The sequence below is a fragment of the Neisseria sp. HMSC061H08 genome (genome assembly GCF_001836795.1).
GTDB classification, from domain to species: domain Bacteria; phylum Pseudomonadota; class Gammaproteobacteria; order Burkholderiales; family Neisseriaceae; genus Neisseria; species Neisseria subflava_A.
On sequence record NZ_KV830559.1, the window covers coordinates 24,416 to 80,013 of the forward strand.

The window sequence follows — 55,598 nt, forward strand, 5'->3', positions numbered from 1 at the left end:
GTCCGCTGCTCTACCGACTGAGCTAACGACCCAATAAGCTGTGCATTATAGGGAACTTGTTTCTTTTCGTCAACTGTTTTTTTGAAATTTTTTTCAAAAAACGTAAATCGGTTGTTATTTGGCGTTAATTCTCCCTTTTTTGAGCATTTATTATGTTATGATTTTTGGGTCTGTCAGTTTTGACAGATATTTTTTAGACCAAAGGATATACAATATGAAAAAATTATTGATTGCTGCAATGATGGTAGCCGGCTTGGCGGCGTGTACACAAGAAGCGAAAAAAGAAACCCAAGAGGCGGCTTCTGCTGTTGCTTCCGATGTAAACGCTGCTGCTGAAAATGCAGCTTCTGCTGTTGATGCTGCTGCTTCTGAAGCCAAAGGTGCGGCTGAGCAAGCTGTTTCTGATGTTAAAGACGCTGCTGCAGATGCTAAAGCAACTGCAGATAAAGCAGTTTCTGACGCTAAAGATGCTGCCGGTAAAGCGGTTGAAGAAGCTAAAGATGCAGTTTCTGATGCTAAAGATGCTGCCAAAGACGCAGCTAAAGATGCTATGGGTAAAGCAGCCGATGCGACTCAAGAAGCTGCCGACAAATTGAAAGACGCTGCTAAATAAGCTGGTGTTTAATATTTGAAAAGGCCGTCTGAAAAAATGTTTTTCAGACGGCCTTTTTGTATCGGCGGATTATTTTTTTTCTTGCTGACGCGTGTACACCAAAGAAGTCAGGATGGATGCGCCCAGTGCGCCGAAGACGACGGACAGGGAAATGGAAATCGGGATATGTACCCAGTGCATAATCAACATCTTGATACCGATAAAGCTCAATACGAAGGCCAAGCCGTATTTGAGGAAAATAAAGCGTTCGGCAAAGTCTGCCAGTAAAAAGTACATGGCACGCAGGCCCAAGATAGCAAAAATGTTGGAGGTAAGGACGATGAACGGGTCGGTGGTGACGGCAAAAATAGCGGGGATGCTGTCCACGGCGAAGATGACGTCGCTCAATTCGATCATAATCAATACCAGTAAAAGTGGCGTAGCGATGCGTTTGCCGTTTTCAATGGTAAAGAATTTTTCACCGTCAAACTGTGGGCTGGTCGGGATGACTTTTTTGAGCAGGGTCAGGATTTTGTTTTGGGAAAGGTCTTCTTCAGCTTCGGCTTCCGGCTTCATCATGTGAATGCCGGTGTATAAGAGGAACGCGCCGAAGAGGTACAAAATCCATTCAAATTGTTGTACCAAGGCCGCGCCGATGAAGATCATGATGGCGCGCAGGACGATGGCACCGAATACGCCATAGAGCAAGACACGGTGTTGGAATTTGGGTTCGACTTTGAAGTAGCCGAAAATCATCAGGAAAACGAAGATGTTATCGACGGCAAGGGATTTTTCGAGCACATAGCCGGTGAAGAATTCGAGGACTTTTTCTTTGGCGACAACGGCCCCGTAAGTCGGGTTGCCCGCCAGTTCAAAATAGAGCCAGCCTGCAAATGCGCAGGATACGGCCACCCAAATGCCGCTCCAAGTGAGAGCTTCTTTGATGCTGACTTTGTGGGCGCCGTTTTTTTTCAGCGATACCATATCGATGGCGATCATGATTAAGACGGCAATAAAGAAGATGCCGTAAAACATCGGCGAGCCGACGGACGGGTATTGGGTCATAAACAATCCTTGTGTGTGGGGGAGGGGTAAGGTTTACCAAGACAGGTAGAACATTGCTTTGGCAAAAAAGACGATAAACAGCATATGGCTGAATACGACGGCGTGTATGTATTTCGACCAGCCGACGGTGAGGGTGTGCCGTGCCATTTTGACGACGGCGATGGCAAAATGTACCAAAACGCTTATTGCCAACAGGATTTTGATGCTCAACATGATGCCGAAGGAGCTGTCGAATGGGTGGTGCAGTATCGGCAGGTAGCGGTTGTACACCATCACGATGCCGCTGATGAACAGGGTAATGACGACAGGCGGCATCACGCGGACGGCACGATGGGACATGGCACGTTCGACTTCGCGGCGCGATTCGCGCGAAACGCGGCCGGTGTGTAAAACGGAGAGGACCAGCATTTCGAAAAATACGCCGCCGACAAAGGCAATCGCGCAATAAACGTGGATGATGTGTGCCAGTGCGTAGATACTCATGACGGGTGTTTCCGGTAATTCAGACAAGTCGTCATTGTATCACTACCGAATGTGGTTGATGTATGCGCAATTTTATGCCAAATATATTAAAATTTATAAATATTCTTTTGGAATTGCCGTTTGTTTTTGCATTTAACCGTTCATCAAGAGCGTTATCTTAGTTTAATCTGTCTTTACTTATCAGAAAATATATTAATGAAAGGTTGTGCCATACTGTTCCATATACAGCTTAACCCCTGATGGAGAATCAAACCATGAAGAAAACTTTTGCAAAAACTGTGACCTTGATCATGCTGGCCGCTTCTTTGGGCGCGTGTGCCAATATGACTCAAACCCAACGCAACACTGCTGCTGGTGCGGTATTGGGCGGCGTGGCAGGTAATTTGATTGGTGGCGATACCGGCTCTACCTTGGGTGGCGCGGCTTTGGGTGGCGTTATCGGCAGTCAAGTTCATACCCGCTACTAATCCTTTATTCGGTTAAAAATAAAAAGGCCGTCTGAATGTTCAGACGGCCTTTTGTTTTGCGGTTTATTCGTTGACGAACGTTACACCGGTCAGTTGCGATTGCAAAATGGCAGTGCGCAAGGCAGTCAGTGCTTTCGGACGGACAAAGTTGCGGCGATAAGCCAAAACGACACGGCGGTGCGGTGCAGTGCCTTCAAACGGGATAATGCTGAAAAGCATGTGGTCGTTTTCGGTCAATGCGGTAGCCGGCATGACGCTGATGGCCAGGCCGCTGGCAACCATGTGGCGGATGGTGTTAATGGAGCTGCCTTGCAGGGTATTGGTCAAGCCCTGGATTTTTTGCTTGGAAGCCAATTCGGAACAGCTTGCCAACACTTGGTCGCGCATACAGTTGCCTTCGGACAGCAGCAACACTTGTTCTTCGCTCAAAAGCTGAGGCGTAACGGCATCGAGTTCTTCAAAGTGATGTCCTTTGGGAACGATGACGAAGAAAGGTTCGTCATACAGAGGCTCGGTTACGATGCCCGGCTCTTGGAACGGTTCGGCAACGACGATTGCATCGACATCGCCGCGTTTGAGCGACTCGGTCAGGATGTGGGTATAGTTCTCTTCCAGCATCAGCGGCATTTTCGGCGCGGTTTCACGCAGCGCGGTAATGAGCTTGGGCAGAAGGTAGGGGGCAACAGTAAAAATCAGGCCGAGTTTGAACGCGCCTTCCAATTCGTTTTGCTCTTCATTGGCAAGGTGCTTGATGAGTTCGGCTTCTTCCAGAACCCGGCGGGCTTGGGCAACAATGCGCTCGCCCGCTTCGGTCGTGATGATGTCGTTGCTGCTACGGTCGAACAGGGATACCGACAGCTCTTCCTCCAGCTTTTTGATGGCGATGGAGAGGGTGGGCTGGCTGACAAAGCAGCGTCGTGCGGCACGTCCGAAGTGACGTTCTTGTGCGACGGCTACGATGTAACGCAATTCGGTCAAGGTCATGTGTTAAGCCTTTTTTTGTTCCGGCAGGGTGATGTTCAGCTCAAGAACGTCCAAGCCGTCTTGTTTCTCTTGGGAGATGCGGATGTCGTCCAATGATACGTTGACGTATTTGGACAGGACTTCCAACAACTCTTTACGCAGGGTCGGCAGATAGTCCGGAGCTTGGCCTTCTTGTGCGCGTTCTTGCGCGATGATGATTTGCAGGCGGTCGCGTGCGACTGTGGCGGTTTTCGGCTTTCTGCCGAACAGCATATCGAGCAGTGACATGTATTAACCTCCGAACAGTCGTTTTAAGAAGCTTTTCTTCTCAGCTTCGAGGAAACGCATTTCGCGGTTTTCACCCAAGAGGCGGGCGATAACGTCTTTATAGGCTTCCGCGGCGGCGGCATTGTCTTGGTGGATGACAGGTTCGCCGGCGTTGGAAGCTTGCAGGACGTTTTGTGATTCAGGAATCACACCGATCAACGGAATACGCAAGATGTCGCAGATGTCTTGTACAGACAGCATTTCGCCTTTGGCCACGCGCTCAGGGGAGTAGCGGGTAATCAGCAGGTGCTCTTTAACCGTGCCGCCTTGTTCGGCTTTGCGGGATTTGCTTTGCAAAATGCCCAAGATGCGGTCGGAGTCACGGACGCTGGATACTTCCGGATTGGTGGTAATGATGGCTTCGTCGGCAAAGTAGAGCGCCATCAGTGCGCCATGTTCGATACCGGCAGGAGAGTCGCAGATGATGAATTCGAAGCCCATTTTTTCGCTGGCCAGCTCTTTCATCACTTTATCCACGCCTTCGCGGGTCAGCGCGTCTTTATCGCGGGTTTGCGATGCAGGCAGGATGTAGAGGTTTTCGCAGTTTTTGTCTTTAATCAGGGCTTGGTTGAGAGTTGCTTCGCCGTGGATGACGTTGATGAGGTCGTATACGACGCGGCGTTCGCAACCCATAATCAGGTCAAGGTTGCGCAAACCGACGTCGAAGTCGATCACGGCAGTTTTGTGGCCGCGCAGGGCCAGGCCGGTTGCGATGCTGGCGCTGGTAGTGGTCTTGCCTACGCCGCCTTTACCTGAAGTTACTACGATAATTTTGGACACGATATTTCCTTTTTAAGTACTGATGTTTATTCGGCGTCGATTGCGCTGATAACCAGTCGGTTGTCTTGCAATGATACTTGTACGGGTTTTTTGTGCAGATGCTCGGGCAGGTCTTGCTCGAAGTTGCGGTAGATACCGGCAACGGAGACTAATTCGGCCTGCATGGAATGAATAAAGATGCGCGCGTTGGTATTGCCTTTGGCACCGGCCAACGCTCTGCCACGCATGGGGGCGTAAATATGGATGTTGCCGTCGGCGATAAGTTCCGCACCTTGGCTGACGATGCCGGTAACGATGAGGTCGCCGTTTTCAGCGTAAACCTGCTGGCCGGTACGCACGGGCGTGCTGACCAATACAGTCGGATTGTTGATAACGGTGGCCTGTACGTCTTGTGGCTGCGGTGCTTGGCGGGGGGCAGGTGCTGCCTGTGTGTCGGCTGCCTGGGTGGAGTTGCCTTGTTTGAATACCAAGTGGTAACGCGCCGCCGCTGCCGCCCATGTGTCGCTGGTGTGGTGCAGCCCTAAGATTTGCATGCCGTAACGGGCAAACAGGGAAATCATGCCGCCCAAATCGATGGATTCGGGATGGTCGAAATCTTGTACGTCTAAAATGAAGGGAACGAATTCGTCTTGGGATTGGCCTGCCAGTTGGCGCAGGAATTCTTCCAATTCGGTTAGATCTGCGGTGTGCAGATGGATGGATAAGACGTCCAAACGTGACGTTTTTATGTCGAATGCGGGTTTCATTGTAATGAAATAATAAAATTTTTTAATGACGTAAGTTTACCGTGTAAATCTTGGCTATTCAATCTGTTTGGCCGTCTGAAACCAAAATATTTTGTTTGAACGTTTTTCAGCTGTATTTAGTGTGGTTTTTTGGTGTGAACGCAGGTTTCAGACGGCCTTGGGAAAGGGGTAGCCGTGTGTGTCGATGTCATCGGCGGCGGCCCACGGCGTGTGGATAAGGGTGGACGGCAGATGCGCCAATTCGGAGATGTAACTGCGGATGTAGCTGCCGTCGGGGTCGATTTGGTGCGAACGGTGGGCATAGCGGACGGTGGCTGTGTCTTGGGCGGCAAGGTGCCAGTTGGCTTGGTTGAGCGCGGGGTCGGTGCCGGTTTGGACGGAGGCTGTCCACGCGATACCTTGGTTGGGGTCGAGGTTGAGGGCGTGGCAGAAATAGTGGGCGCACAGCTGCTGGAGAACGGGGTGTAAGTGGCCGGTGGCTTCGAGGCTGCGGATGGAGGCGTCGATGACGGGCACGCCGGTTTGGCCGTTGCGCCAGTATTCGCGCACCGGGGCGGCATCGGTTGTTTCGGGTAGGCGGCGGTGGTAGGCGAGCTGGTAGCAGTAGTCGCGGAAAATAAGCTTGTCCAGCCACTCGAAATGTCGGTTTGCCAAGCTTTCGGCGACCAGCAGGCGCGGTGAAATGCAGCCTGCAGACAGATAGGCATTGAGGAGGCTGGTGTTTTTTCGTGCCGGAAAGTTTTGGGTAATCGGGTAGTGAACCAAATTTTGTTTGAATGCGTGCCATTGCGTTAAGGCTGCGGTTTCGCCGCCCTGCTGATAGGCAGGCAATACTGCACCGGTATGGGCTGGAAACGGCGGAACGTTTTGCCCGGTTTGAACAGGCAATTCGGTTTCAGACGGCCTTTGTCCTGAATAAGCCTGCAACCATGCTTGTTTATAGGCGGCAAAATCGGTGTGGGGTAGGCCGTTGGCATCCATGAGGGGGGCTTTGGCCAAGATACCGCGGTCGTTGGCGTGTTGCAGGGCAATGCCTGCTCGGTCGAGATTGTGCCAGAGGTGGTTGTCTTGGCAGATTTCGGCTTCGGTGTAGGCTTCGTCTGTGATGACGGTATGTGCATTAAGCGCAGCAGCCAAGGGGAGGAGGTCTTCGTCGGAAGTGACGGCATATAAAGGAATATGGTGTGCTGCCAGACGGGTATGCAGCTCTTGCGCGGCTTGATAATGGAACAGGCTTTGACGCGGATTGTGGTTTTCAGACGGCCTTTGGCTGACCCAGACGCAGGCGATGGGCAAACCGCTTGCAACGGCGGCATTAAGCGCGGCATTGTCGTGCAGGCGGAGGTTGCGGCGGAACCAGACAAGGACGTGGGCAGATTTCATGAGCATGTTCCGACGGAAAAGGGGAAACCATTTTATCAGAATCGGCCTTATGTATCAGGCCGTCTGAAAAATCTTTTGGTTTGATTTCGCTATATAATTTTGGTTTTAGCAACGAGATGCAACCATGACCGAGCAAACCGTTTTGGCACTCATTACCTGCCAAACCTATCCCGAACCGCCGGACAACCTGAAAACATTGGCAGCATGCTTGGAGAATATGGGCGTAAAAACCATATTTGATGCGTGGCAAAACCATCCGTCCGCGCCGTTTTTGCTGCCTTTGTGCGCATGGGATTATGCCGCCGAACCCGAAGCTTTCCGCCAATGGCTGGAGCAAGCCGAGCAGGTGGGGCAGCGTTTTATCAATCCGCCCGAGCTGATGGCTTGGAATATGGAAAAGACTTATTTGTGCGATTTGGCAGAACGCGGCGCACGAGTGATTCCCAGTGTGTTCGTTCCGCCGAAAAAAGCCGAATTGGCCGATATCCTGAACCGACAAGGCTGGACGGAAGCAGTCATCAAACCGGCATTCGGGCAGAGCGGCAAAGGTGTGGTCAAAGTTTGTACGGACGCATTGGACGTGAACATGGCGGATTATCCGCAAGGCATGATTGTTCAACCTTATATCCGCGAAATCGAAACGGCGGGCGAAACCTCTCTGGTGTTTTTCAACGGCGCATTCAGCCATGCCGTGCGTCGTCAGCCGCCGCAAGGCGAATGGCGCGCCAACTCGGCCTATGGCGTGTCGGTGTTCGGTATCGAGCCTCCCGAGTTTGCCATCCGTGCCGCGCAAGACGTACTGACCGCTTTGCCGCAAATGCCGGTTTACGCCCGAGTGGACGGTACATTAGTTGGTGACACTTTCCTGCTCAATGAATTGGAACTCATCGAACCCGCCCTGTATTTGCACACCAGCGAAGGCGCGACGGAGCGTTTTGCCCGAGTGTTGGCCGGGTTGCTGAAATAGGATTGCGGCACGCACATTCAGGCCGTCTGAAAGACTTTTTTCAGACGGCCTGAATTTTTTTAAACAGTTGGCAGGAAGATGTTTTAAAGCATGCTTTTATTTGTCATTTTAATTGGGCTGGGGTCTAGGCCTGCTCTGGATTGTAAACAATTTTCTTGGTGTCGATTGGGTTTTATTTAGGGTAAAAATACGAAAAGTTTTTGAAAATAAATATGTTGTAATCTTAAACATTCTGTGCTGAAATTACAGGACACTACAAAAAAGTGGTGTTTTAAAAAAATAAAACAGACAAAGGAGAAAAACCATGCAATTGCTTTTAGACAATCTTAAAGCCTTTTTTGAAACCATCAGCGGCTGGGTCTGGGGGCCTATTATGTTGATGCTGCTGGTCGGTACGGGCATTTTGCTGACCGTTTTGCTGAAAGGCTTGCAGTTCACCATGTTGGGTTATGCACTGAAACAGGCGTTTGTGCCGTCAAAGAAGCATGAAGACGGCGAAGACCACGAAGGCGATATTTCCCATTTTGCCGCGTTGATGACCGCGCTGTCGGCCACCATCGGTACGGGCAATATCGCCGGCGTGGCGACTGCGGTGGTAACCGGCGGCCCGGGCGCGGTATTTTGGATGTGGATGACCGCTATTTTCGGCATGGCCACCAAATACGGCGAGGGCGTGTTGGCGGTGAAATACCGTGTGACCAACTCCAAAGGCGAGATGTCCGGCGGCCCGATGTATTACATCGAAAAAGGCTTGGGCAAAAACTGGAAATGGATGGCTGTTGCGTTTGCGCTGTTCGGCACATTCGCTTCCTTCGGTATCGGCAGCTCGGTGCAGTCCAACTCGGTTGCGCAGGCAGTGCAAACCAGCTTCGGTGTTGAACCTGCCTACACCGGCGTGATATTGACCGTATTAACGGCCATCGTGCTTTTGGGCGGCATTAAGGGCATCGCCAAAGCGGCGTCCTTTATCGTGCCTGCCATGGCCGTGTTTTATGTAGTGGGCGGTATTTCCATTATTGTCGTGAATTCTGACGCGCTGATGCCCGCCGTCAAACTGATTTTCTCCGATGCGTTTAGCGCGCAAGCCGTGGCCGGCGGCGCCATCGGTACGGTCATCCGCTACGGCGTGGCACGTGGTGTGTTCTCCAATGAAGCGGGCATGGGTTCTGCGCCGATTGCCGCCGCTGCTGCGAAAACCGACCACCCCGTCCGTCAGGCATTGGTTTCCATGACTGGTACGTTTTTGGACACCATCGTTGTCTGCTCGATTACCGGTATCGTGTTGGTCATGGGTCTGCTCGGCGCAGGCGGCGAGTTTGTGAAACCTGAATTGAGCGGCGCGGCGCTGACAACCGTCACGTTCCAAAAAATGCTGCCCGGCATCGGCGGCTGGATTGTTACCATCGGCCTGATTTTCTTTGCCTACTCAACCATTCTCGGCTGGTGTTATTACGGCGAGAAATGCGCGGTGTACGTTTTCGGTGAACGCTTTGCCGGACTGTACCGCGTGGGTTACGTCTCTTCCGTCATGCTGGGTACCGTGTTGAGCCTTGATTTGGTGTGGCTGGCTTCGGACACATTCAACGGCTTGATGGCATTGCCCAACCTGATTGCGCTTTTGTTGATGGCTAAAGTCATCGTCAATGAAACGCGAGACTTCAAACAAAAAATCAAAAACGGCGAATTGCCGCATTGATGTCCAAGGCCGTCTGAATCTGAATATTCAGACGGCCCGATGGATATCAGTTTGTTTTGAAAAAAGTCAGAGGAGGAGAAAAATGAAAGTGCTTGTTTTAGGTGCCGGAGTAGCAGGCGTATCTTCCGCGTGGTATCTGGCAGAGGCAGGACATGAAGTAACGGTCATCGACCGCGCCGAGGGCGTGGCGATGGAAACCAGTTTTGCCAACGCAGGTCAGCTCTCTTACGGCTATACCACGCCCTGGGCTGCACCCGGCATCCCGACCAAAGCGCTGAAATGGCTGTTTAAAAGCCATCCGCCTTTGCTGTTTCGCCCCGACGGCAGCCTGTATCAAATCGAATGGCTGTGGCAAATGCTGCAAAACTGCACGGCAGCGCGCTATCAAATCAATAAAGAGCGCATGGTCAGGATTTCCGAATACAGCCGTGAAATGTTCCGTCGTTTTGAAGCGCAAACCGGCATGAATTTTGAAGGGCGCAAAAAAGGGACGTTGCAGATTTTCCGCCAAACCAAAGAAGTCGAAGCGGCAGAACAAGACATTGCCGTTTTGGAACGCTACGGCGTGCCGTACCGCCGTCTGAAACCCGAAGAATGCGCAGAATTCGAGCCTGCGCTGGCGCGCGTTACCGCCAAAATTGCCGGCGGTCTGCACCTGCCTGCCGATGCGACCGGCGACTGCCACCTCTTCACCCAAAACCTGTACAAACTGTGTCTGGAAAAAGGCGTACAGTTCCATTTCAACCGAACCATCCACCGCATCGAACACAACGGCCAGCGCATCAGCGCAGTGGAAACTGAAACAGAACGGTTTGAAGCAGATGCCTTCGTCTGCGCGCTCGGCTGCTTCAGCAGGACGGTTTTGGCGCAGTTGAATCTGAATCTGCCCATTTACCCCGTCAAAGGCTATTCCTTGACCCTGCCGGTTACAAATTCCGACGGCGCACCAGTGTCCACCGTTTTGGATGAGAGCTACAAAGTCGCCATCACACGATTCGACAACAGAATCCGTGTCGGCGGCATGGCGGAATTGTCCGGCTACGAAATCAAACTGCCCGAAAAACGCCGCGAAACGCTGGCTTTGGTCGTCAACGATTTGTTCCCCGAAGGCGGCGACTTGAATCAGGCATTGTTCTGGAGCGGCCTCCGACCGATGACGCCCGACAGCACGCCGTTAATCGGGCGCACCCGCTTTGAAAATTTATTCCTAAATACCGGCCACGGCACTTTGGGATGGACCATGTCGCTGGGTTCGGCAAAATTAACTGCCGATATCGTGAGCGGCAAAGACACCGAAATCCGCAGCGACGATTTGAGCCTGTCGCGCTATCAGGCTTAAGCTGGAAAGCGATAAGGTTTAGCGGCATTTCAAATTTAAGGGCCGTCTGAAAACCATTTTTCAGACGGCCTTTTGTTCCCAGTATGTCTTGTTATACTGCAATCGGACTGACGTAAAGATTTTTTGTAAAAGAAATACGGATGGATTTGAAAAAAGTTTGTGGCCTGTTCTTCATGTTGGCGATATTGCCGGTATTTTCCAAAGGCAGTGTGATTTAGCAAAACAACCCGGTTGTGGCTATGTTGAGGGACGGTAGCAGCTTGGGAAAAGCGTAGGAGATTGTCCCATATTTCCTTTCAGTAACATTGCCGTTTTTGAAGATGGACATGCCTTATAATTTTCTTATAGAATTTATACATCATTTTTAAAAAGGTTAAGTGTGAAGAAAATATTTTTGGGTATTTTTATTGCATCAGTGTATATCCCTCTTGCGCTGGCTGATACCTGCGAAAAACCAAAATTAACCGGTAGAGAAAGTGACAGCACGGTTTATTGCCTTAACGAAGAAGGCTTATCTATGGTTATCAAGGTTGGTAACGAGAAGAATCTTTTTTTGCATGGTTTTGCCAATCGACAAGGGAAGATTGTTGTTCCACTCAAATATTATCTTGCTCGTGATTTTTCTGAAGGATTAGCAGCAGTATGTAAAATAGTAGGGAAATCAGATCAGGTTTTATGCGGCTATATCAATGCTAGTGGCAAAGAGGTTATTCCTTTTAAATTTGAGGATTTGCCTGGTGATTTTTTACAAGGTATTGCTCCTGCTAAACAAAAAGGCAAATGGGGCTTTATTGATACAAAGGGCAAAGTTGTCATACCATTCCAATATGTTAAAATCGACTTATTCAGTGAAGGACTGGCGGTAGTTGTCACTGCTGATACAAATAAATATGGCTATATCAATACAAAAGGTGAGATGATTATTCCACCAAAATATGAAGGGGCTTTTGATTTTAATGAAGGTGTAGCTGCTGTTCAGATTCTTGATAAATGGGGTTATATCGATAAACGAAATCAGTGGGTAATTCCTGCGCGATATAAAAGTGTTTCTAATTTTAATGATGGTATGGCAAGAGTTTCACAAAATGGTAAATATGGTTATATCGATAAAAAGGGAAAGGTAGTTATCCCTTTTAAATATGCATATCTAGGTTCATTGAGTGAAGGTTTGATCGGTGCAGAATTAAACGGTAAATTCGGTTATTTAGATAAAACCGGTAAAGTAGTTATACCGTTCAAATTTGGTACTGTTAATGACTTCCAAAATGGTGTGGCACTTGTTAATATGAAGAATGAATTTAAAGACAAAGATTTTAGTGAAGATGAATTCTTTTATATTGATAAGCAAGGCAAACCAGTTGAGATTGAATAGCAATTCCTGAATTTTTTGTCAGTAGGTAGGGCCGTCTGAAAACCATTTTTCAGACGGCCTTTTGTTTCAAAATCCGTGTATCCAATCAATAAAATAAATAATAACTATTATCATGCGCATTAAAAAGTGTTAGTCTGAACCTGTCCCAGCTTTGAGCGCAGGTTTTCTCATGCCCGATTTTTCGATGTCCAATTTGGCCGTTGCCTTTTCCATCACGTTGGCTGCCGGTTTGTTTACCGTATTAGGCAGCGGCTTGGTGATGTTTTCCAAAACGCCCAATCCGCGCGTGTTGTCGTTTGGTTTGGCATTTGCCGGCGGTGCGATGGTGTATGTCTCCCTGACGGAGATTTTCAGTAAATCCAGTGAGGCGTTCGCTGAAATTTATGATAAAGACCACGCGTTTGCGGCAGCGACCATGACATTTTTGGCTGGGATGGGCGGCATCGCGCTGATTGACCGCCTGGTGCCGAACCCGCATGAAACTTTAGACGCGCAAGACCCGTCGTTTCAAGAAAGCAAACGCCGCCATATCGCACGAGTCGGCATGATGGCGGCGTTTGCGATTACTGCGCACAATTTCCCCGAAGGCTTGGCGACGTTTTTTGCCACCTTGGAGAATCCGGCGGTCGGGATGCCTTTGGCCTTGGCGATTGCCATCCATAATATTCCGGAGGGCATTTCTATCGCCGCGCCGGTTTATTTTGCCACCCGAAGCCGTAAGAAAACGGTATGGGCGTGCCTGCTATCCGGTCTGGCCGAGCCTTTGGGTGCGGCTTTGGGCTATTTGATTTTGCAGCCGTTTTTGTCGCCTGCCGTGTTTGGTTCGGTATTCGGCGTGATAGCCGGCGTGATGGTGTTTTTGGCGTTGGACGAGCTATTGCCGGCTGCCAAACGTTATTCAGACGGCCACGAAACCGTTTACGGCCTGACAACGGGCATGGCGGTGATTGCCGTCAGCCTGGTATTGTTCCATTTTTAAAACCCGTATGCCAAAGGCCGTCTGAAATGATTCAGACGGCCTTTTTGCGTTATAATCCGCACATCAAAAATAACCTTAATTTCACAAAGTTCCATCATGTTAGACAAATACAATCCAGCCGAAATCGAATCCAAACATTATCAAAACTGGGAAGAGCAGGGCTATTTCCAGCCTGATATGGATTTGACAAAACCGTCTTTCTCCATCCAACTGCCGCCGCCCAATGTAACCGGCACGCTGCACATGGGCCATGCCTTCAACCAAACCATCATGGACGGCCTGACCCGCTACTACCGCATGAAAGGCTGCAATACCGCCTGGATTCCGGGCACCGACCATGCGGGCATCGCCACGCAAATCGTGGTCGAGCGTCAGCTTGCCGCGCAAAACGTGTCCCGTCATGATTTGGGTCGTGAAAAATTCTTGGAAAAAGTGTGGGAATGGAAAGAAGTTTCCGGCGGTACGATTACCCAACAAATGCGCCGCGTGGGCTGTTCCGCAGACTGGACGCGCGAGTATTTCACGATGGACGACGTGCGCGCCGAAACCGTGACCGAAGTGTTCGTGCGCCTGTATGAACAGGGCTTGATTTACCGCGGCAAACGCTTGGTGAACTGGGATCCGGTATTGGGTACGGCGGTATCGGATTTGGAAGTGGAAAGCGTGGAAGAACAAGGCTCTATGTGGCACATCCGCTATCCGCTGGCCGACAATCCTGCCGAAGCCGTTATCGTGGCGACCACCCGTCCTGAAACGCTGCTGGGCGACGTGGCCGTTGCCGTCAATCCTGAAGACGAACGTTATACCCATTTGATTGGTAAAGAATTAATCCTGCCGCTGACCGGCCGCACCATCCCCGTTATCGCCGACGAATACGTTGAAAAAGACTTCGGCACCGGCTGCGTGAAAATCACGCCTGCGCACGACTTCAACGACTACGAAGTCGGCAAACGCCACGACACGCGCCTGATTAATGTGTTCGATTTGGAAGCCAAAGTGCTGGCAAACGCCGAAGTGTTCAACTTCAAAGGCGAAGCGCAACAAGGCTTTGCCTTGCCTGAAAAATACGCGGGTTTGGACCGCTTTGCCGCGCGCAAACAAATGGTTGCCGATTTGCAGGAACAAGACTTCTTGGTCGAAATCAAACCGCACACGCTGATGACGCCGAAAGGCGACCGTACCGGTTCCGTGATTGAGCCGATGCTGACCAGCCAATGGTTTGTCGCCATGTCCGCCACGCCAAACGGCGGCGAGCCTGACAGCGAATTCAAAGGCCTGAGCCTCGCAGACAAAGCCAAAAAAGCCGTCGACAGCGGCGCGGTACGCTTTATCCCTGAAAACTGGGTCAACACTTACAACCAATGGATGAACAACATCCAAGACTGGTGTATCTCGCGCCAACTGTGGTGGGGCCATCAAATCCCTGCATGGTACGACCACGAAGGCAATGTGTATGTCGCCCGCAATCAGGAAGAAGCTGAAAAACAAGCCGGCAAAACAGGCTTGACCCGCGAAGAAGACGTATTGGACACTTGGTTCTCCTCCGCGCTTGTGCCGTTCTCTACACTGGGCTGGCCGTCTGAAACCGACGAACTCAAAGCCTTCCTGCCGTCCAATGTCTTGGTTACCGGCTACGAAATCATCTTCTTCTGGGTGGCGCGCATGATTATGATGACTACCCACTTCACCGGCAAAGTACCGTTTAAAGACGTGTACATCCACGGCATCGTGCGCGACCACGAAGGCAAAAAAATGTCCAAATCCGAAGGCAACGTCATCGACCCTGTGGATTTGATCGACGGTATCGACTTGGAAAAACTGCTGGTGAAACGTACCACCGGCCTGCGCAAACCCGAAACCGCGCCGAAAGTGGAAGAAGCAACCAAAAAACTCTTCCCCGAAGGCATTCCGAGCATGGGAGCGGACGCGCTGCGCTTCACTATGGCGAGCTACGCCAGCCTCGGCCGCAGCGTCAACTTCGACTTCAAACGCGCCGAAGGCTACCGCAACTTCTGCAATAAATTGTGGAACGCCACCAACTTCGTGTTGATGAACACCGAAGACAAAGACTGCGGTCAAGACGAAATGCAGCCGTTGGCGTTTACCTTCGCCGACCAATGGATTATCGGCAAACTGCAACAAGCCGAAGCCGCCGTTGCCGAAGCCTTTGAAACCTACCGCTTTGACCTTGCCGCGCAAACGCTGTACGAATTTGTGTGGAACGAATATTGCGACTGGTACATCGAGCTGGCAAAAGTGCAAATCCAAACCGGCTGCCCGACAACCCAGCGCACCACACGCCGCACCCTCGTGCGCGTACTCGAAACCATCCTGCGCCTACTGCACCCAATCATGCCTTTCATTACCGAAGAGCTGTGGCAGGTCGTTGCGCCTCTGGCGAATGCCAAAACCGCCGACAGCATTATGTTGGCCGCCTATCCGCAAGCCGATAAAGAAAAAATCGTTCAGACGGCCTTCGACAAAATGGCCGCATTGAAAGACTTAGTCGAAGAAGTGCGCAAACTGCGCGGCGAAATGGGTATCGCGCCAAACGTCAAAGCGCCGCTCTTCGTCGAAGGCAGCGCAGAACTCGAAGGCCTGCTCAAATACCTGCCGTCGCTGACCCGACTGACCGAAGCCAAGCTGGTGGACAGCCTGCCCGAAGCGGAAGACGCACCTGTCGCCGTCTGCAACGGCGCGCGCCTGATGCTGAAAGTCGAAATCGACAAAACCGCCGAAACCGCCCGTTTGAGCAAAGAAGCCGAGAAACTGCAAAAAGCCTTGGACAAACTCAACGCCAAACTCTCCAAACCCGGCTACACCGAAAAAGCCCCCGCGCATCTGGTGGAAAAAGATAAGGCGGATTTGGCGGAGTTGACGGATAAGATGGGAAAAGTGGAAGGGCAGTTGGCGAAGTTGAAAGGGTAGTATTGTTTGGTTGTGAGAAAGGCAGCCTGAAAAGTCAAAAATGATTTTTCAGGCTGCCTTTTCTTAGAAAAATAATTAAATAGGAATGTGAAAATGGAAAAATCATCTAAATTAGGGAAAGATATTTTAGAAACTTTGGGATTTGAAATCTTAAATAATGGAGAGGAGCTTGCAACAGGAGAAACCAAAACTGCTGATTTTCTTGTTAAATTGGAAAATGAAAATTTCCTTGTTGAAGTAAAACTCAAAGAAGCCGATGATGATGAAAATAAAAGCAGAGAAGAAAAATTATCAAATGGCGAAGTTTACATATCTAATGGTTACAACCATACAAATAGTATGCTAACTACAATTATGAGATCAGCCAACAGACAAATACGATCTTCTTTAGAAAATATATCAATGAAAGAAAAAGTAAATTTTTCTTTTTTGCTATTTATTAACTCATCTTATGACGCAACTCTCAGAAGGGAACAAATAATTAATGAATTATATGGGAAAGTTAATTTAATCGATTTCAATAATAAGAATAAAGCAGCAAGACCTTGTTATGAATATAACCACCCACTATTTAAAAGACTTGAATCAAATGACTTTTTATTAATCGTCAATTTTTTAAATTACACAGACCTTAATGGGGGAAATAGAGAAGCTTTTGATGCAATAATATGTTTAAATCAGTATTCAGATAAATATGAATTGATCAAATCATCAGCCATCCAGTCTCTAAATATGAAAATCATCGATCCGATAGAAGAAGTCAAGAACGGTGCTGCATATCAACTAGATAAAGATGATTGGGAAGAAATAAATCATATTTTAGAGAAAAACGGGCAAGATAAAATTGATGAAAACATGGAAAGACGTATTCATTCTCTATCGCCTAGAGTTCAAATTCTATCAAGAAAATATCAGAAATATTTAATTCCGTTTCCGATGGAGAATCGTGTGCAAATTACTGCAAGGTCAACGCAATATACATCGAATCAAAACTCAACAACTTCGGAAGACTCGTAGCAAGCGTAGGTTAGGTCAAGCCCCAACAAAACCGTTAAATAATCTGTTTTGTGTTGGGTTTACAACCCAAGCGACCAAAAGGCCGTCTGAAACTGCTCTTTCAGACGGCCTCCCCATTTTCAGGTTGCCCTTCCCCAAGGCAGCCTGAAACCTTTCCCCCGCCCCAAACCCATCCACCGTCATTCCCGCCTGCGCGGGAATGACGGTGTTTGTTGCTTTTCAGACGGCCTTTTTCTTTTTCTTAATCCATCACATTCGATCAAACCAAACAATCTGACTTTCATCCACGCTGATGCGGATTTCCTGTCCGGTTTGCGGTTTATCCGTATCGTGGTCGGCATGGGGATACCAAATTAAATCGCCGTATTGAGGATGGGCGAGGGTAAGGCGTGTGCCTTCGGCGAGGGGGACGGCTTCGCTGATGCGGACGGCTGTGCCGTTCGGGTCGAATCGGATGGCGTGTTGGGGGATGTAGCGTGTGTCGTTAGTGTTGGCCAAACCGAGCAGTAGGGCGGCTTGGGCGTTGACGGGGCGGCGGATAAGGGTTTCCGGCGTGCCGTGTTGGAGGATGCGGCCTTCGTGCATGATGGCGATGGTGTCGGCCATGGTGCAGGCTTCTTCGGCGGAGTGAGTGACGAGGATGGCGGGGATGTTTTGACTGCGGATGCGTTCGGCGGTCAGGGTGCGCAGGTGGTGGCGCAGGTGGGTGTCGAGGCTGGAGAAGGCTTCGTCCAAGAGCAACAGCGACGGGCGCGTGATTAGGGCGCGCGCGAGGGCGAGGCGTTGCTGTTCGCCGCCTGAGAGGCTTTCGGGTTTGCGTTGCGCTTCGTGTTCCAAACCGATGTCGCGCAAGGCCTGCATGGATTGTTCTTCGATTTCGGCTTTGGGCAGGCGGCGCATTTTGAGTCCGAAGCCGACGTTGTCGAGGGCGGTTAAATGCGGCAAAAGGGCGTAGTCTTGAAACATCAGCGAGATATTGCGTTTTTCAGGCGGCATGTCGGTGATGTTGTCACCGTTGAGCCAGACTTCGCCGCTGTCGGGACGTACCAGGCCGACGATGGTTTTGAGCAGGGTGGATTTGCCGCAGCCGGAGCGGCCGAGTACGGCGAGGATTTCGCCTGCTTCGACGGTTAGGTTGATGTCTTGGGCAACGGTTTTGCTGCCGAAGCGTTTGTTGATGTTTTTGAGTTGTAACATGGTTTCAGACGGCCTTTAAAAATGGGGTCGGCAACGGATGCTGTCGAGCCATGCGGACAGCGGATGTTTGGGGTCGATCAGGCCGTATCGCCGGCAGGCTTCGATCGTGACCAACTGGGCATCGTGCATCATGTGTCCGCCCAACATGGCATCAAGCAGGGTGGGGATGTCCATCAGTTCAAAACCGGCGACTTCGCCGTCTTGGTTGGCGGGTTGGAAGCCTTCGGGTAGGACGATGTCGAAGATATACAGGATTTCGTTGTGGACACCACGATTAACCGGGCGCAAACTATATATTTGGGCGGTCGGTCGGATATGGGGTGTTAACGAAGCGGGAATGCCTGCTTCTTCTTCGCCTTCGCGACAGACGGCTTCAGACGGCCTCTCGCCGCTGCTGATGCCGCCTCCGGTCAGGTTGTCGAGTTTGTTCGGATCGACGGCTTTGTGCGGACTGCGGCGGCCTATCCAAAAGCGCAGACCGTCTTTTGTTTCGACCAATCCGTTCAAATGCACTGCCTGACTCATCAGGCCGAACGGACGGAAGGCGGCGCGTTCGAGTGCGCATAAAGGCTTGCCTGACTGGTCGCAGATGTCAAACTTTTCACCACGCCAACCTTTGAGCCAACCGCACTCGCGCCATTGTTGCGCCAGCGTTTGCAAACTGTCGCCCATCTGAGTCCAGTTGTCGGTTTCCAAATTCAGGCCGTCTGAAAGGGTTGACTGCCTGCCTGTCCAATCTTGCCCGAGGCGTTCGCGCCATAACGGGTTCAGACGGCCTAAAGGCAGGCCGTTGAGATACAGAATGCACCAATCGTCGGATGCGCCATAGCTTGTCTGCGCCCAATCCCACAGTGTGTCGTGGACATCGGGGGTGAATACCTGTTCAAAACGGAAAGACTGAGACATGGCGCATCCTCCAAAATAACTAAAGATACATCGATTTTAGCCGTTTACGGCGAATTTGCAAAACGACCATACCCCCTGAAAACCGCTATAATAGAGTAAATCATCCGAAACGAGCACATCATCATGAGCGAATTGACCGATATCCTTTCCTACAACCAGCATTTCGTTGAATCGGGAGAGTACGAAAAATATTTCACCAACAAATACCCCGGCCGCGAGCTGGCCATTCTTTCCTGCATGGATGCACGCATTATCGAATTGTTACCCAATGCCTTGGGCTTGAAAAACGGCGATGCCAAGCTCATCAAAAACGCCGGCGCACTGGTGACCCACCCTTGGGGTTCGGTGATGCGCAGTTTGTTGGTGGCCGTATTTGAACTCAAAGTGAAAGAAATCATGGTCATTGCCCACCACGACTGCGGTATGCGCGGATTACACGCAGAAGAGTTCCTCCAACGCGTACACGACAGCAATATCCCCGACGACCGTATCGAAACCCTGCGCAATGCCGGTATCGATTTGGACGGCTGGCTGACCGGTTTTGACAACGTCGAAGACAGCGTGCGCCATACCGTCGAGCTGATTCGCAAACATCCGCTGATGCCCGACAACATCGCCATCCACGGCCTGGTCATCCACCCGACCACAGGCAAGCTCAACCTGATTGTTGACGGCAGCCTGCCTGCTTCAGACGGCCAAAACATCTAACGCAGACACCACCACGAAATGAAAAACATCGGATTATTCGGCGGCACGTTTGACCCCATCCACAACGGCCACCTCCACATCGCCCGCGCCTTCGCCGACGAAATCGGTTTGGATCTCGTCGTCTTCCTGCCGGCAGGCGACCCGTACCACAAAGACAGCACGCGCACGCCGGCACAAGAGCGCCTCAATATGGTTGAACTCGCCATCGCCGACGAGCCGAAATTCGCCGCCAGCGACTGCGACATCGTCCGCGACGGCGCAACTTATACGTTTGACACCGTCCAAATCTTCCGCCAGCAGTTTCCCGGCGCGCAACTGTGGTGGCTGATGGGCAGCGACAGCCTGATGCAGCTGCACACATGGAAAAAATGGCAAACCCTCGTGCGCCAGACCCATATCGCCATTGCCATGCGCCAAGGCGACAACCTCAACAAAACCCCGCGCGAATTGCACGCATGGCTCGGCGAAGCCCTGCAAAACGGCAGCGTCCGTATCCTCAACGCGCCACTGCACAACACCAGCTCCACCCAAATCCGCGCCAATCTTGCCAAAACGCACCATTCAGACGGCCTGCCGCAACCCGTCGCCCAATACATCCGCCAACACAAACTCTATGAAAAATAGCGTTTATTCAGGCAGATAAGCTATAATGCCGTCTGAAAACATTTCAACTAGGAAAATAATGAACGAACAAGAATTGCAAGACCTGCAAAAAATGGTCGAAGTGGCCGTAAACGCCCTCGAAGACATCAAAGCCAAAGACATCTCCGTTTTGGAAACCCAAGACAAAACCTCCCTGTTCGCCCGCATGATTATTGCCAGCGGCGACAGCACACGCCAAGTTAAAGCACTGGCCAACAACGTTGCCGTCGATTTGAAAGAAGCTGGTTTCGAAATCCTCAGCACCGAAGGCGACAGCGGCGAATGGACGCTCGTCGACGCAGGCGACCTCGTTGTCCACGTCATGCTCCCTACCGTGCGCGACTTCTACGACATCGACACCTTGTGGGGCGGAGAAAAACCGAGTTTCCACGCCGGTATGCAAAAACCTTGGCACGCCGCCGACTAAAACGGTTTATCCATACAAAGGCCGTCTGAAACTTGAAAGCAAGCAAGTTTCAGACGGCCTTTTGCTATAATTCCATTCTTTTCACATTATTCAGTTTACCGCACCATCATGCCGCATCCCGATTTCGCCCAAACCCTCTCCAAAGACCGCCATTTCCTGCAATCCGCCTTTAAAAACCCCAATAAATACGGCGGCTTGGCCAAGGTTGAAGAAAAATACAAAAAATCGCACGACCTCTATCTGCAACGCCTGTCCAAACTGCCCAAACCCGAATTCGACAACACGCTGCCCGTTCACGAAAAACTCGACGAAATCAAAAAAGCCATTGCCGAGAATCAGGTAACGATTATTTGCGGCGAAACCGGTTCGGGCAAAACCACGCAGCTGCCCAAGATTTGTTTGGAACTCGGACGCGGGGCGGCAGGCTTGATCGGGCATACCCAGCCGCGCCGTTTGGCCGCGCGCTCGGTGGCGGAGCGGATTGCCGAAGAGCTGAAATCGGAAATCGGCAGCGCGGTCGGCTATAAAGTGCGCTTCACCGACCACACCTCGCGCGATGCCTGCGTCAAGCTGATGACCGACGGCATTCTGTTGGCGGAAACCCAGACCGACCGTTACCTCGCCGCCTACGACACGATTATCATCGACGAAGCGCACGAGCGCAGCCTGAACATCGACTTCCTCTTGGGCTATTTGAAACAACTGCTGCCACGCCGCCCCGATTTAAAAGTCATCATCACCTCGGCAACGATAGACGCAGAACGCTTTTCCCAACACTTCAACGGCGCGCCCGTGCTGGAAGTAAGCGGACGCACCTATCCCGTCGAAATCCTCTACCGCCCGCTGACCAGCAAAGACGAAGACGACGCAGAAGTGGAGCTGACCGACGCGATTGTCGATGCGGCGGACGAATTGGCGCGACACGGCGAAGGCGATATTTTGGTGTTCCTACCGGGCGAACGCGAAATCCGCGAAGCCGCCGAAGCCCTGCGCAAATCCACACTGCGCCGCAACGACGAAATCCTACCCCTGTTCGCGCGCCTATCGCACGCCGAACAGCACAAAATCTTCCACCCCACAGGCGCGAAACGCCGCATCGTGTTAGCAACCAACGTCGCCGAAACCTCGCTCACCGTGCCGGGCATCAAATACGTCATCGACACCGGCCTCGCGCGCGTCAAACGCTATTCCGCACGGGCGAAAGTGGAGCAGCTTCATGTAGAGAAAATCTCCCAAGCCGCCGCCCGCCAACGCTCCGGTCGCTGCGGCCGCGTCTCCGCAGGCGTGTGTATCCGACTGTTTTCAGAAGAAGATTTCAACAGCCGCCCCGAATTTACCGATCCCGAAATCGTCCGCAGCAACCTCGCCGCCGTCATCCTGCGCATGGCATCGCTGAACTTGGGCGACGTAGCAGCATTCCCGTTTTTAGAAATGCCCGATTCGCGGTATATCAATGACGGTTTTCAGGTGTTGTTGGAATTGGGGGCGGTGGAGGCCGTCTGAAAATAATTAGTTTGATAAATGGTTATAGGTATAACATACTTTGAAAGTGCAGCCTAATTAAGCACAAATAAAAACAGTCCGAAACTTCATACTGAAGTTTCGGACTGTTTTTATTTTTTAGGAAAACTTTACAGCTAATCTGACTGAAAAAGATCAAGATAGCCCACAATAGTTGTTTTTTAATATGGTAGACACAATTTTTCCCTATTTATGAAGACTATGGTTTCTTTCAGATTCGTATTTTAATGCTTTCTATTTCTATAAAAATTGACTAAAATAGCTCAATTATAAAAAATTGAACAATTTTGGTATTTGTTATGAAAATTTCCAGACCTCCGGAATTTACCCTGTTGCAACAGGAATATGTGCAGCATTTCACCAAAAGAATGGCGCAAATTACCAAGCTGCTGAATTCTTCCGCAAATAATCCTGATATAGATATTCCCGATTTTCTTACTGAAATCAAAGATTATTCAGAATTTTCCGTGACAGATGAAAACGGAACCTACCTGCATTGGGATAAATTCCGCCGGATTCACACGGAAGACACGCGGATGAAATGGCGCGCCGTCAAGGAGAGCCGCAGAAAAATCCAAAAACCAATTGATTTCCCGTTTGAACATCAGTTTTGGTTCTGCATTCCCGACTCTCTGCAGGCACGGCTTCATTTGATTGACAAAAGCTGCGGCAGTACTATCGGCACGTCTAGCTTGGGTGGCTTCGGCAGAAGCGAGCAAAATAGATTCTTGCTCAAGTCTCTTATTATGGAAGAAGCGATTACATCCGCCCAACTGGAAGGAGCTGCCACCACGCGTAAAGTGGCCAAGGATATGCTTAAATCGCAGCGCAAGCCCAAAACCAAAGACGAAATCATGATAGTGAATAACTATCACTTGATGAAAAAAGCGGTAGAATTGAAAAATACGCCGTTAAGTGTTGAAATGATTTTGGATTTGCACCGCATTGCCACCAGTAACGCCATTGAAAACAAGGCCGAGCCCGGACAATTCAGGCAGGATGACGAAATCTTTATCGCCGATATCGATGGTAACAGCCTGTACCAACCACCGCCGCACGGGCAGGTTCATACGCTGATGGAAGCAGTATGCACGTTTGCCAACAACACTTATGACGGCTCAGAAAATCCGTTTATCCATCCAGTTGTCCAAGCAATTATTCTGCATTTCCTCATCGGCTATATCCACCCGTTCGGCGACGGCAACGGGCGGACGGCGCGGGCTTTGTTCTATTGGTTTATGCTCAAAAACGGCTACTGGCTATTTGAATACATATCCATCAGCCGTCTTCTGAAAAACGCTCCGGCCCAATACGCCAAATCCTATTTGTATGCGGAAACCGACGATTTAGATTTAACCTATTTCATCTATTACCAATGCGATATTATCAAGCGGGCGGTTGCCGATTTGGAGCACTACATTTCCGACAAACAAAAACACCAACAGGAATTCAAGGCAGCGATTGCCCAATATACTGAAAAGATAGGAAAGTTGAACCAACGGCAAATTGGTATTCTGCAAAAAGCAGTGGAAGAAAGCGGAAAAATCTTTACTGCACAAGAAATTGCCAATCAATACGGTATCTCCCTGAATACTGCCCGTAGCGATTTAAGTAAACTGGGAGAATATAGATTCCTAGTACCGTTTAAATCAGGAAATGCTTTAGAATATGTTGCTCCTCAGGATTTATTGGAAAGATTAGAAAAAAAATAGTTTGCTAGCCTAAAATGCAACTTTAACCGAGTCAAAATCAATACAGTCCGCACCTTCAAAAAGAAGCCGCGGACTGCTTGCTTTTTGCTTTACAGATGATCTTTATAGCTGATTTAACCAAGATTGTAGCAATTTTGCTTTCCAAGCAAGCAGGCAGGGTTAGAAAACTCGATACTTTTAATTATTAACTGATTTTGTCGATTTTTTCCAACCTATACTTAATTGGGCGACGTAGCAGCATAAAAAGGCAGGCCATATTTCATTTTCAGACGGACTCAATCATTGAGAAACTAAAAATATTGAAAAGGGAATATTGGGTTTTAAAACTCAATCGGTAAATTTTTATTGTGAAATATTAATGATGAAAAAATCTTTCCTCACGCTTGTTCTATATTCGTCTTTACTGACTGCCAGCGAAATTGCTTATCGCTTTGTATTCGGAATTGAAACCCTGCCGGCAGCAAAAATGGCGGAAACGTTTGCGCTGACATTTGTAATTGCTGCGCTGTATCTGTTTGCGCGTTATAAAACTTCGCGGCTGCTGATTGCGCTATTTTTCGCGTTCAGCATTATTGCCAATAATGTGCATTATGCGGTTTATCAAAGTTGGATGACGGGTATTAACTATTGGCTGATGCTGAAAGAGGTTACCGAAGTCGGTAGCGCGGGCGCATCGATGTTGGATAAGTTGTGGCTGCCTGCGTTGTGGGGCGTGTTGGAAGTCGTGCTGTTTTGCAGTCTTGCCAAGTTCCGCCGTAAGACGCATTTTGCCGCCGATATTGTGTTTATTACGGCGATGTTGCTGATTTTTGGACGTTCATTCAGTACGACGCAGGAACACGGTATTTCGCCCAAACCGACATACAGCCGCATCAAAGCCAATTATTTCAGCTTCGGCTATTTTGTCGGGCGCGTGTTGCCGTATCAGTTGTTTGATTTAAGCAAGATTCCTGTGTTCAAACAGCCTGCGCCAAGCAAAATCGGGCAGGGCAGTGTTCAAAATATCGTCCTGATTATGGGCGAAAGCGAAAGCGCGGCGCATTTGAAACTGTTTGGCTACGGGCGTGAGACTTCGCCGTTTTTGACCCAGCTTTCGCAAGCCGACTTTAAGCCGATTGTGAAACAAAGCTATTCTGCCGCTTTGATGACGGCTGTGTCCCTGCCCAGCTTTTTTAATGCGATACCGCATGCCAACGGCTATGAGCAAATCAGCAGCGGCGATACCAATATGTTCCGCCTCGCCAAAGAGCAGGGCTATGAAACGTATTTTTACAGTGCGCAGGCTGAAAACGAGATGGCGATTTTGAACTTAATCGGTAAGAAATGGATAGACCATCTGATTCAGCCGACGCAGCTTGGCTATGGCAACGGCGACAATATGCCTGATGAGAAGCTGCTGCCGTTGTTTGACAAAATCAATTTGCAGCAGGGCAAGCATTTTATTGTGTTGCACCAACGCGGTTCGCACGTCCCATACGGCGCATTGTTGCAGCCTCAAGATAAAGTATTCGGCGAAGCCAATATTGTGGATAAGTACGACAACACCATCCACAAAACCGACCAAATGATTCAAACCGTATTCGAGCGGCTGCAAAAGCAGCCTGACGGCAACTGGCTGTTTGCCTATACCTCCGATCATGGCCAGTATGTGCGCCAGGATACCTACAATCAAGGCACGGTGCAGCCCGACAGCTATCTCGTGCCGCTGGTGTTGTACAGTCCGGATAAGGCCGTGCAACAGGCTGCCAACCAGGCTTTTGCACCTTGCGAGATTGCCTTTCATCAGCAGCTTTCAACGTTTCTGATTCACACGCTGGGCTACGATATGCCGGTTTCAGGTTGTAGCGAAGGCTCGGTAACGGGCAACCTGATTACAGGCGATGCAGGCAGCTTGAACATTCGCGACGGCAAGGCGGAATATGTTTATCCGCAATAAGTGGCGTGAAAACCAATAAAGACAAATTTAGATGATGTCGGGGAAGATGCCCGACCGACAAGACTATGCAAAATATGAAAAACCAAGTACGCGGATCAGGCACGGATGCCCGATCCAACCCAGCCAATGTTTCAGACGGCCTGCAAAACAGTGCGGGCCATATCGGTAGCAACACGCGCTACCGCCTGACCAAGCTCGGCGAACAAATGGCGCGTCTGCCCATCGACCCGAAAATCGCGCGCATTTTACTGGCGGCGAAGAAGCACGACTGTATGGCGGAAATATTGGTGATTGCGTCCGCGCTGTCGATTCAAGACCCGCGCGAGCGGCCTTTGGAAGCGCGCGATGCCGCGGCTAAGGCGCACGAACGCTTTACCGACAAGCAATCTGACTTCCTTGCCTATCTGAATATTTGGGACAGCTTCCAGCGCGAGCGCGACAAAGGTTTGTCCAACAAGCAGCTGGTGCAGTGGTGCCGCCAATATTTCCTGTCGCACCTGCGTATGCGCGAATGGCGCGAGCTGCACCATCAGCTTGCCCAAACCGCGATTGAAATGGGTTTGACCACCAAAGAAGCCGCGTTTAGACAACCTCCTTCCCAAGAGCAATTAAGGCCGTCTGAAAGCCAAGGCGATCAAGATTTGGCGGCTAAACTCAAACAAAAACAACTGGATAAGAAACAACACCGCGCCCAAATTCGCGCCGCCAAAGAAGCGGGCTACGAACAAATCCACCGCGCCCTGCTGACCGGCCTTATCGCCAACGTCGGCATGAAATCGCCCGATGGCAACGACTACACCGGCGCGCGTGGTAGCCGTTTTCACCTGTTTCCCGCCTCAGCCCTGTTCAAAGCCAAACCCAAATGGGTGATGGCGGCAGAATTGGTTGAAACCACGCGCCTTTACGCGCGCGACGTCGCCGTTATCCAGCCCGAATGGATAGAGCAGGAAGCGCCGCACCTCGTCCGCTACCACTATTTTGAGCCGCACTGGGAGCAAAAACGCGGCGAAGTCGTCGCCAGCGAACGCGTGACACTTTACGGCCTGACCGTATTGCCGCGCCGCCCCGTGTCTTACGGCAAAGTTGCGCCTGAAGAAGCGCGCGAAATCTTTATCCGCGGCGCATTGGTGGCGCAGGAAAGCAATCTTCAGACGGCCTTTTTTGCCCACAATAAAAAGCTGATTAAAGAAATTACCGAACTCGAACACAAATCGCGCAAGCAAGACGTATTGGTCGATGATGAAGCCCTGTTTGCGTTTTATAACGAACGGCTGCCCGAGCTGGTGTGGAAAGACGCGAAAGGCGGTGTTTGGGGAAGCGAAGAGGGCGGACAAACCCAGTCGGACAAGACAGCCGATCAAAACGGACAAGCAAACCAGCGCAACGCAGGGAGTGTGGCGCAAGCTACGCACGTGGATTCCAAAGATGCGTCCAACCGCGAGCGTGAACCGAGTTCACATACCCTACAAAATGTTTCAGACGACCCCAAACCCAAAAAGCAGCCAGCATTTCAAAAAGGCCGTCTGAAACCTTTACCCCTTGCCGATATCCGCACCTTTGAAGCCTGGCTCAAAACCGCCGAGCGCGACAATCCGCGCCTGCTGTTCCTCAGTCGCGACGATTTGATGCAACACGCCGCCGCGCACATTACCGAAGAGCAATTCCCCAAATTCTGGCAAACCGCAGACGGCAAGTTCAAACTTTCCTACCGCTTCGAGCCGCACCATCCGCTCGACGGCGTGACCATGACCGTGCCGCTGACCGTCCTCAACCGCCTGCATGCGCCGTCGCTCGAATGGCTGGTGCCCGGTATGTTGCGCGAAAAAATCCAGCTGCTGATTAAAGCCCTGCCGAAGCAAATCCGCCGCATTTGCGTACCCGTACCCGATTTCATCACCAAATTTCTTGAAAGCAATCCCGACCGCCAAGCGGCCATCATTCCTCAGTTGGCGCACTTTATCGCCAAAAGCGCCGGCGATATGCGGATTCTCGAGCAAATCGACCAAGACGCATGGGCGGCGCAAGAATTGCCCGAACACTGCTATCTGAATCTGCGCATTATCGACGACGGCGGACAAGAGCTTGCCGGTGGCCGCAAACTGCACGAATTGCAACAACAACTCGGCCAAGCCGCCACCACCACCTTCCGCGACAACACCCAAGAATTTGAGCGCGACAACGTTACCGCATGGGACATCGGCACCCTGCCCGAATCCATCAAATTCGCACGCGGCAAACAACAGCTCACCGGCTACCTCGGCCTGCAAAAAGAAAAAGACGGCCGCATCGCCCTGCGCCTGTTCGACACGTCTGCAGCTGCCGAACAAGCCCACCGACTAGGCGTGATCGAACTCATGAAACTACAACTAAAAGAGCAAGTTAAAGACCTGAACAAAGGCATCCAAGGCTTCACCCAAGCCGCCATGCTGCTCAAACACATCAACGCCGACACCCTGCGCGACGACCTCACCCAAGCCGTCTGCGACCGCGCCTTTATCGGCGAAGACGAGCTGCCGCGCAACGAAAAAGCCTTCAAAGAACAAATCAAACGCGCCCGCAGCCGCCTGCCCGCCGTCAAAGAAGCCCTCAGCCGCTACCTGCAGGAAACCGCCGCCGCCTACGCCGAACTCAACGGCAAACTCGGCAAACACCCACTCACCCACCTCATGCGCCAACGCCTGCAAACCCTGCTCGCCGCCGGCTTCGCCACCCGCACCCCGTGGGCACAATGGCCGCGCCTCCCCATCTACCTCAAAGCCATGACCCTGCGCCTCGAAAAATACAGCAGCAACCCCGCCCGCGACGCCGCCCGCGAAGCCGATATTCAAGAGCTGGAACAAATGTGGCAGGAGAAAACCGACAGCTTGATCAAACAAGGCCTCCCCATTTCAGACAGCCTTGCAGGGTTTAAATGGATGATTGAAGAATTGAGGGTGTCACTGTTTGCGCAGGAATTGAAGACGCCGTATCCGGTGTCGGTGAAGAGATTGATGAAGGAAGGGGATGGATTAAATAAAGGATAAAAAAAGCCGTCTGAAAATTTTCAGACGGCTTTAGGCATATAAAGAAATTACACTACTGATCTTTTAGGTTTTCACTCAATTCTGCTACGAATTTCTCACTCTGATCTAACTGTAGATTTTCCTTAGACTCATTCTCACCAATATCGTTAATAGATTTCTCTTCAAGAGTACTTTGTGCTATAAGCTCCTTTCTGCCAGCTTCCCATTTATCTTTATACTCTTCATAAAATTTTGGAAGGATGGTAGTAGTATCAGATACATAAAGTTTAACTTCTGGGAGTTCAATATTGTAAAAATTTAAAAAATCTCTCAAGAAATTTTGTAATTCTTTATGGTCCTGTTCATATCGCACACCTAAAAGATTATTCTGAGCATTTACAAGCTCTTCATAGTCTTTATTCCTAAAGACATCAATTACTAATACTGGATATAAGTTACCATCAGCAACACCTTTGAAGCATTGCATTTCTGCTAACCTTATTTTCCGTTCAAATTTAGTAAGTTTTTTATTTTGACACGCATCTAGCAACAAAATACCTAACCCTGGAGAAATAGTTAGTGTGTCAATTGATGAGTTCTTAGATATTCGGAAACCTGAATCAATCCCCTTCCCTAAAAAATCAAATTGATTAGGGTGCAGATCAGCCTGTTTTTCCATTTCCTCCGAAACTAAATCGTTGTTTCCACTCAAGGAGTCAGTAGCAGAATTTTCAGCAGATATTGGCATAATACTACTATTAGGAGTGGGAAATGAGGCAACCCATGCATTTCCTTTCGTATTAAGATTAAATTGTTGTATACCCTCTCCGAATTGTTGTAATGTTTGTATGAAAGCCTCAATACAAACTGACACATGATGTACGCTTTCTATTTTACAGCAAAATAAGATTTCATCACCTACAGTCTTCCAAAGTTTAGGAGAACCTGATTCTAACTCTTCATTGGATAAGCCGGCAGACTGTCCTATTTGCTGATAAAGTTCTGACAATTTTCTTGGAAATGTTCCATAAAACTGCTGAAAGGCCTTTAGCCATTCCAGTGGACTACTCTTACTATGTTTAAATGCGGTCGAACCCGTTAAATCAACTGATAAAAACAAGCGGACTCTATACGCAGGAACCTCATAAGATGTAGATTCCTGTATTGTAGGTTTTACACTTTCATGGGGAGTCATAAAAATCCTAAATTACAACAAGCCAAGTGATTGGGCTCGAATATTTACTGCAGATGTACTGACCTGAAACTCTAGCTCAGCATCTACTGTTCCTTTTTTATATATTTGCTTAAATTTTTCTTCCGGCATTAATAAAGAAGCTGCAAACCAATTAGCTTCTCTTTCAGCAACTTGCTGCTCCTTGTCTGCTAAATCTACATATCTAGTAGCCCTAAAAATTTCATTATTTCCCATTGTTTCCCGAACATTAGGGTAATGTAAAAAAAAGTGGCCTAATTCATGGGCAATTGTGAATCTATCCCTTTCAATGGATGTGAAAGGGGAAATAAATATTTCAAATTTAGCATCCTTATCTACCAGAATCGAGCCACTGTGAACATCTTCTTGGCTAGTATGCCCAATAGAAATTTTCCCTCCTAATTTTTTTACCAGTACAAAAAGGTCGTCTGTATAGTCGAATTGCAGTTTAGTCGATATTTTTTGCGCAAACTCTTCCACTCTCTTTTTTTTCGCATATAGAGGTATTGGGTTTGTATACGTTGTGTGATTCATAATATAGTCCAACCTAGCAGTAAAATCGGGCATTATAATGCCCGATTTTACTGCTAGGTTGGACTTTCTTCAATTAATTTGTTTCAAATTAAGTGAGTGTAGCACGCACGCGGTCTTTTAAAAAAATGTTTTTCCAGTTAAACCAAAGGCCGTCTGAAAGTATTTCCCAACTTTCAGACGGCCTTCTTATATTCATATTTCTGTTTATTTTTCCAACCGTGCAATCAGTTCGTCAGCCAAGTCCAGATAAGCTTGGGTACCTTTGGCGTGGGCGTCGTAGGCAAGGGCGGGGAGGCCGTGGCTGGGGGCTTCGGCGAGGCGGATGTTGCGGGGGATGACGGTATCGAAGAGCAGGTTGCCGAAGTGTTGTTTGAGCTGTTCGCTGACTTCGACGACGAGGCGGCTGCGGCTGTCGTACATGGTGCGGACGATGCCGGTTACGTCGAGGTCGGGGTTGATGGCTTGGCGGATTTTGCGGACGGTGGCCACTAAGTCGGAAATGCCTTCGAGGGCGTAGTATTCGCAAAGCATGGGGACGATGACGCCGTTGGCGGCGACTAGGCCGTTGAGGGTGAGCAGGGTCAGGGATGGGGGGCAGTCGATGAGGACGTAGTCGTAGTCGTCGGCAACGAGCTGCAGGGCGTTTTTGAGGCGGATTTCGCGTGCGATTTCTTGGACGAGCTCGACTTCTGCGCCGGCCAGTGTGCGGTTGGCGCCCAATACGTCGTAGCCGCCTTCTTTACTGCGGACGACGGCGTTGGGGATGTCGGTTTCGCCGAGGACAACTTGGTAAACGCCGTTTTCGATGGTGGCTTTGTTGATGCCGCTGCCTGTGGTGGCGTTGCCTTGGGGGTCGAGGTCGACGACGAGGACGCGGCGGCCTTTGGAGGCCAGGGAGGCGGCTAGGTTGACGGTGGTGGTGGTTTTGCCGACTCCGCCTTTTTGGTTGGCGACGGCGAGGATTTGTGCGCTCATGTGCTTTGCTGTCGTGTTAAGTGTGGATGGCTGGATTGTACCGTTATTCGGTATGCTTGGGTTGTTTTCAGACGGCCTTTTTGCGGATGATGACGATATGGCGTTCGGCATTGAGTTGGGGGACGTGCAATGCTTCGACTTTTTCGACGGCGACGCTTTCGGGCAGTTTGTCGATTTCTTCTTGTGGGTATACGCCTTTCATGGCCGCCCAGTAGCCGCCGTCTTTGAGGAGGTGCTCTGTCCAGTTGACGAAGTCGGCAAGTTCGGCAAAGGCGCGGCTGGTGATGACGTCGGCGCGGCAGTCGGCGGCGGCTTCTACGCGGCCGCTGATGACGCGGACGTTTTTAAGGCCGAGTTCGATGACGGCTTGTTGCAGAAAGGCGGTTTTTTTGGTGTTGGCATCGAGGAGGGTGATGTCGAGGTCGGGACGGCAGATGGCGGTGGGTATGCCGGGCTGTCCGCCGCCGGAGCCGACGTCGAGCATGGTTTGCGCGTGTTCGATATAGGGCAGGAGGGTCAGGCTGTCGAGCAGGTGGTGGCTGACGGTTTGGGCGGGATCGCGCAGGGCGGTCAGGTTGTAGGTTTTGTTCCACTTTTGCAGCAGGGCGGCATAGTCTAGCAGTTTGGCCTGTTTGGCTTCGTCGATGTCCAAACCTAGTGCCTGTATGCCGTCGCGGAGCTGTTGCGCCTGATTCATTTGTTATTCCTTATTGGTTAAAACGCGTTGGATGTAATGGTAACGGAAAGCATGCCGTCTGAAAATGTTTGTGCTTGTTGAATCAACGTTTCATCTTGTGAAAGACGATGGGCTGTTCCGGTGCGCGCGTAAGCTGTTTGGGCAGGGTCAGCATGGCGATGATCCACACGGAGAGTGTGTAGTAGAACACGCCTTGCCCGCGCATACCGGCCAATGCGGCATTGCCTAAGATGGCTTCAAAAATCAAGCCTGCCGCCGCCGAGGCACACGCTGCGACCCCGGCAAGGAAGATGGCGTAACGCGAATGCCGGCGCATCATTTTTTTATACGCCAGCTTGGTCAGTCCGCCGGCAATCGGCAGGTTGAGGAAGGCAAACATGCCGCAGACGAACCATGCGACGGAATCCTGCCAGCCGCTTTGCCATGCCCACGCGCCGTCTTTGACCGTGACCAGCAGCCCTTGGCCGTCTGAAAAGGCGATTTGCACGATATTGTGCAATATCATCGCCAGCGGCAGGGTGAGGAACATCAGTGCGACCAATAGGGGGCGGTAGGGCTTTTCTTGTGTCAGATACATGGCGGTTTGCCTTGTTGTGGGATAAGTCGAAATGATAGCAGATTGGCGGTTGATTCACGTTTGTTAGCGCTGAAATTGCTGACAAAAACGGTCAATTAAAAAAGAAATGAAAAATTCTTTTTTCTTGGCAAACGTTGGCAGATAAAGGTTAAGAAAACGTTTTCAGACGACCTAATCTCTTATTTTTATATGAACCGAACAGAAAATCTTTGCATTTCTCCGTAAAATCTACTAAATTCTCAATAACATATTATAAAGACCTGAAATCTGGAACCCAAACCGAAACTGCCTTCCGCCATTTACGCTCGGAAACTCAGCAGGCAACAAAAGTTTCACACACTACAAAAAAAACAATTCCTCTGAAATCAGTTGTTTATAATGATAGATAACCACAAGGCAAACCATGCCTGACTTTAGTAGGAGTAAAACCATGGCTGAAGCAACCGATGTCGTATTAGTAGGCGGCGGCATTATGAGCGCCACTTTGGGCGTATTGCTCAAAGAACTCGAACCATCTTGGGAAATCACCCTGATCGAACGCTTGGAAGATGTAGCGTTGGAATCATCAAATGCATGGAACAACGCCGGTACGGGACACTCTGCGCTGTGTGAATTGAACTATGCACCCCTGACTGCCGATGGCACGATCGATCCAACCCGCGCCCTCAATATTGCCGAACAATTCCATATCAGCCGCCAATTTTGGGCGACTTTGGTCGAAGAAGGCAAACTGACCGACCGCACTTTCATCAATTCCGTCCCCCATATGTCGCTGGTGATGAACGCCGACCATTGCAGTTATCTGCAAAAACGTTTCGACGTGTTCAAAAACCAAAAACTCTTTGAAAAAATGGAGTTTTCTACCGACCGCGCCAAAATTGCCGAATGGGCGCCGCTGGTTGTCAACGGCCGTGATGAAAACCAATCCATCGCCGCCAACTACTCCGCCGAAGGCACAGACGTCGATTTCGGCAGCCTGACCCGCCAGATGGTCAAATACTTGAGCGACAAAGGCGTAAAAATCAAATTCAACCGTCATGTCGACGACCTCAACCGCGAATCGGACGGCGCATGGGTGCTGAAAACCAGCAGCACCAAAGACGATGACGACCCGTTGACACTCCGCACCCGTTTCGTCTTCCTCGGCGCAGGCGGCGGCGCACTGACCCTGCTGCAAAAATCCGGTATCCCCGAAGGCAAAGGCTACGGCGGCTTTCCGGTTTCCGGCCTCTTCTTCCGCAACAGCAATCCCGAAACGGCCGCGCAACACAACGCCAAAGTGTACGGCCAAGCCTCCGTCGGCGCGCCCCCTATGTCCGTTCCGCATTTGGATACCCGCAACGTGGACGGCCAACGCCATTTGATGTTCGGCCCGTATGCAGGCTTCCGTCCCAACTTCCTCAAACAAGGCTCGCTCATGGATTTGCCGATGTCCATCCACATGGACAACCTCTATCCTATGCTCCGCGCCGGTTGGGCTAATATGCCGCTGACCAAATACCTCTTGGGCGAATTGCGTAAAACCAAAGAAGAACGCTTCACTTCGCTCTTAGAGTATTATCCGGAAGCCAATCCTGACGATTGGGAACTGATTACCGCCGGTCAACGCGTACAAATCATCAAAAAAGACCCGAAAAAAGGCGGCGTACTCCAATTTGGTACCGAAATCGTCGCTCATGCCGACGGCTCGCTGGCCGCATTGCTGGGCGCGTCCCCAGGCGCATCAACCGCCGTACCTTTGATGATTAAGCTGATCAACCAATGCTTCCCAGATCATGCCGAATCATGGTCAGGCCGTCTGAAAGAATTGGTGCCCGGCTACGGTATCAAGCTGAACGACAATCCGACTTTGGCGGACGAAATCATCAGCCACAACGCGTCCGTTTTGGGCATTCATCACTAAATTGAAGCAGACACAAAGGCGGGCATTCTTGCCCGCCTTTTTTCAAACCATTAAAATAGCGGCATTCAGGCCGTCTGAAATCTAATCTGCAGCAGCATGTTGCACGATTCAAACCCGAAAATCAGCCCCAATAGAAAAACGCCATGACCGATATTCTCAACAAAATCCTTGCCACCAAAGCAGAAGAAGTGGCCGCCCAAAAAGCCGCCGTTTCCTTGGAAGACATCAAAGCCCAAGCGCAGGCTGCTGCGCCGGTTCGCAGCTTTATCGGCTCGATCCGTGAAAAACACGCGCAGAATCTACCTGCCATTATTGCCGAAGTCAAAAAAGCCAGCCCGAGCAAAGGCCTGATCCGTCCTGATTTTCATCCTGCCGAAATCGCCGTTGCCTATGAAAAAGCCGGCGCGGCCTGTTTGTCCGTGTTGACGGACGAACCTTATTTCCAAGGCTCGCCCGAGTATTTGAAACAGGCGCGTGCGGCCGTGGCGCTGCCGGTCTTGCGTAAAGACTTTATCATCGACGAATACCAAATCTATCAGGCGCGCGCGTGGGGTGCGGATGCGGTTCTTCTGATTGCCGCCGCATTGGAAGCCGGGCAGCTTGAGCGTTTTGAAGCCGTTGCCCACGAATTGGGCATGACTGTATTGTTAGAATTGCACGATGCGTCCGAGCTGGAAAAATGCCGCAACATGACCACGCCGTTGTGGGGCGTCAACAACCGCAACCTGCGTACGTTTGAAGTGACCCTGCAACAAACCCTCGACCTCTTGCCCGAATTGAACGGCAAAACCGTTGTAACCGAAAGTGGCATCCGCAACAAAGAAGACGTCGATTTCATGCGCAGCCACGGCGTGCATACTTTCCTGATCGGCGAAACCTTTATGCGTGCCGACGACATCGAAGTCGAAGTCAAAAAACTGTTTTAAACCCTAAAAAACATCAGGCCGTCTGAATTTTCAGACGGCCTGAATCCATTGGAGACGAGAAAAAATGTTTACCGTACAGCGCATTTACGCCTATCAACCCGATTCTAAACAAACCGCCGTCTTTATCGACCGCCTCTATCCGCGCGGTGTCCATAAAGAAGTTTTCGCTACGGCGCTCTGGCTGAAAGACATTACGCCCAGTGCAAACCTGCGCCGCTGGTATCACGAAAATCCGGCTGATAATTTTGACAGTTTTGTCAGCCGTTATCATGAAGAGCTGCAAGGCGATGCCGAGCAGGCCGCCATCAAGCGGCTGCTGGATTTGGAGCGGCAACACGGCAATATCCTGTTGCTGACCGCCGTCAAAGATCCCCGACATTCCCACGTCTCTGCGCTGGCTCAATTTTTGGGCACAACGTTTGAATATCGCGATTAAAAAATCAGTGTTTGAACCGGATACAAAAAGGCCGTCTGAAATCAAGGTTTCAGACGGCCTGCTATTTTCAAATCAAGAAGGATAACGGTGTGCCACCAATTTTCCGTCTATGTATTCGCCGATATAGACTTGCGAGGCTTCAAGGTGGAGGCGGTCAAGCTCTTGTTGCAGCCACTCTTCGTCACGTTTAATGATTTCGAGGATGTCGGGGTCAACTTGGCCGTCTGTAATCAACGGATAGCGCAGGCTCTCGTCGCCGTACTGGATGACGGTGAGCTGGCCGTTTTGTTCCATCACGGCGCGTTTGACGGCAGAGATTTCGTAGATGCCGGCGGCGCGGAGTTTGAACATGAGGTCGTGTGCGCTGATGCCGTTTTTCATACATTCTTCTGCTTGGACTTTGCCGTTGACGATGATCCAAACGGATTTGCCGTCAATGATGGATTTGACCCAGCGGTTGTGGTTTTTGATGAATTTCAGGCTCAAGACCAACAGCGTCCACAAAATCAGCACGAGGAAAAATTGCAACAGGCCGACGCTGTCGCTGTAAATCACGCCGCCGATGATGCCGCCGAGTACATAGTTTTGCACTTGGTCCATGGCGGAGGTCGGCGCGAGGTTACCTTTACCTAAGAGGTTAATTTGCAAAATCAAACCTAAAATACCCATCAGCAGTTTGAGGGCGAGCAGGGAGTATGCTTCCATGTGTGTATCCTGTTATTCTTTATCGATGAGTTCGATATTGTTGTTGACCAGATTGATGGGTGTCAGCGTGTAGGCGGAGAAGTCTTGATTGAAATGAACTTCGTAATATTGGCTTTTGATGCCGACAATCATGCCGTTGGACAGACGCGTGCTGTTGACGATGATGTCTTGTTTTTCAACCTTTTGGTTTTCGATCAAGGCATCGAGAAAGCCAACCATGCGCGAAGTGTCGGCGGCGAAGTTTTGACGTTCGCTGTACGAAAGATATTGCGTGCCGCAGATGAGGATGAGCAGTAACAGCGCAATAATGCTCAGGTCGCGGTATTTGGTGTCCATGCGGTGGCGCAGGTATTGCGATACGGAGAGCAGGAGGATGACGAGGGCGGCGAAAATCAGGATATATTTCAAGTAGTCGTGGAAATACATATGATTTTCAAGATAAAAGTGAGAAAAGAATTTCATGGTATTTGATAAATTTGGGAAGGGTAATAAGGCCGTCTGAAACTTAAATTTCAGACGGCCTCGTCTATTAAACAAGGATGTTGCGTTAAGTTTTCAAAATAGGGTGTTTTTAAAGCGGTATCAGTTGATAAATCCGTCGTCTTTCATTTTCTTTTCGGATATGTATTTAATTGTACATTCATACACATATATATTTTTGATAGGTATTGGGTAGTATCACGGCAAGATCTTCCAGTGTCCAATTTCTATTGGACTGAAAGGTGGGAGAGTTTAATTCTTGCTGTTCGATTTTTTGCCACTCTGTGTTGGCTTTTGGGGCGAATTCTTTGGTAGTTTTTTCGAATGCGCGAATACCGATGCGGTTTCTCTTGCTGTATATTCTGCCTGCCAAGTAACGTTGTTCAGGAAACTCATGCTCATGCCCCTTCAAGTTACCACTGCAATAGTTTTGAGTAGCTTCGGTATCAGCCAGCCGATCGGCATCATGTAAAACAGCAAGATAGTGGCTTTTACCTTGCAAAATCAGCCAAGCTGCAAAGCCATAAGTATTGTATTTATGCTTACCACCGTACACCAAAGATAGCGCAGACCAAATTAATCTATTGGGACTGGCAATAATTGTGCATTCGTACATCTTAAAGAAATAATCGAAATATAATAAATCCTCATCTGGTAAAGATTCCAATAACTGATTCAAGTTTTGGTTGAATTCCCCAATATTGCGAGATTCAGGACGTGCTTGATCAATGATGTTCCAAAAATCGTTGATTGTCATGGCTCCAATCTTCCGAATAATCCGAGACAGGCATAGACGCCGAGTTTAAACACATTCTTTTTCCAAAATGACGACGTAGGCTTCACGCACGAAAAACAGCAGCATTCGGCGTTGGTCTTTTTCCATGGTAACAACCTTCCAGCCTTGTGAAGCGTGGCTGTTGAGGAAATCGCTGAATTTGACCGGATTGATTTTGGCGCTGCCGAAAATCAAGCTGGAAAGCAGGTTCTCTTGATAAATGACGGCTTTATATTCTTTCATTTTATTCCTTTATAAAATAAGGGGGCCTTAAAGACCCCCCATGATTCTACTCCTTATTATTCAACTGCGGTAATACGGAACCTTCGCCCAAGGACAACAAACCGCTTTGCGAGTAAATACCCAGTTTTGCGCGGGTGTCGGTGATGTCGAGGTTGCGCATGGTCAGTTGGCCGATGCGGTCGAGCGGGGTGAACGCGGCGTCTTCGACTTTTTCCATGCTCAGGCGTTCCGGTTGGTAGGTCAGGTTAGGCGATTCGGTGTTCAGAATCGAGTAGTCGTTGCCGCGACGCAGTTCGAGGGTGACTTCGCCGGTAATGGCTTTGGCAACCCAGCGTTGGGCGGTTTCGCGCAACATGAGGGCTTGGCTGTCAAACCAGCGGCCTTGGTAGAGCAGGCGGCCGAGGCGCAGGCCGTTGATGCGGTATTGTTCGATGGTGTCTTCGTTGTGGATGCCGGTTACCAAGCGTTCGTAGGCGATGTGGAACAATGCCATGCCCGGGGCTTCGTAGATACCGCGTGATTTGGCTTCGATGATGCGGTTTTCGATTTGGTCGCTCATGCCCAAGCCGTGACGGCCGCCGATGCGGTTGGCTTCGAGGAAGAGTTCGACAGGATCGGCGTATTCTTTGCCGTTTAATGCAACCGGCACGCCTTCTTCAAAGCGTACGCTGACTTCTTCGGGTTTGACTTCGACATTTTCGTCCCAGAAGGCGACGCCCATGATGGGCTTAACGATTTTGATGCCGCTGTTGAGGAATTCCAAGTCTTTGGCTTCGTGGGTGGCGCCCAGCATGTTGGAGTCGGTAGAGTAGGCTTTTTCAACCGACATTTTGTAGTTGAAACCGTTGGCAATCAGAAATTCGCTCATTTCATGACGGCCGCCGAGTTCGTCGATAAATTGTTGGTCGAGCCAGGGTTTGTAGATTTTCAGCGCGGGATTGGTCAACAGGCCGTAGCGGTAGAAACGCTCGATGTCGTTGCCTTTGTAGGTGCTGCCGTCGCCCCAGATATTCACATCGTCTTCTTTCATGGCGGAAACGAGCATGGTGCCGGTAACGGCGCGGCCCAAAGGCGTGGTGTTGAAGTAGGCGATGCCGCCGGTGGAAACGTGGAACGCGCCGCATTGGATGGCGGCAATGCCTTCATGTGCCAACTGCGCGCGGCAGTCGATTAAGCGGGCGTTTTCCGCACCGTATTCCATCGCTTTTTTAGGAATGGCGTTGTAATCGTCTTCGTCAGGTTGGCCGAGGTTGGCGGTGTAGGCGTAAGGCAGCGCGCCTTTGAGTTTCATCCACAACAGTGCGGCAGAGGTATCAAGACCGCCGGAGAAGGCGATGCCGACTTTTTGACCGATGGGGAGATTTTGTAAAATGGTATGGTTTTGGCTCATTGGGATTTCTCCAGACTTGAAAAGTTGAAATCATTATCTTATAAATAGATGAGATAATCTAGTTTGATGCCGCCTGAAAAAGCATTCAGGTTTTCAGACGGCATTTGTCCGCAATTATTGAGACGCTATCCGTAGCTGAATACAATGAAGCATACTGCCCAAACCGAAGCAGCTGCCAAAGGCCACAACAAGTAGCCTTTTTGCCCAGTCAAACGCCACATTTCATCTGCATTGGTTGCAACAAAAAACAACCACAAAAAACCAAGAAAAATATCCGTAGAGACTGCCAGTGAAAAAATCATACGGTTTGCAGGTAAGAAGCTGAATGCGTTCAGAACAACCCATTGTATAAAAAATGTGGAAAGCGTAGCATATTTGGCGCGAAAATTGACTGCACGTTTGTCTTGATGAATTTTACGGCGAATAATCAAATACTGAACAATCAGTACAAACGCACACACAAAAAGGCTGATAATGAACATGAAAAACGCAACAATGCCGATTGCAAACATGAGTCTCTCCTATCCGTTGCACCTATACCATAGCCAAGTGATGGCACCGAGTGCTTCGCTTTCGTTCCATTGTTCATTGGGGTAGAGTTTAGGGGAGATGATGTTTAGGGTTGTGATGGTGGGCATAGTTTAGAGGGGGGGTAAAACAAAAAAGGTAAGTGTAAGTGGTTTTAAGGCTGCCTGAAAGCGGATTAACAGCGAAAAAGAGAACGCGTGAGTGCGAGCACCCACGCTTGCTATCAGACAGACTGGCTACGCTGGCTATGCTTGTTATATATCTATATGGTTATATAGATATATAATTTTTTCACTCCATTCATTTGATTGTAGGGTATCTGTATCTTCAGCAATATACAAACCAATATCTTTTGACCAGAATGCATAAGTTTGTTGAATTATATCTATATTCTTCAGATAATTAAAATCTGAGAAAGCACCATCAAACATGCATATTATAGCTATTGGATTAAGCTGATTGATATTTAGTATTTCATCTTTAATTACATTAAATAAATCAATATTTTTGGAATATAAAAAATAAGATTCTGTTAAAAAAATATCATATTTCCACTCATTATTTTCAAGAATATATTTTTCAGATTTAATGCAACGTGATCTAGATTCCCATTGCTTTATATTTTCATGATTTCTGTCTTCTTTTAAAAAAATACCATAACACAATATAGAAAACTGGTCAGTACCACAATTTTTTAAAAAATCTATTATTTTCATTTAGTTACCACTAATTAGGTTTAATTGATTATTATCTGGTATAAAGCTTGCAATGACTTTATCCTTATACGGCCCATCTTTTGCAACAACAATAACAACGTATTTCCCATTTGATTTACCTAATAAGCAATATTGGAACAGTAATCATGGGAAATCATGAATAGCCTTTAGGCAGAAGGAAAGATTATGAAAGACCGACAGCATTTGTTCAACCTTATCATCATCGGCGACGAAATCTTACACGGCAGCCGCCAAGACAAGCATTTCGCCTTTTTTAAATCTTTCTTGGAATCGCACGGGCTGAAACTCAATCAGGTGCAATATCTGCCTGACGAACCCGAATTGCTGGTCAAACAGCTGCGCCGCAGTTTTTCAGACGGCCTGCCGACTTTCGTTACCGGCGGCATCGGCTCTACGCCTGACGACCACACCCGCCAAGCTGCCGCCTCTGCTTTGGATTTGCCCGTCGTCCGTCATCCCGAAGCCGCCAAGTTTATCGAAGGCGTAACCCTGAAACGCGGCGAGCCGCTCGATTCGCCGGAACACGCCCAGCGTCTGAAAATGGCGGATTTTCCCGAAGGCGCGGAATTGGTGCCCAACCCGTTTAACAACATCGCAGGATTTTCCATCCACGAGCATTATTTCTTCCCCGGCTTCCCCGTGATGGCGCACCCGATGGCCGAATGGGTATTGGAAACTTATTACGCCGACCGCTTCAACCAAACCGAACGCGGCAGCCGCAGCGTGTATGTGTTCGACCAACCCGAGTCGCGCATTACGCCGATTATGGAACATCTTGAACATACCTACGCCGGTATCCGTTCGTACAGCCTGCCCACCGTGGGCCGTACCGATTCAGACGGCCGTTATATTCCGCCGCATATCGAGTTCGGCATCAAAGCGGAAGGCGAGGCCTGCCGCTTGCTGGATGCGGCGTGGGCAGATGCGTTGCAGGGTTTGCAGGCGATTGGCGCGACTTTGAAAGAAACGGTGGAATAATGCACTTGTCTCCGGCCCAAGCCAAACGTGCACTGGCTTTCGCTTCTTTGCTGTTTTTACCGCCGACTCTCGTTATCGGCATTTGGCTGGCGCAATATGGCGGCTTCGCTTTCGAGCCGCCGCTGATGCACGCCGTCCATGCCCACGCGGGCACATGGTTTGACCCGATTGCCACCGTGTTGCACTATCTGGGCAAAACCGCGATTGCCGTGCCGCTGATCGGCGCAGTTGCCGCCGCCCTGTATTTCGCCGATAAGAAGCGCGAAGCACTGTTTTGCGTGTTGGCGGCATTGGTGCCGACTTTGAACATGCTGATTGTGAAGGTATGGTTTGCCCGCGAACGCCCGCTGCTTTGGCCGCGCCTGATTGAAGAGAGCAATTTTTCCTTCCCCAGCGGCCACAGTACGTTTTCCGCCGCCATTGCCGTCATGCTGATATTGCTTTGCCGCCGCACGCGCTACCGCCGCGCCGCTTGGATAGGCGGTATTTCCTTTGCCCTGTTGACCGGGTTTTCACGCATTTATTTGGGCGTGCATTATCCCACCGACGTTTGGGCAGGCTGGACAAACGGCACGCTGACGGCCTTGCTGGTGTATATGCTCATCTTCAGGCCGTCTGAAAAACAGAAGAAATAAACCATGAATACACGTTCACCCAACACGCCTTATTGGCTCAGAAACGGCCATGCCGACACTCTGTTTGCCAAGTTGCTGCAAGGCAAGGCGCCCGACTACCGCCGCGAGCTTCTGCCCGACAGTACCGGCAAAACCCAAGTTGCCTACGATTTTGTCGACAGCACCGACCCCGATGCGCCACTGGTGGTTTTGTTCCACGGACTGGAAGGCAGCAGTGAGAGCCATTACGCGGTCGAGTTGATGAAAGCCGTACAGCAGCGCGGTTGGAACGGCGTGGTCGCCCATTTCCGCAGTTGCGGCGGCATCGCAAACACCGCGCCCGTGTTCTACCACCTCGGCGATACGCCCGAAATCGCCTTTATGCTCAACACGCTGGCCCGACGCTATTCAACCATTTACGCCGTCGGCGTTTCTTTGGGGGGCAATGCCTTGGCCAAATATTTGGGTGAGCAGGGCAGCAATGCCGTTCCGCGCGCTTCTGCCGTCGTTTCCTCACCGGTTGATGCCGTGGCGGCCGGTACGCGTTTTGATCAGGGCATAACGCGACTGATTTACACGCGTTATTTTTTGAATTCGCTGCTGCCGAAAGCCCAAGCGATTCCCCGGTTTCAGACGGCCTTGAGCCGGCAAAACTGCAAAACGCTTGGCGATTTTGACGACCGCTTTACCGCGCCGCTTCACGGTTTTGCCGACCGCCACGATTACTACCGCCGCAATTCCTGCAAACCGTTTCTGAAAGGCGTGGATACGCCGTTGCTGTTGCTTAATGCCGTCAATGACCCCTTCCTGCCGCCTGAAGCCCTGCCGACGGGGCGGGACGTGTCCTCGACCGTTACGCTGCTGCAACCGGCATATGGCGGTCATGTCGGCTTTGTCAGCCGCGATCGGGGCCGTCTGAATCTGCAATGGCTGCCGCAAACGGTGTTGGACTATTTCAAACAGTATCAGCCGTAAAGGAGAAAGGGCATGTATGCGACACGCCCTTAGAGTGTAGAAAGTAAAAAGGCCGTCTGAAAACAAGTTTCAGACGGCCTTTTGAATGGCTTGATTATTTGCCTTTGTTGTCGGCTTTGGCTTCTTTTTTCAGAGAAGCATACAACTCAGGGTCGCGGTTTTTCAGCAGGGACGCAACGGCCAAGTCATCACGGTTGACTTTAGCCAAATCGACGCGCTCGATGTGTACCAAACGCAGCAATTCGCGTACAGGTTTAGGCATATTGCGGCCGGATTCGTAACGGGAACCACCGGATTGAGTCACACCGATGCGGCTCCAGAAGTCCATTTGGTTCAGGCCGAGTTTTTTACGGATATCGCGGATGTTTTCAATTTTTTCGAACGATTTCATGAATCTTCCTTATTGTGGTATTTGTTGCATGCCTCTAGGCATAAAAATGGGTCTGCAAGAATGCCGGCATCCCTTTTCCTGTAGGCTTTTGGGGTGATATGTGGGCGTATTGCAAATGACTGATCTAGATAATTAGACAGTATATTCGAAAGAAGTTTGCCGCTGTTTGCCATAATTTGTGTAAATATTTCTTAATTCATTATTTCAGTAAAATTTTGTTATATAAATCATTAAATTATGCGGTTATCTTAGATATGGCATAAGCAAATTTTTACATAATTAAACAATTCAATATGGGTAAAAACTTAATTTCGAGTTTTTATTCGGTTTTCTGGATTGAGAATGCGAATAAATTTTAGGCCGTCTGAATCTATGTTTTCAGACGGCCTGAAGGTTTTTTCAAGGTTAAGGCTTACCGCTGGCAGGGCTGACGGTGAGGATTTCGTAGCCGGTTTCGGTAACCAAAACTTCGTGTTCCCATTGGGCGGAGAGGGAGCGGTCTTTGGTGACCACTGTCCAACCGTCGTTCAGGATGCGCAGATGGCGTTTGCCTTGGTTGATCATCGGCTCGATGGTGAAAATCATGCCCGGTTTGAGGACGAGGCCCTCACCTTTGCGGCCGTAGTGGACCACTTGCGGCGCTTCGTGGAAACCGCGGCCGATGCCGTGTCCGCAGAATTCTTGTACTACGGAGTAGCCGGCATTTTCGGCAACCTGTTGGCAGGCATAGCCGACATCGCCGAGGGTGGCGCCGGGTTTGACCGCTTCGATACCCGCCATCATGGAGGCGTGGGTTACATCAATCAGGCGTTGGGCAATCGGGGAGACTTTGCCGACTGTAAACATACGGCTGGAGTCGCCGTGGAAGCCGTCTTTTTTAATGGTCAGGTCGATGTTGACGATGTCGCCTTCTTTCAGCGGCTTGTCATCGGGAATGCCGTGGCAGATAACGTGGTTGACGGAGGTACAGCAGGATTTCGGGTAGGGCGGGTTGCCGTAGTTGAGGGGGGCGGGATAACCGCCTTGAACATTGACGTGGTAGTCGTAAACGAGTTTGTCGATTTCGTTGGTGGTGACGCCGGGTTTGACGAATTGGCCGATGTAGTCGAGGGCTTCAGCGACCAAGCGGCCGAGTTCGCGCATTTTTTCGATTTCTTCGGGGGTTTTGATGATGACTTTGTCCATGAGGTTTCCTTCTTGTTTCAGACGGCATGGGAGCCGTCTGAACGGGACGGGTGTGCCGTCTGTTTAAAACAGGTTGTCGAGATTGTCTTTATTGCGCGGTTTGGTTTGTGGTTTGGCCTCAGGCTCGGCTTTGGGAGTCGGTTTGGACTCGGGGGCTTTGGCTTTTGCCGGTTTGTTTTCTGCTGCTTGTGCGGCTGGTTTGCTGTCTGCGGCTTTGTTTGCTACCGGCTGGCTGTCTGCTTGAGGTGTGTTTTGAGCGGCAGGGCTGCTGTTGTCGGATTGTGTTTTTTCTGATTTGTCGGTTTCGGCGCGTTTGTTTTCTGTGCGTTTGCCGCGGTGTGCGGCAGGACGGTCGTTTTTTGCACCTTCTTCGGCTTTGTCGCTTTTTTCGGTTTGGGGAACAACCGGGTTGCCGGAAGCGGTTTTTTCGTCGCCTTCTTGGGCGGGTTGGACGGTTTCAAGTTCGACTGTGCCGTTGGGACGCCAAACTTCAATGCGTGTGTCGTTTTGTTCGGCCGGATTTTTTGCAGGCAGGTCGGTTTTGCCGGAGTTTAGGGTGCTGAATACGCCGGCGACAAGGGCGGCGACGGCGACGAAGCTGACAAGGAAGAATGCGCGAATTAAGTGTTTGGGTTTAAGTTGGAAAGGGGCTTTATTATTTTTTGACATGATGGGTCAGGTAATAGTTGGTGGGATGGCCGTCTGAATGTTCAGACGGCCCTGAATTGCCTGTGAATCAGTTGGCAACGTAGTTTTGATAGAGGGTAACGACTTTTTGTACGCCGACGGTCGTGCTGACTTTTTGGGTCACGCGGGCTTGTTCGTCGGGCGTGAGGATGCCCATGACATAGGTCACGTTGCCGTAAGTTACGATTTTGACACGCGCCTGGGTGGCCGGGCTGAGGCCCAACAGGGCGGCGCGGACTTTAGATGTGCCCCAGGTGTCGTTGGTCACGTCGCCGAGCGAACGCGCTTGCGAGGCGACGGTAATGTAGTTGTACACGCCTTCTGCGGCTTGTTCGGAACGGGCGATGCGTTCGACAAATTGTTTTTCGCCTTCGGTGGCCACTTGGCCGAGCAGGAGCAGGTGGCGGTTGTAGCCGACAACGTTCAGTTTGGGCTTGTAGCCTTCGACTTGGTTGTTTTGGCGCAGGTAGGAGCGTGCGGTGGTTTCGACGCGCAGGGCCATAACGTTGTCGTCGGTTTGCGCGCCTGTGGTGCGGCGGTCGACGGCGGATTTGGTGCCGACGGCTGCACCGCCGATCAGTGCGCCGACGCAGCCGCTCAGACTCAGGCTCAAGAGGGTCGCTGTCAGAACGGGGAGGGCGTAGCGTTTGATATTCTTCATATCCTTTTCCTTGGGTATGGACGGTTGGGCGTTCAGACGGCCTTTAAGGGATAGGCCGTCTGAAAAGAAAGGGTTACATGCCTTCAAGCAGGACGGAGTCGATGCAGTCGCACATGGCGTGAATCAGCAAAATATGGTTTTCCTGAATGCGGGCAGTGCGGGGATAAGGGACGTTGAGCAAAACGTCGGTATCTTTGAGCATAGCGGCGATTTTGCCGCCGTCGCGTCCGGTCATGGCGATGACGTGCATGTCGCGTTCGTGTGCCGCTTTGATGGCTTCGATGACGTTGGCGGAATTGCCGGAGGTGGAGATGCCGACCAATACGTCGCCGGCACGTCCGAGCGCGCGCACTTGTTTGCTGAATACGTGGTCGAAACCATAGTCGTTGCCGATGGCGGTCAGGGCGGAAGTGTCCGTCGTCAGCGCGACAGCAGCCAATTCCATGCGCTCTTTTTCAAAACGGCCGGTCATTTCGGCAGCGAAGTGTTGCGCGTCGGCAGCCGAACCGCCGTTGCCGCAGGCCAGGATTTTGCCGTCGTTCATCAGGCATTGCAGCATCAGCTCGGCGGCCTGTGCGGTCGGCTCGACCAGTACTTTTTCAGCTTCCTGCTTGGCGCGGATGCTCTCGGCAAAATGTGCGGAAACGCGTTCTTGTAATGTTGTCATGAGGTTAACCTGTAATATTTTGAATCCATTCGGGTTGGCCGTCGCCCTCGATCAGTACCGCATCCAGGCGGCAGGGCGCATGGTTTAACCCGTGCTTTTGCAGATAATACTCTACACTTCGTTGCAATTTCAATAATTTGGACGGCGAGATGCTGTATGCGGCACCACCGAAACCTCGGTTTTTGCGGTATTTTACTTCAACAAACACAATCGTACCGCCGTTTTTGACGATTAAATCGATTTCGCCGTAGGCGCAATGCCAGTTCCGCGCCAGCAGCGAGCAGCCTTTGTCCAGCAGGAATGCCAGCGCCGTATCTTCGGCCGCCGCCCCCTGTTTGTGGTTTAAGCGCATGAAAAGTTTACCCGTTATATAATCATTGTTTTTAAAGAGACGCCGTTTCAGACGGCCTTGAATCTATGTACACAAAACACCTGCAAAAAGCCGTCGACAGCATCGAAAAACAGACATTATACGTTGTCGCAACACCCATCGGCAATTTAGCCGACATAACGCTGCGCGCGCTGGCCGTGCTGCAAAAGGCCGACATTATCTGCGCCGAGGATACCCGTGTTACCGCCCAGCTTTTGAGTGCGTACGGTATTCAGGGCAAACTCGTGAGCGTGCGCGAACACAACGAGCAGCAAATGGCCGATAAAATCATCGCCTATCTTTCAGACGGCCTGAGCGTTGCCCAAGTTTCCGATGCGGGTACGCCTGCTGTTTGCGATCCCGGTGCGAAACTTGCCGCCCGCGTGCGCGAAGCCGGATTTAAAGTGGTGCCTGTGGTCGGCGCAAGCGCGGTCATGGGGGCATTGAGCGTGGCCGGTGTGACGGAATCCGATTTTTACTTCAACGGTTTCTTGCCGCCTAAGGCCGGCGAACGCCAAAAGCTGCTGGCCAAATGGGCGGAAGCCGATTTTCCGATTGTGATGTTTGAAACGCCGCACCGTATCGAAGCAAGCCTTGCAGATATGGCCGCGCAGTTCCCCGAACGCCGTTTGACATTGGCGCGCGAAATCACCAAAACGTTTGAAACCTTCCTCAGCGGCACGGTTGCCGAAATCCAAGCCGCCCTCAAAAACGACAGTAACCAAACGCGTGGCGAGATGGTGCTGGTGTTGCACCCTGCCGTGAAAGAGAAACACAGCGATTTGCCCGAGGCGGCGCAAAATACCATAAAAATCCTTGCGGCCGAGTTGCCGACCAAACAAGCAGCCGAGCTTGCCGCCAAGATTACCGGCGAAAGCAAAAAAACCTTGTACGATTTAGCGTTGGAGTGGAAACGGATTTCAGACGACGCTTGAGGTCTTGTAGGCTTATTTCTCTCAACCTGTGGTGTAAACAACGCGACGATTTCCTACAGGTAAGGCTGGGTATTGTTCGTTATCCGTTTGCCGGTTCTACAGGCTTTATATAGGTAAAGTTCTGTTTGCCGCATTGCTCCCCCCCCCCCCTTGTAATTTACAATGACACTGCATACAACTAGTATGTTCTTAAATCTTTCAATCTACGGGAGTGGACTTATGAAACAAAACATCATCGTTGCCTTATTCGACATCTCCAGCGAAGCTTATCAAGCCTTTTCTGAATTGAAAGCTTACTCGCAGATAACAGATGCTTTGGTGGCACAAGCCGTTTTGGTTAAAAAGGAAAATGGTCTGATTATCCCAGCAGAAAGCACCGACTTTACCGCCAATACGGTCGAAGGCACATGGACGGGCGGCCTCATTGGTTCGCTGGTCGGCATCCTCGGCGGTCCTATCGGTGTTCTGTTGGGTGGAGCTACTGGCGCACTCATCGGCAGTGATGTAGGCACTGCCCAAACATTGGGAGAGGGGGCGTTGCTGGAAAATACAGCCAAAAAACTGGATAACGGCAGTACTGCAATCATTATTTTGGCGCAAGAATCCGACGAGGCTGTATTGGATGCTTTCTTCCACCGTTTCAAAACCGTTATTCTCCGGCAAGATGCAGCCGTTGCCCAACAGGACGTATTGGCAGCAATAGAAGCGCAGGAAGAAGTGGCACGTCAGGCACACGAAGCTTGGAAAAAACAGCGCAAAGCCGAACGCAAAGAGAAAGTGGAAGCCTTCAAGGCCGACATCAAACAAAAATTCGACGAATTGGCAGCCAAGTTGAAATAACACTGCCACCAACCCAAGGTATGTAACCGCTCAAATTTTCCGTTTCGGATGCATGCCAAACCGGTTTGAGGCTACCTGAAAATCTATTTTTCAGGTAGCCTCTCCCTTTTTCATGCCCCGAGACCTTTGCAAAGGTCTCAACCTATGTTATTGCGAAGGTCTCGGCCTTTTTATAATTGGATTTTAGATTGATCCAATAGGTTCAATACGCTTCTAAGTTTGCATTTCAGACGGCCTCAATGTTTGGCAAACCTGCTTTAACGCTGCCATACGTTGCGCAAATATTCGATGCAGTCGGTCAGGGCGTAAAACGGGGCGTTGCCGTGATTGGCGTTGGGGTAGAGGGTAAAGCGGACATCCGCGCCGAGGTGGTGCAAAGTGCCGGCAAGAATTTTGGCTTGTGCAACCATGCCGCGGCTGGTTTGGTCGGGACGGTTGTTTCTGCCTTCATGTTCGCCTGCGCCAAGGCGGATGCCGATTCCTTGCGGCAAAGCGTCGGGCAGCCAATCGAGTACGCGGCGGTCTTGCCACCAGATAGACGGTGAAACCAGCAAATAATGGCGGAATCGTTCGGGACGGGTGAACAGGGAATAGAGGCCGTACAGTGCGCCGAACGAATGGCCGAAGACGGCTTGGTTTTGGGTATCGATGCGGTATTTGCTGTTGAGCAGAGCGGAGAGTTCGTCATCGATAAAGCGGCTGAAGCGGTCGGCTTGGCCGTATTGTTTGCGTTCGGATTCGGGCGCGTTGTCGGGCAGCGGCGGCGTGTAGTCGAGGGCGCGTTGGCTTAGGTCGCGGATGTTGCCGCCGGTGTAGCCGATACCGACAATCAGACAGGCGGCATGGCTTTTGGTGATGGGGTTGATGAGCAGGGATTGCGCCATATTGAGGATGGCGGGGAAAAAGGCATCCCCGTCAAGGATATACAGTACGGGATAGCCGCCTGCCGGACGCTCGCCGAGTGTCGCGGCTTGAATGCGGTAGGTGCGGCCGGTGTGGGTAGAGATAACGGAGGTTTCTTCGGCTTGCAGCAGGGTGGCGGTTTGCCAGTTGGGACGGATGGGCATGATGGGGTGCTTTAATCAATGGGTTGCTTAAGTAAAAGGAGAGAAGGCCGTCTGAACAATGGATTTCAGACGGCCTTATTGTACGGATTTCTGCCTTTTTAACAATACGCGCGATTAGCGTACGTCAACGTATGAGCTGCTGTGCAGTTCGCGCAGGAGGTTGGTGGTCGCCTGTTGTGCTTTTTGTTGGGACAGGTATTGGCGGACGGCGTTTTGTTGGCGCTCTTCAGGCGTACCTGCTTCGCGGACGTCATTCAGCTTGATGATGTGCCAGCCGAATTGTGTGCGGACAGGGGCGCTGATTTGTCCGGGTTTGAGTTTGTGGACGGCTTCTTCAAACGGGGCAACCATCATGCCGTCGGCAAACCAGCCCAAATCGCCGCCATTGCCGGCGCTGCTGTCTTGCGAGTATTGGCGTGCCAAGCCGCCGAAATCTGCGCCGCTGCGGGCTTGTGAGTAGATTTTGCGGATAGTGCTTTCTGCGCCGACGGCGGCATTGTCGTTGTCGGCTTTAATGAGGATGTGTTGGGCATGATATTGGCGCACAGGGTCTGCTTCAGGCAGGGTCACGCCTTGTTGTTTGGCCTGCTCGATGTAGCGTGCCACTTCGGAGTCGCTGACGCGGCTGTTTTGCATGATGGCCTGTTGGCGCACTTTTTCAACAATAATGCTGTCGGCGATGTCTTGACGGACGGCGGCAGACGGGTTTTTGATGTTGGGGTTGTGCGCGATAACGGCTTCGATTTCGCTATCGGTCGCTTGGATGTTGCGGCGTTTGCCTGCTTGGAGGATCAGGGATTGGTTGATCATTTGTGCCAAAACCTGTTGGCGCAGCTCATTGGCATCCATTTGTGTGCCTTTAGGCAGGGTTTGACGCGCTTGCGCTACGGCTTGCGCTACTTGGCGGTGGGTAATGACTTCGTTGTCGACAACCGCGGCAATGCCGTCTGAAAGATGTACGCCGCTTTGTACGGCAGGCATGGTAGTGGCGCTGACGACTGGAGTTTTGTTGGCACGCGCTTTGGTCGCTTTGGCTTTAGGAGCGGCGTGTGCGCCTACTGCGAGAGTGAGTGCGGCGACGAGAATCAGGGGTTTGAAGTTCATTGTTTGACTACCTCGTTGGTTTTGCTGTAACCGGGGATGGCTAAGCGGAGTTTTTCGAATGGGTTGTTGCCGATATTGCTCAAGTCTTTGAGTTGGAGGTTGAAGAATACGGCGTTTTTGTGGCTGTTTTCGCCGGTAACATAGCGTTGGCCGACCAAGCTTGCGCTCCAGCAGCCGCAGTTGCTTTTGTATTCTGCACCGATGAGCATTTCCAGCGGTTTTTTGGCTTCGATTTCATAGTTGTAACGGGCAACGGCATACAGGTTTTTACTCAACGGCCATTGGGCGGCAAGGTCGATTTGGCTAAGCCTGTCATAGAAATAGTCGCCGTCGGATTGCAGATAGATGCGCTCGTTGCGTCCGTATTTGTAGCGCGCGCTTAAGACTTTGCCGGGTTCGGGGTTATAGGCAATCTCTGCGGCGTAGCTTTCAGCACGGCTTTGGTTTTGGTTGTAGTGGATGTCCAAGTCGATGCGGATGCTCGGGGTAATGTTACCGTGTGCAAAAGCTACCCAGTCGGATTGGCTGCGCGGATAATTGCTGACGTTGCCGTCAGGCAGGACGTTGTCTTTTTTGAAATAAAACTTCTGGCCGATACCTGCACGGAAGAGTTCCGCACCGGTGTTGGGGTTGAGGATACGGCTTTGTGTGGCCAGCGTCAGGCTGTTGGCCGAATTGATGCGGTCGTTGCCCGAATACAGGTTTTCGCGGAACAGCTGCGAATAGGTAAAGCTGTTTTCGGAGCTGTCGAAATTAGGCAGGTCGTTTTGGGACTTGGTTGGAATGTAGTTGTAAAACAGGCGCGGTTCAAGCGTTTGCAGGTATTCCCCGCCGAAGAGCCGGGCCCTGCGCTCGAAAGTCAGGCCGCTGTCGACGTTGATAATCGGCAGGACACGGCTGACATTGCGGCCGCTTTGACCGTTGAAGCTGTTGAGGCTGTAATAAGTGGCATGTACGCCGACTTTAGGCCGGATGTAGCCCCATTGGTTATGGAAATCCCATTTGACGCTCGGGTAGAGTACCACGCGGCTGCCGTCTTGCTTGGTATCGTGGTCAAAACGGGTAAATTGGCCGAACACGTTGAGTTGCGCTTTGCCGAGATGGCTTTGCCAACGGCCGGTCAGACGGGGCATGATGGCATAAGGTTCGTCTTTATAGCCGTCTTGGTTGGCCAGCGTTTGGTATTTTTGTACGCGCAACGAGCCGTCAAAGCTGCCGCCCAACAATTTGTCGCTGTAATTGAGCCATGCCTGACGGTCGAGGTTGACGTTGCGTGCGATGTCTTCACGGCCGTAGAAGTCGCGGTAGTAATCGTCGTCGGAAACTTGGTTGTAGTTGATGCCGCCGCTGATTTTGCTGTTCAGCTGCTGCTGGTGTTTCCATTTGAACTGGTAGCGGTTGTTGTGGACGCTTTTTTGGTCGTTGGGCATCCAGTCGCCATCGACTTCGCCGCTGTAATTTGGTTGCAGATAACGCACTTGGCCGCCCAATTGCACGCCGCGTTTACTGATGATGCCCGGGCGGATGGTGGCATCCAAATTCGGCGCAAGGTTGAAGTAGTAGGGCAGGCTCAGCTCAAGGCCGTCTGAACCGGTGGCAATGGTCGGAACGAGCAGGCCGCTTTTGCGGTTGCCGTTGATGGGGAAGTCTGCCCAAGGCGTGTAGAGGACGGGTACGCCGCCGAATACCAGCGAAGCGTGTTTGGCCACGCCGATGCCTGTCGATTCATCGGCTTCGATGCTTTGCGCTTGGATATACCAGCTGGCATCGCCGGGCGAACAGGTGTTGAATTTGGTATTGATGAGTTTGTAGAGGCCTTTGCCTTTGAGTTCGGCTTTTTCGCTGACACTTTGAAGGCGGCGGCCGCCTTGCTCGGTATTGAGGCGCACGGCAGTGCCGGAACCAGTTTGGTTTTTGAGGTTGTAAACCAATTGGTCGCCGGATACGGTCGAACCGTTTTGATACAGGGTAAAGCGGTCGCCGGCGGTAACGGTATCGGCGGCTTGGTCGTATTGCGCCCAATCGGCGTTGAGAACATCGGCATTGCGCTCGACAATGACGTCGCCTTCGGCACGGACGCCGACTTGGGTCTGGCCTTCTATTTTATCGGCGTTGATGCGGGTGTAATCGGCAGGCAGGGCAGGTTCGCCGCTGCGTTTGATTTCGGCGGTTTCGGCCGGCTTGGCATCTTCGTGGTCGCAAAACAGGCAAGTGCTGCCCAAAGAAAGCGGATCGGCTTCGCTTTGGCCGGTTTTTGCCGGTTTGGATTCGGCGGCGTGGGCAGGGGTATAGTCTTCCGCCTGCGGAACAGAAGCATCTTCCGCGCGCACGGCTGTTGCGCCAAAGCCCATAATTAAGGCGAGTACCAAGGGTTTGAGTGAAAATAAACGAGCCAAAATCGCCCCTTAAATCGGTTTGCCAGTTAGAATAGCGGTTATTGTAACCTGAAATTCTGCGATACCGCTATGCAACGACAAACCGAATTACAAAACTGGCTGGAGTCTGTTTACCCGAACCAGCCGTTTGAATTGAGCTTTGCGGCAGCCGATGCCGACTTCCGCCGTTATTTCCGTGCGACGTTTTCAGACGGCCAAACCGTCATCTGTATGGACGCGCCTCCTGAGAAGATGAGTGTTGCGCCTTATTTGAAAGTGCAAAAACTGTTTAATATGGTTAATGTGCCGCAAGTGCTTCATGTGGATGAAGCGTTGGGCTTTATGGTGTTGAACGATTTGGGCAACACCACATTCCTGACCGCCATGAATCAGGAAAACAGCGAAACCGCCCACAAAGCCCTGCTGCTCGAAGCCATCGACGAACTGATCGAGCTGCAAAAAGCCAGCCAACCCGACAAACTGCCGGAATACGACCGCGAAGTCATGTTGCGCGAGATTAATTTGTTCCCCGAATGGTTTGTGGCCAAAGAATTGGGCCGCGAGCTGACCTTCAAGCAACGCCAGTTGTGGCAGCAAACCGTCGATACGCTGCTGCCGCCCCTGTTGGCGCAGCCCAAAGTGTATGTCCACCGCGACTTTATCGTCCGCAACCTGATGCTGGCAAAAGGCCGCCCGGGCGTGTTGGACTTCCAAGACGCGCTTTACGGCCCGATTTCCTATGATTTGGTGTCGCTGTTGCGCGATGCGTTTATCGAATGGGAAGAAGAATTTGTATTGGACTTGGTCATCCGTTACTGGGAAAAAGCACGCGCTGCCCAGCTGCCCGTGCCTGCCGAGTTTGACGAGTTCTACCGCTGGTTTGAATGGATGGGCGTACAACGCCATTTGAAAGTGGCCGGTATTTTTGCCCGCCTGTACTACCGCGACGGCAAAGACAAATACCGCCCGGAAATCCCGCGCTTCTTGAACTATTTGCGCCGTGTATCCCGCCGTTACAATGATTTGGCGCCACTTTATGCATTGCTGGTCGAATTGGTCGGCGATGACGAATTGGAAACAGGCTATACCTTCTAAGCTTGGTTTTTTAAGATTTGATTCCACTTTTCAGACGGCCTGATCAACAAAAGGCCGTCTGAAACCTTTACAGAACACATAAACATGACTTACATGATTTACCCCAAAACCTACGACGTGATTGTCGTCGGCGGCGGCCATGCCGGTACCGAAGCCGCGCTTGCCGCCGCACGCATGGGTGCGCAAACCCTGCTGCTCTCACACAACATCGAAACCCTCGGCCAAATGTCGTGCAACCCCTCCATCGGCGGCATCGGCAAAGGCCATCTTGTGCGCGAACTCGACGCGCTCGGCGGCGCGATGGCGTTGGCCACCGACAAATCCGGCATCCAGTTCCGCCGCCTGAACGCCAGCAAAGGCGCGGCGGTTCGTGCTACGCG

Annotated in this window: 57 protein-coding genes (1 of these 57 cut by a window edge); 26 read left to right on the plus strand and 31 right to left on the minus strand. The window is 50.8% G+C overall.

Features of this window, described 5'->3' with window-relative positions:
- Positions 1-214 precede the first annotated feature (214 nt).
- Complete coding sequence (locus tag HMPREF2675_RS03610) at positions 215-613, plus strand: Ag473 family lipoprotein (protein WP_003684724.1); 399 nt, start codon at positions 215-217, stop codon at positions 611-613.
- A 69-nt stretch (positions 614-682) separates the two neighbouring features.
- On the opposite strand, the gene HMPREF2675_RS03615 is transcribed toward HMPREF2675_RS03610, so the two are convergent.
- Both HMPREF2675_RS03615 and HMPREF2675_RS03620 read right to left on the minus strand, forming a co-directional pair.
- Positions 683-1,657 (minus strand): TerC family protein, encoded by a 975-nt coding sequence (locus HMPREF2675_RS03615; protein WP_070814097.1) that lies wholly within the window; start codon positions 1,655-1,657, stop codon positions 683-685.
- Positions 1,658-1,690: 33 nt separating this feature from the next.
- Positions 1,691-2,140, minus strand: a complete 450-nt coding sequence (locus HMPREF2675_RS03620) for a CopD family copper resistance protein (RefSeq protein WP_070814098.1) — start codon at positions 2,138-2,140, stop codon at positions 1,691-1,693.
- 254 nt (positions 2,141-2,394) lie between these two features.
- Here HMPREF2675_RS03620 and HMPREF2675_RS03625 point away from each other — a divergent pair, with 254 nt between their 5' ends.
- The gene (locus tag HMPREF2675_RS03625; RefSeq protein WP_003684747.1) at positions 2,395-2,607 is read left to right on the plus strand and encodes a glycine zipper 2TM domain-containing protein; all 213 of its coding nucleotides are present in this window, start codon (positions 2,395-2,397) and stop codon (positions 2,605-2,607) included.
- A gap of 63 nt (positions 2,608-2,670) precedes the next feature.
- Here the strand turns inward: HMPREF2675_RS03625 and HMPREF2675_RS03630 are convergent, their stop codons facing one another.
- From HMPREF2675_RS03630 to HMPREF2675_RS03650, 5 genes are all read right to left on the minus strand, one after another.
- Positions 2,671-3,591, minus strand: coding sequence for a hydrogen peroxide-inducible genes activator (locus tag HMPREF2675_RS03630; protein WP_003749313.1), 921 nt, complete (start codon positions 3,589-3,591; stop codon positions 2,671-2,673).
- A 3-nt stretch (positions 3,592-3,594) separates the two neighbouring features.
- Positions 3,595-3,858, minus strand: coding sequence for a cell division topological specificity factor MinE (gene minE / locus HMPREF2675_RS03635; protein WP_003680625.1), 264 nt, complete (start codon positions 3,856-3,858; stop codon positions 3,595-3,597).
- Between the two features lie 3 nt (positions 3,859-3,861).
- The gene (minD, locus tag HMPREF2675_RS03640; RefSeq protein ID WP_070814099.1) at positions 3,862-4,677 is read right to left on the minus strand and encodes a septum site-determining protein MinD; all 816 of its coding nucleotides are present in this window, start codon (positions 4,675-4,677) and stop codon (positions 3,862-3,864) included.
- Positions 4,678-4,703: 26 nt separating this feature from the next.
- Positions 4,704-5,423 carry a septum site-determining protein MinC gene (minC, locus tag HMPREF2675_RS03645; RefSeq protein ID WP_063076223.1) on the minus strand — a complete coding sequence of 240 codons (720 nt, stop codon included), beginning with the start codon at positions 5,421-5,423 and terminating at the stop codon, positions 4,704-4,706.
- A gap of 147 nt (positions 5,424-5,570) precedes the next feature.
- Positions 5,571-6,806 carry an FAD-binding domain-containing protein gene (locus HMPREF2675_RS03650; protein WP_070814100.1) on the minus strand — a complete coding sequence of 412 codons (1,236 nt, stop codon included), beginning with the start codon at positions 6,804-6,806 and terminating at the stop codon, positions 5,571-5,573.
- A 124-nt stretch (positions 6,807-6,930) separates the two neighbouring features.
- Between HMPREF2675_RS03650 and HMPREF2675_RS03655 the strand changes: the two genes are divergently transcribed.
- The 7 genes from HMPREF2675_RS03655 (at position 6,931) to HMPREF2675_RS03685 (ending at position 17,104) form a co-directional block, all read left to right on the plus strand.
- Complete coding sequence (locus tag HMPREF2675_RS03655; RefSeq protein WP_070814101.1) at positions 6,931-7,773, plus strand: ATP-grasp domain-containing protein; 843 nt, start codon at positions 6,931-6,933, stop codon at positions 7,771-7,773.
- 304 nt (positions 7,774-8,077) lie between these two features.
- Entirely contained in the window at positions 8,078-9,469 is a 1,392-nt protein-coding gene (locus tag HMPREF2675_RS03660; RefSeq protein ID WP_036493589.1) for an alanine/glycine:cation symporter family protein, read from the plus strand.
- An 82-nt stretch (positions 9,470-9,551) separates the two neighbouring features.
- A complete protein-coding gene (locus HMPREF2675_RS03665; protein ID WP_070814102.1) occupies positions 9,552-10,808 on the plus strand; it encodes a D-amino acid dehydrogenase in 1,257 nt (418 codons plus the stop codon).
- A gap of 394 nt (positions 10,809-11,202) precedes the next feature.
- Positions 11,203-12,180 carry a WG repeat-containing protein gene (locus HMPREF2675_RS03670; protein ID WP_283127788.1) on the plus strand — a complete coding sequence of 326 codons (978 nt, stop codon included), beginning with the start codon at positions 11,203-11,205 and terminating at the stop codon, positions 12,178-12,180.
- Between the two features lie 169 nt (positions 12,181-12,349).
- Positions 12,350-13,159, plus strand: coding sequence for a zinc transporter ZupT (gene zupT / locus HMPREF2675_RS03675; protein WP_070814104.1), 810 nt, complete (start codon positions 12,350-12,352; stop codon positions 13,157-13,159).
- Between the two features lie 96 nt (positions 13,160-13,255).
- Positions 13,256-16,087 carry a valine--tRNA ligase gene (locus HMPREF2675_RS03680; protein WP_070814105.1) on the plus strand — a complete coding sequence of 944 codons (2,832 nt, stop codon included), beginning with the start codon at positions 13,256-13,258 and terminating at the stop codon, positions 16,085-16,087.
- 93 nt (positions 16,088-16,180) lie between these two features.
- Complete coding sequence (locus HMPREF2675_RS03685; protein ID WP_004520222.1) at positions 16,181-17,104, plus strand: hypothetical protein; 924 nt, start codon at positions 16,181-16,183, stop codon at positions 17,102-17,104.
- A 249-nt stretch (positions 17,105-17,353) separates the two neighbouring features.
- Here the strand turns inward: HMPREF2675_RS03685 and HMPREF2675_RS03690 are convergent, their stop codons facing one another.
- Positions 17,354-18,301 carry an ABC transporter ATP-binding protein gene (locus HMPREF2675_RS03690; protein WP_004520224.1) on the minus strand — a complete coding sequence of 316 codons (948 nt, stop codon included), beginning with the start codon at positions 18,299-18,301 and terminating at the stop codon, positions 17,354-17,356.
- 15 nt (positions 18,302-18,316) lie between these two features.
- On the minus strand, positions 18,317-19,207 hold the full coding sequence (locus tag HMPREF2675_RS03695; RefSeq protein ID WP_004520225.1) for an NUDIX hydrolase: 891 nt from the start codon (positions 19,205-19,207) through the stop codon (positions 18,317-18,319).
- A 123-nt stretch (positions 19,208-19,330) separates the two neighbouring features.
- On the opposite strand from HMPREF2675_RS03695, the gene HMPREF2675_RS03700 reads away from it, so the two are divergent.
- From HMPREF2675_RS03700 to HMPREF2675_RS03730, 7 genes are all read left to right on the plus strand, one after another.
- Positions 19,331-19,915, plus strand: coding sequence for a beta-class carbonic anhydrase (locus HMPREF2675_RS03700; RefSeq protein WP_004520226.1), 585 nt, complete (start codon positions 19,331-19,333; stop codon positions 19,913-19,915).
- An 18-nt stretch (positions 19,916-19,933) separates the two neighbouring features.
- A complete protein-coding gene (gene nadD / locus HMPREF2675_RS03705) occupies positions 19,934-20,539 on the plus strand; it encodes a nicotinate-nucleotide adenylyltransferase (RefSeq protein ID WP_003749340.1) in 606 nt (201 codons plus the stop codon).
- A gap of 58 nt (positions 20,540-20,597) precedes the next feature.
- Positions 20,598-20,984 carry a ribosome silencing factor gene (gene rsfS / locus HMPREF2675_RS03710; protein ID WP_003749342.1) on the plus strand — a complete coding sequence of 129 codons (387 nt, stop codon included), beginning with the start codon at positions 20,598-20,600 and terminating at the stop codon, positions 20,982-20,984.
- A 108-nt stretch (positions 20,985-21,092) separates the two neighbouring features.
- Positions 21,093-22,487: an ATP-dependent RNA helicase HrpA gene (hrpA, locus tag HMPREF2675_RS03715; RefSeq protein WP_083323871.1), complete on the plus strand. Its 1,395-nt coding sequence runs from the start codon at positions 21,093-21,095 to the stop codon at positions 22,485-22,487.
- Between the two features lie 317 nt (positions 22,488-22,804).
- The gene (locus HMPREF2675_RS03720; protein WP_070814106.1) at positions 22,805-24,217 is read left to right on the plus strand and encodes a Fic family protein; all 1,413 of its coding nucleotides are present in this window, start codon (positions 22,805-22,807) and stop codon (positions 24,215-24,217) included.
- Positions 24,218-24,575: 358 nt separating this feature from the next.
- On the plus strand, positions 24,576-26,153 hold the full coding sequence (gene lpt3, locus HMPREF2675_RS03725) for a lipooligosaccharide phosphoethanolamine transferase (RefSeq protein WP_141759946.1): 1,578 nt from the start codon (positions 24,576-24,578) through the stop codon (positions 26,151-26,153).
- 65 nt (positions 26,154-26,218) lie between these two features.
- Positions 26,219-29,176 (plus strand): DUF3418 domain-containing protein, encoded by a 2,958-nt coding sequence (locus HMPREF2675_RS03730; RefSeq protein WP_070814107.1) that lies wholly within the window; start codon positions 26,219-26,221, stop codon positions 29,174-29,176.
- A gap of 52 nt (positions 29,177-29,228) precedes the next feature.
- On the opposite strand, the gene HMPREF2675_RS03735 is transcribed toward HMPREF2675_RS03730, so the two are convergent.
- From HMPREF2675_RS03735 to HMPREF2675_RS03755, 5 genes are all read right to left on the minus strand, one after another.
- Complete coding sequence (locus HMPREF2675_RS03735) at positions 29,229-30,350, minus strand: hypothetical protein (RefSeq protein ID WP_070814108.1); 1,122 nt, start codon at positions 30,348-30,350, stop codon at positions 29,229-29,231.
- A 12-nt stretch (positions 30,351-30,362) separates the two neighbouring features.
- Complete coding sequence (locus HMPREF2675_RS03740) at positions 30,363-30,935, minus strand: ImmA/IrrE family metallo-endopeptidase (protein ID WP_083323872.1); 573 nt, start codon at positions 30,933-30,935, stop codon at positions 30,363-30,365.
- A gap of 171 nt (positions 30,936-31,106) precedes the next feature.
- Positions 31,107-31,877 carry a ParA family protein gene (locus HMPREF2675_RS03745; RefSeq protein WP_049336841.1) on the minus strand — a complete coding sequence of 257 codons (771 nt, stop codon included), beginning with the start codon at positions 31,875-31,877 and terminating at the stop codon, positions 31,107-31,109.
- Between the two features lie 67 nt (positions 31,878-31,944).
- Positions 31,945-32,574: a 16S rRNA (guanine(527)-N(7))-methyltransferase RsmG gene (gene rsmG / locus HMPREF2675_RS03750; protein WP_036493627.1), complete on the minus strand. Its 630-nt coding sequence runs from the start codon at positions 32,572-32,574 to the stop codon at positions 31,945-31,947.
- Between the two features lie 82 nt (positions 32,575-32,656).
- Positions 32,657-33,151 (minus strand): hypothetical protein, encoded by a 495-nt coding sequence (locus HMPREF2675_RS03755; protein ID WP_003749363.1) that lies wholly within the window; start codon positions 33,149-33,151, stop codon positions 32,657-32,659.
- A 430-nt stretch (positions 33,152-33,581) separates the two neighbouring features.
- Between HMPREF2675_RS03755 and HMPREF2675_RS03760 the strand changes: the two genes are divergently transcribed.
- The 3 genes from HMPREF2675_RS03760 (at position 33,582) to HMPREF2675_RS03770 (ending at position 36,416) form a co-directional block, all read left to right on the plus strand.
- Complete coding sequence (locus HMPREF2675_RS03760; RefSeq protein WP_070814109.1) at positions 33,582-35,054, plus strand: malate:quinone oxidoreductase; 1,473 nt, start codon at positions 33,582-33,584, stop codon at positions 35,052-35,054.
- A 143-nt stretch (positions 35,055-35,197) separates the two neighbouring features.
- Positions 35,198-35,980 carry an indole-3-glycerol phosphate synthase TrpC gene (trpC, locus tag HMPREF2675_RS03765; protein ID WP_070814110.1) on the plus strand — a complete coding sequence of 261 codons (783 nt, stop codon included), beginning with the start codon at positions 35,198-35,200 and terminating at the stop codon, positions 35,978-35,980.
- A gap of 64 nt (positions 35,981-36,044) precedes the next feature.
- The gene (locus HMPREF2675_RS03770) at positions 36,045-36,416 is read left to right on the plus strand and encodes a DUF488 domain-containing protein (RefSeq protein ID WP_070814111.1); all 372 of its coding nucleotides are present in this window, start codon (positions 36,045-36,047) and stop codon (positions 36,414-36,416) included.
- 72 nt (positions 36,417-36,488) lie between these two features.
- On the opposite strand, the gene HMPREF2675_RS03775 is transcribed toward HMPREF2675_RS03770, so the two are convergent.
- The 8 genes from HMPREF2675_RS03775 to HMPREF2675_RS03805 form a co-directional block, all read right to left on the minus strand.
- A complete protein-coding gene (locus tag HMPREF2675_RS03775; RefSeq protein ID WP_070814112.1) occupies positions 36,489-37,121 on the minus strand; it encodes a DUF421 domain-containing protein in 633 nt (210 codons plus the stop codon).
- 12 nt (positions 37,122-37,133) lie between these two features.
- Positions 37,134-37,583, minus strand: a complete 450-nt coding sequence (locus HMPREF2675_RS03780; RefSeq protein WP_070814113.1) for a DUF3290 domain-containing protein — start codon at positions 37,581-37,583, stop codon at positions 37,134-37,136.
- 178 nt (positions 37,584-37,761) lie between these two features.
- A complete protein-coding gene (locus HMPREF2675_RS03785; protein WP_070814114.1) occupies positions 37,762-38,358 on the minus strand; it encodes a DUF4240 domain-containing protein in 597 nt (198 codons plus the stop codon).
- A gap of 45 nt (positions 38,359-38,403) precedes the next feature.
- Positions 38,404-38,619 carry a DUF4177 domain-containing protein gene (locus tag HMPREF2675_RS03790; protein WP_070814115.1) on the minus strand — a complete coding sequence of 72 codons (216 nt, stop codon included), beginning with the start codon at positions 38,617-38,619 and terminating at the stop codon, positions 38,404-38,406.
- A gap of 46 nt (positions 38,620-38,665) precedes the next feature.
- Positions 38,666-40,009 carry an argininosuccinate synthase gene (argG, locus tag HMPREF2675_RS03795; protein ID WP_070583756.1) on the minus strand — a complete coding sequence of 448 codons (1,344 nt, stop codon included), beginning with the start codon at positions 40,007-40,009 and terminating at the stop codon, positions 38,666-38,668.
- 125 nt (positions 40,010-40,134) lie between these two features.
- On the minus strand, positions 40,135-40,521 hold the full coding sequence (locus HMPREF2675_RS03800; RefSeq protein ID WP_070814116.1) for a hypothetical protein: 387 nt from the start codon (positions 40,519-40,521) through the stop codon (positions 40,135-40,137).
- A gap of 9 nt (positions 40,522-40,530) precedes the next feature.
- Positions 40,531-40,647 (minus strand): hemolysin D, encoded by a 117-nt coding sequence (locus tag HMPREF2675_RS10865; RefSeq protein ID WP_083290052.1) that lies wholly within the window; start codon positions 40,645-40,647, stop codon positions 40,531-40,533.
- A gap of 144 nt (positions 40,648-40,791) precedes the next feature.
- Entirely contained in the window at positions 40,792-41,253 is a 462-nt protein-coding gene (locus HMPREF2675_RS03805) for a hypothetical protein (protein ID WP_004467569.1), read from the minus strand.
- 186 nt (positions 41,254-41,439) lie between these two features.
- Here HMPREF2675_RS03805 and HMPREF2675_RS03810 point away from each other — a divergent pair, with 186 nt between their 5' ends.
- From HMPREF2675_RS03810 to HMPREF2675_RS03820, 3 genes are read left to right on the plus strand one after another with little or no spacing between them, the layout of a single operon-like run.
- A complete protein-coding gene (locus HMPREF2675_RS03810; protein ID WP_070814117.1) occupies positions 41,440-42,252 on the plus strand; it encodes a competence/damage-inducible protein A in 813 nt (270 codons plus the stop codon).
- The gene (locus HMPREF2675_RS03815) at positions 42,252-42,887 is read left to right on the plus strand and encodes a phosphatase PAP2 family protein (protein ID WP_070814118.1); all 636 of its coding nucleotides are present in this window, start codon (positions 42,252-42,254) and stop codon (positions 42,885-42,887) included. The genes HMPREF2675_RS03810 and HMPREF2675_RS03815 overlap by 1 nt, the downstream gene beginning before the upstream one ends.
- 3 nt (positions 42,888-42,890) lie before the next feature.
- On the plus strand, positions 42,891-43,841 hold the full coding sequence (locus HMPREF2675_RS03820) for a YheT family hydrolase (RefSeq protein WP_070814119.1): 951 nt from the start codon (positions 42,891-42,893) through the stop codon (positions 43,839-43,841).
- 94 nt (positions 43,842-43,935) lie between these two features.
- On the opposite strand, the gene HMPREF2675_RS03825 is transcribed toward HMPREF2675_RS03820, so the two are convergent.
- The 6 genes from HMPREF2675_RS03825 to HMPREF2675_RS03850 all read right to left on the minus strand — a co-directional run bounded on the left by HMPREF2675_RS03825 (position 43,936) and on the right by HMPREF2675_RS03850 (position 47,784).
- Positions 43,936-44,232, minus strand: a complete 297-nt coding sequence (locus HMPREF2675_RS03825) for a helix-turn-helix domain-containing protein (protein WP_003680641.1) — start codon at positions 44,230-44,232, stop codon at positions 43,936-43,938.
- A gap of 405 nt (positions 44,233-44,637) precedes the next feature.
- Positions 44,638-45,417, minus strand: coding sequence for a type I methionyl aminopeptidase (gene map, locus HMPREF2675_RS03830; RefSeq protein WP_003749385.1), 780 nt, complete (start codon positions 45,415-45,417; stop codon positions 44,638-44,640).
- A gap of 63 nt (positions 45,418-45,480) precedes the next feature.
- Positions 45,481-46,086, minus strand: a complete 606-nt coding sequence (locus HMPREF2675_RS03835) for a hypothetical protein (protein ID WP_070814120.1) — start codon at positions 46,084-46,086, stop codon at positions 45,481-45,483.
- Positions 46,087-46,153: 67 nt separating this feature from the next.
- Positions 46,154-46,765: a BON domain-containing protein gene (locus HMPREF2675_RS03840; protein ID WP_036493677.1), complete on the minus strand. Its 612-nt coding sequence runs from the start codon at positions 46,763-46,765 to the stop codon at positions 46,154-46,156.
- 73 nt (positions 46,766-46,838) lie between these two features.
- Positions 46,839-47,432 carry a phosphoheptose isomerase gene (locus HMPREF2675_RS03845; protein WP_003749391.1) on the minus strand — a complete coding sequence of 198 codons (594 nt, stop codon included), beginning with the start codon at positions 47,430-47,432 and terminating at the stop codon, positions 46,839-46,841.
- A gap of 4 nt (positions 47,433-47,436) precedes the next feature.
- Complete coding sequence (locus HMPREF2675_RS03850) at positions 47,437-47,784, minus strand: YraN family protein (protein ID WP_070814121.1); 348 nt, start codon at positions 47,782-47,784, stop codon at positions 47,437-47,439.
- Between the two features lie 65 nt (positions 47,785-47,849).
- Between HMPREF2675_RS03850 and rsmI the strand changes: the two genes are divergently transcribed.
- Positions 47,850-48,737 (plus strand): 16S rRNA (cytidine(1402)-2'-O)-methyltransferase, encoded by an 888-nt coding sequence (gene rsmI / locus HMPREF2675_RS03855; RefSeq protein WP_070814122.1) that lies wholly within the window; start codon positions 47,850-47,852, stop codon positions 48,735-48,737.
- A 219-nt stretch (positions 48,738-48,956) separates the two neighbouring features.
- Positions 48,957-49,577 (plus strand): DUF1269 domain-containing protein, encoded by a 621-nt coding sequence (locus tag HMPREF2675_RS03860; protein WP_070814123.1) that lies wholly within the window; start codon positions 48,957-48,959, stop codon positions 49,575-49,577.
- Between the two features lie 257 nt (positions 49,578-49,834).
- On the opposite strand, the gene HMPREF2675_RS03865 is transcribed toward HMPREF2675_RS03860, so the two are convergent.
- The 3 genes from HMPREF2675_RS03865 to HMPREF2675_RS03875 all read right to left on the minus strand — a co-directional run bounded on the left by HMPREF2675_RS03865 (position 49,835) and on the right by HMPREF2675_RS03875 (position 54,144).
- Positions 49,835-50,644: an alpha/beta hydrolase gene (locus tag HMPREF2675_RS03865; protein WP_070814124.1), complete on the minus strand. Its 810-nt coding sequence runs from the start codon at positions 50,642-50,644 to the stop codon at positions 49,835-49,837.
- 114 nt (positions 50,645-50,758) lie between these two features.
- A complete protein-coding gene (locus tag HMPREF2675_RS03870; protein WP_070814125.1) occupies positions 50,759-51,748 on the minus strand; it encodes a peptidylprolyl isomerase in 990 nt (329 codons plus the stop codon).
- Entirely contained in the window at positions 51,745-54,144 is a 2,400-nt protein-coding gene (locus tag HMPREF2675_RS03875; protein WP_349268256.1) for an LPS-assembly protein LptD, read from the minus strand. Before HMPREF2675_RS03875 ends, HMPREF2675_RS03870 begins: the two co-directional genes overlap by 4 nt.
- Positions 54,145-54,213: 69 nt before the next feature.
- On the opposite strand from HMPREF2675_RS03875, the gene amgK reads away from it, so the two are divergent.
- Positions 54,214-55,218 carry an N-acetylmuramate/N-acetylglucosamine kinase AmgK gene (amgK, locus tag HMPREF2675_RS03880; protein WP_070814127.1) on the plus strand — a complete coding sequence of 335 codons (1,005 nt, stop codon included), beginning with the start codon at positions 54,214-54,216 and terminating at the stop codon, positions 55,216-55,218.
- A gap of 84 nt (positions 55,219-55,302) precedes the next feature.
- Positions 55,303-55,598, plus strand: partial view of a tRNA uridine-5-carboxymethylaminomethyl(34) synthesis enzyme MnmG gene (gene mnmG / locus HMPREF2675_RS03885; protein WP_070814128.1) — the 5' end (the start) only. The gene runs 1,600 nt beyond the window's last position; only the first 296 of its 1,896 coding nucleotides appear in the window; its start codon is at positions 55,303-55,305; its stop codon lies off the right edge, out of view.

What these genes read in the sequence shown, in the direction of transcription:
- HMPREF2675_RS03610 (WP_003684724.1), top strand. Translation starts at nt 215, where the DNA reads ATGAAAAAATTATTGATTGCTGCAATGATGGTAGCCGGCTTGGCGGCG.
- HMPREF2675_RS03615 (WP_070814097.1), bottom strand. Translation starts at nt 1,657, where the DNA reads ATGACCCAATACCCGTCCGTCGGCTCGCCGATGTTTTACGGCATCTTC.
- HMPREF2675_RS03620 (WP_070814098.1), bottom strand. Translation starts at nt 2,140, where the DNA reads ATGAGTATCTACGCACTGGCACACATCATCCACGTTTATTGCGCGATT.
- HMPREF2675_RS03625 (WP_003684747.1), top strand. Translation starts at nt 2,395, where the DNA reads ATGAAGAAAACTTTTGCAAAAACTGTGACCTTGATCATGCTGGCCGCT.
- HMPREF2675_RS03630 (WP_003749313.1), bottom strand. Translation starts at nt 3,591, where the DNA reads ATGACCTTGACCGAATTGCGTTACATCGTAGCCGTCGCACAAGAACGT.
- minE (WP_003680625.1), bottom strand. Translation starts at nt 3,858, where the DNA reads ATGTCACTGCTCGATATGCTGTTCGGCAGAAAGCCGAAAACCGCCACA.
- minC (WP_063076223.1), bottom strand. Translation starts at nt 5,423, where the DNA reads ATGAAACCCGCATTCGACATAAAAACGTCACGTTTGGACGTCTTATCC.
- HMPREF2675_RS03650 (WP_070814100.1), bottom strand. Translation starts at nt 6,806, where the DNA reads ATGAAATCTGCCCACGTCCTTGTCTGGTTCCGCCGCAACCTCCGCCTG.
- HMPREF2675_RS03655 (WP_070814101.1), top strand. Translation starts at nt 6,931, where the DNA reads ATGACCGAGCAAACCGTTTTGGCACTCATTACCTGCCAAACCTATCCC.
- HMPREF2675_RS03660 (WP_036493589.1), top strand. Translation starts at nt 8,078, where the DNA reads ATGCAATTGCTTTTAGACAATCTTAAAGCCTTTTTTGAAACCATCAGC.
- HMPREF2675_RS03665 (WP_070814102.1), top strand. Translation starts at nt 9,552, where the DNA reads ATGAAAGTGCTTGTTTTAGGTGCCGGAGTAGCAGGCGTATCTTCCGCG.
- zupT (WP_070814104.1), top strand. Translation starts at nt 12,350, where the DNA reads ATGCCCGATTTTTCGATGTCCAATTTGGCCGTTGCCTTTTCCATCACG.
- HMPREF2675_RS03680 (WP_070814105.1), top strand. Translation starts at nt 13,256, where the DNA reads ATGTTAGACAAATACAATCCAGCCGAAATCGAATCCAAACATTATCAA.
- HMPREF2675_RS03685 (WP_004520222.1), top strand. Translation starts at nt 16,181, where the DNA reads ATGGAAAAATCATCTAAATTAGGGAAAGATATTTTAGAAACTTTGGGA.
- HMPREF2675_RS03690 (WP_004520224.1), bottom strand. Translation starts at nt 18,301, where the DNA reads ATGTTACAACTCAAAAACATCAACAAACGCTTCGGCAGCAAAACCGTT.
- HMPREF2675_RS03695 (WP_004520225.1), bottom strand. Translation starts at nt 19,207, where the DNA reads ATGTCTCAGTCTTTCCGTTTTGAACAGGTATTCACCCCCGATGTCCAC.
- HMPREF2675_RS03700 (WP_004520226.1), top strand. Translation starts at nt 19,331, where the DNA reads ATGAGCGAATTGACCGATATCCTTTCCTACAACCAGCATTTCGTTGAA.
- nadD (WP_003749340.1), top strand. Translation starts at nt 19,934, where the DNA reads ATGAAAAACATCGGATTATTCGGCGGCACGTTTGACCCCATCCACAAC.
- rsfS (WP_003749342.1), top strand. Translation starts at nt 20,598, where the DNA reads ATGAACGAACAAGAATTGCAAGACCTGCAAAAAATGGTCGAAGTGGCC.
- hrpA (WP_083323871.1), top strand. Translation starts at nt 21,093, where the DNA reads ATGCCGCATCCCGATTTCGCCCAAACCCTCTCCAAAGACCGCCATTTC.
- HMPREF2675_RS03720 (WP_070814106.1), top strand. Translation starts at nt 22,805, where the DNA reads ATGAAAATTTCCAGACCTCCGGAATTTACCCTGTTGCAACAGGAATAT.
- lpt3 (WP_141759946.1), top strand. Translation starts at nt 24,576, where the DNA reads ATGATGAAAAAATCTTTCCTCACGCTTGTTCTATATTCGTCTTTACTG.
- HMPREF2675_RS03730 (WP_070814107.1), top strand. Translation starts at nt 26,219, where the DNA reads ATGCAAAATATGAAAAACCAAGTACGCGGATCAGGCACGGATGCCCGA.
- HMPREF2675_RS03735 (WP_070814108.1), bottom strand. Translation starts at nt 30,350, where the DNA reads ATGACTCCCCATGAAAGTGTAAAACCTACAATACAGGAATCTACATCT.
- HMPREF2675_RS03740 (WP_083323872.1), bottom strand. Translation starts at nt 30,935, where the DNA reads ATGCCCGATTTTACTGCTAGGTTGGACTATATTATGAATCACACAACG.
- HMPREF2675_RS03745 (WP_049336841.1), bottom strand. Translation starts at nt 31,877, where the DNA reads ATGAGCGCACAAATCCTCGCCGTCGCCAACCAAAAAGGCGGAGTCGGC.
- rsmG (WP_036493627.1), bottom strand. Translation starts at nt 32,574, where the DNA reads ATGAATCAGGCGCAACAGCTCCGCGACGGCATACAGGCACTAGGTTTG.
- HMPREF2675_RS03755 (WP_003749363.1), bottom strand. Translation starts at nt 33,151, where the DNA reads ATGTATCTGACACAAGAAAAGCCCTACCGCCCCCTATTGGTCGCACTG.
- HMPREF2675_RS03760 (WP_070814109.1), top strand. Translation starts at nt 33,582, where the DNA reads ATGGCTGAAGCAACCGATGTCGTATTAGTAGGCGGCGGCATTATGAGC.
- trpC (WP_070814110.1), top strand. Translation starts at nt 35,198, where the DNA reads ATGACCGATATTCTCAACAAAATCCTTGCCACCAAAGCAGAAGAAGTG.
- HMPREF2675_RS03770 (WP_070814111.1), top strand. Translation starts at nt 36,045, where the DNA reads ATGTTTACCGTACAGCGCATTTACGCCTATCAACCCGATTCTAAACAA.
- HMPREF2675_RS03775 (WP_070814112.1), bottom strand. Translation starts at nt 37,121, where the DNA reads ATGGAAGCATACTCCCTGCTCGCCCTCAAACTGCTGATGGGTATTTTA.
- HMPREF2675_RS03780 (WP_070814113.1), bottom strand. Translation starts at nt 37,583, where the DNA reads ATGAAATTCTTTTCTCACTTTTATCTTGAAAATCATATGTATTTCCAC.
- HMPREF2675_RS03785 (WP_070814114.1), bottom strand. Translation starts at nt 38,358, where the DNA reads ATGACAATCAACGATTTTTGGAACATCATTGATCAAGCACGTCCTGAA.
- HMPREF2675_RS03790 (WP_070814115.1), bottom strand. Translation starts at nt 38,619, where the DNA reads ATGAAAGAATATAAAGCCGTCATTTATCAAGAGAACCTGCTTTCCAGC.
- argG (WP_070583756.1), bottom strand. Translation starts at nt 40,009, where the DNA reads ATGAGCCAAAACCATACCATTTTACAAAATCTCCCCATCGGTCAAAAA.
- HMPREF2675_RS03800 (WP_070814116.1), bottom strand. Translation starts at nt 40,521, where the DNA reads ATGTTTGCAATCGGCATTGTTGCGTTTTTCATGTTCATTATCAGCCTT.
- HMPREF2675_RS10865 (WP_083290052.1), bottom strand. Translation starts at nt 40,647, where the DNA reads ATGCCCACCATCACAACCCTAAACATCATCTCCCCTAAACTCTACCCC.
- HMPREF2675_RS03805 (WP_004467569.1), bottom strand. Translation starts at nt 41,253, where the DNA reads ATGAAAATAATAGATTTTTTAAAAAATTGTGGTACTGACCAGTTTTCT.
- HMPREF2675_RS03810 (WP_070814117.1), top strand. Translation starts at nt 41,440, where the DNA reads ATGAAAGACCGACAGCATTTGTTCAACCTTATCATCATCGGCGACGAA.
- HMPREF2675_RS03815 (WP_070814118.1), top strand. Translation starts at nt 42,252, where the DNA reads ATGCACTTGTCTCCGGCCCAAGCCAAACGTGCACTGGCTTTCGCTTCT.
- HMPREF2675_RS03820 (WP_070814119.1), top strand. Translation starts at nt 42,891, where the DNA reads ATGAATACACGTTCACCCAACACGCCTTATTGGCTCAGAAACGGCCAT.
- HMPREF2675_RS03825 (WP_003680641.1), bottom strand. Translation starts at nt 44,232, where the DNA reads ATGAAATCGTTCGAAAAAATTGAAAACATCCGCGATATCCGTAAAAAA.
- map (WP_003749385.1), bottom strand. Translation starts at nt 45,417, where the DNA reads ATGGACAAAGTCATCATCAAAACCCCCGAAGAAATCGAAAAAATGCGC.
- HMPREF2675_RS03835 (WP_070814120.1), bottom strand. Translation starts at nt 46,086, where the DNA reads ATGTCAAAAAATAATAAAGCCCCTTTCCAACTTAAACCCAAACACTTA.
- HMPREF2675_RS03840 (WP_036493677.1), bottom strand. Translation starts at nt 46,765, where the DNA reads ATGAAGAATATCAAACGCTACGCCCTCCCCGTTCTGACAGCGACCCTC.
- HMPREF2675_RS03845 (WP_003749391.1), bottom strand. Translation starts at nt 47,432, where the DNA reads ATGACAACATTACAAGAACGCGTTTCCGCACATTTTGCCGAGAGCATC.
- HMPREF2675_RS03850 (WP_070814121.1), bottom strand. Translation starts at nt 47,784, where the DNA reads ATGCGCTTAAACCACAAACAGGGGGCGGCGGCCGAAGATACGGCGCTG.
- rsmI (WP_070814122.1), top strand. Translation starts at nt 47,850, where the DNA reads ATGTACACAAAACACCTGCAAAAAGCCGTCGACAGCATCGAAAAACAG.
- HMPREF2675_RS03860 (WP_070814123.1), top strand. Translation starts at nt 48,957, where the DNA reads ATGAAACAAAACATCATCGTTGCCTTATTCGACATCTCCAGCGAAGCT.
- HMPREF2675_RS03865 (WP_070814124.1), bottom strand. Translation starts at nt 50,644, where the DNA reads ATGCCCATCCGTCCCAACTGGCAAACCGCCACCCTGCTGCAAGCCGAA.
- HMPREF2675_RS03870 (WP_070814125.1), bottom strand. Translation starts at nt 51,748, where the DNA reads ATGAACTTCAAACCCCTGATTCTCGTCGCCGCACTCACTCTCGCAGTA.
- amgK (WP_070814127.1), top strand. Translation starts at nt 54,214, where the DNA reads ATGCAACGACAAACCGAATTACAAAACTGGCTGGAGTCTGTTTACCCG.